Raw genomic sequence first — 56,440 nt, 5'->3', positions numbered from 1 at the left:
ACTCTTCGATTTGGACAACACCCTTCTGGGCGGCGACAGCGATCACGCCTGGGGCGACTATCTGTGTGAACGCGGCTTCCTCGACCCGATTGCGTACAAAGCGCGCAACGACGAGTTCTATCAGGATTACCTGGCCGGCAAACTGGATAACGCCGCGTACCTGAACTTCTGCCTGGAGATCCTCGGCCGCACCGAAATGGCCGTGCTCGATCAATGGCACAGCGATTACATGCGCGATTGCATCGAGCCGATCGTGCTGCCGCAAGCGCTGGAACTGCTGAAAAAGCACCGCGATGCCGGCGACAAACTGGTGATCATCACTGCGACCAACCGCTTCGTCACGGCGCCGATTGCTGTGCGTCTTGGCGTTGAGACGCTGATCGCGACCGAGTGTGAAATGCTCGATGGCCGTTATAGCGGGCGCAGCACTGATATTCCGTGCTTCCGTGAAGGCAAGGTGACGCGCCTGAATCGCTGGCTGGAAGAGACTGGTTACTCGCTGGACGACAGTTATTTCTATAGCGATTCGATGAATGATTTGCCGTTGCTGGAGCAGGTGGCGAATCCGGTGGCTGTTGATCCGGATCCGAATCTGCGGGCTGAAGCCGAGAAGCGTGGCTGGCCGGTGATTTCTCTGCGCGGCTGATTACGCCTTCGCGAGCAAGCTCGCTCCCACATTGGATCTGTGTCGTGCACAAATCCCCTGTGGGAGCGAGCTTGCTCGCGAATGGGGTCGACTCGGTCTCAAGCCTTAAACAGGCTTGGCACCCATCAAAGCCGCAATGGCGAGAAACCCAACGCCGCTGACAATCGCCAAGGCCAGATTGAATTTCCAGTTGCCAACCCCCGTTGTCCACAGCCGATTAAGCCGCACCAACAACCACACCGCACTCAACGTGGCCACGGCATAAATCACGCTGGACCCCAGAATCCACAACTGCCCCAGTGGCCAGCCGATCAGGTGTACCAACCACCAACCGGTGAAAGGCATGCTCAGCATACCGATCAGCATCAAACACCAGATAAACAGCCAGGGACGCTGCATCGTGCTGGCCGGCCCTTCGCTGCGATTACGCCAGGTCAGAGCGGCGAGCCCCAGCCCGCTCGCGAGTATGACCACGGTCGCCGCGACGTGAAGGACTTTCAGGGTGGTCAGGGTTTCCATGAATTTCTCTTCCTTGGGCCATGCCCATCAGCGTAGCCGCTCAGCCAAGAAACAGCTGATAGGCTGGGTTCTCGCTTTCATCCCAGTACGGGTATCCGATTTCTTCAAGCGCCGCCGGCACTAGATGACGCTCGTCGTGCGGCACTTGCAGGCCCGCGACCACACGGCCATCAGCGGCGCCGTGGTTGCGGTAGTGGAACATCGAGATGTTCCAGCGCCCGCCCAGCTTATTAAGGAAGTTGAACAGCGCGCCCGGACGCTCCGGGAATTCGAAGCGGAACACCACTTCATCAATCACGTGCGCCGCATGCCCGCCGACCATGTGGCGGATGTGCAGTTTGGCCAGTTCGTTGTCGGTCAGGTCGATGACCGGAAAACCCTGCTCGGTCAGGCTCGCCAGCAATGCGCTGCGCGGGTCGTTTTCCGGGTGGGTCTGCACGCCGACAAAGATGTGCGCTTCGCTGCCAGTGTTGTAGCGGTAGTTGAATTCGGTGATCTGGCGCTTGCCGACGGCCTCGCAGAACGCCTTGAAGCTACCGGCCTTCTCGGGGATGGTCACGGCGATGATTGCTTCGCGGCCTTCACCCAGCTCGGCGCGCTCGGCGACGTGGCGCAAGCGGTCAAAATTGACGTTGGCGCCGGAGTCGATGGCGACGAATGTCTGGCCACTGACGCCGCGCAACTCGACGTATTTCTTGATCCCGGCCACGCCCAATGCGCCGGCAGGTTCGGTGATCGAGCGGGTATCGTCGTAGATATCCTTGATTGCTGCACAGATCTCGTCAGTGCTGACGGTGATCACTTCATCGACATAGTCTTTGCAGATGTCGAAGGTGTGTTGACCGATCTGCGCCACCGCCACGCCGTCGGCAAAGATGCCCACGGTCGGCAACACCACGCGCTCGCCGGCGGCCATTGCCGCTTGCAGGCAGTTGGAGTCGTCCGGCTCGACGCCGATGACTTTGATGTCCGGACGCAGGTATTTGACGTACGCGGCGATACCCGCGATCAGACCGCCACCACCGACCGGAACGAAAATCGCGTCCAGCGGTTGCGGGTGCTGGCGCAGGATTTCCATGGCTACGGTGCCCTGCCCGGCAATGGTGTGCGGATCGTCATACGGGTGAATGTAGACATAGCCTTTTTCGTCGACCAGTTTCAGCGAGTAGGCCAACGCCTCCGGGAACGAATCACCGTGCAGCACCACTTTGCCGCCGCGCGAACGCACGCCTTCGACCTTGATCTCGGGGGTGGTCTTGGGCATGACGATGGTGGCTTTGACGCCCAGCACTTTCGCCGCCAGGGCCAGACCTTGCGCATGGTTGCCCGCCGACGCGGTGACCACGCCACGGGCGCGCTCTTCATCGCTCAGTTGCGTCAGTTTGTTGTAGGCGCCGCGAATCTTGAACGAGAACACTGGCTGCAAGTCTTCACGCTTGAGCCAAATGTCGTTGCCCAGCCGCTCGGAGAGCTGACGAGCGTTCTGCAGCGGGGTTTCTACGGCAACGTCATAAACGCGCGAGGTGAGGATCTTTTTGACGTACTGTTCGAGCATCGGAAAGCATCACTGAGCGGTTGAGCGGGACCGAGGAGTCTAACCCGGCTTTTGCCCGCACGACCACACGAATCCAGAGGTTTTAGCCGCGCTTGCGGCTATAATGCCGGCCTTTCCGTTCTCACCTTGCCCGCTTCCGGAGCCCGCATGACCCAGGATCAACTCAAACAGGCAGTGGCTCAGGCCGCCGTCGACTTCATCCTTCCGAAACTCGACGACAAGAGCATCGTCGGGGTCGGCACCGGCTCCACCGCCAACTGCTTCATCGATGCACTGGCCCAGCACAAGGGTGCGTTCGATGGCGCCGTCGCCAGTTCCGAAGCCACTGCCGCGCGCCTCAAGGGCCACGGGATTCCAGTGTATGAGCTGAACACCGTCAGCGACCTGGAGTTCTACGTTGATGGCGCCGATGAAAGCGACGCGCACCTGAACCTGATCAAGGGCGGCGGTGCTGCACTGACCCGCGAGAAGATCGTTGCGGCCGTGGCCAAGACCTTCATCTGCATCGCCGACGCCAGCAAACTGGTGCCGGTGCTGGGCGAGTTCCCGCTGCCAGTCGAAGTGATCCCGATGGCCCGCAGCCACGTTGCGCGTCAGTTGGTGAAACTGGGCGGCGACCCGGTGTACCGCGAAGGCGTGCTGACCGACAACGGCAACATCATCCTCGATGTGTTCAACCTGCAGATCACCAACCCGGTGGAACTGGAAGCGCAGATCAATGCGATTGTTGGCGTGGTCACCAACGGTTTGTTCGCGGCGCGTCCGGCGGATCTGCTGCTGCTGGGTACTAGCGAAGGTGTGAAAACCCTCAAGGCTGAATAATCCCAGACTGTCCACCCTTTATGGGCAGACGAATAAACCTGTGGGAGCGAGCTTGCTCGCGAATGCGCCAGTTCAGCCAACATCTTCATTGGCTGACACGACGCCTTCGCGAGCAGGCTCGCTCCCACATGGTTTTGGGGTGTTGGTCAGGGTTGTGCAGGCTTTTTGAAGACGTAGAACAGATTCGGCTCACTCACCAGATACAACGTCCCGTCATCATCCATCGCAATGCCTTCGGCCTGCGGCACGGTTTTCTTCAAACCCTGCCGGCCACCACTGATGGACATCGTGCTCAACGGCCGCCCGTCCACATCCAGCTCCAGAATCAATCGCGACTCATCCGACAGCGCCAATAAATGCCCGCTGCGCTCGTCGTATTGCAGGCTCGACAGATCGCGCACAAACATCCCGGCATCGCGCTTGGGATCGTTGATCACGTGCACCGCGTAGGACTTCTCCGGATTGAAATGCGGAAAACCGTGCACTTCGTAGATCAGCATCGGATTGCGCTCTTTCGCAACGAACAGGCGCTTGCCCACCGAGTCGTACGCCAGGCCTTCGAAGCCCTTGTTGCTGGCCATATGCACGCCGAGGGTCATCTGTTCGGCATCCGCTGCGTCGAGGAATGTGGTGTCTGCTTCCAGGTGAATCTTGATCAGCCGCTGCTGACGCTCGTCAGTGATCACGTAGGTGTCGGCGCTGATGTACTCGACCGCTTCCGGATCGCCAAAACCAATCAGGGCGATGCGCCGCAGGATCTTGCCTTCGAGCGACAGTTCCACCAGTTCGGAATTCTTGTTGGTCACGGTGAACAGGCTTTTGCGCACCGGATCGAAGGTCAGCGCTGAAACATCGTCGTCCAGCCCTTCGATGACCCGCGCCTCGATCTCCACGCGATACTGATCCAGCCCGATCGACTTGCTACTCTGCGGTTGCCACAGGGTGTGCAGGTTGAACCAGGCGCGCTCGAACAGACGCATGTATTGGCCAAGCGCGATCAATGCGATCAGGGCAATCACCGATAGGATGATCATCAGCGGTTTGGGACGGGCAAGTCGACGCATTCGGGCGGGCTCGGGATCAAAACAGGCGGATGAAATATCACGCCCGTCTGAACTGAAGCTTAATGGCCACTTGCCTGTCAGGACAATCAGACTTGTCTGAAATTGCCGCCAGGACAGTTATTGCTGTTTTTCGAAGCGATAGAACAGGTTGGGCTCGCTGACCATGTACAGCGTACCTGCCTCGTCCATGGTCACGCCTTCGGCGCGGGGGATGGTGTTCTTCAAACCGTTGAAGCCGCCAAGCAGGGTCATGAAGCTGACTTGCTCACCCTTCTCGTCCAGCTCCAGCAGCAGATGTGAATCGGCAGAGAGCACCAGGGTGTGACGCGTGCGGGGATCGATCGCCAGTGCCGAGAGATTGCGAATATCCAGCTCATCACTGGCGAGCTTTTGCTTGTCGCCCTTGAGGGTCTGGCTGCCGTCGCTCTTCCAGGTGAACAGCGCCGGTGGCCGCTCCTCACCGAGCAGTAATTGCTGGTTGTGGGAATCCCAGGTAATGGCTTCGAAGGCCTTGTTCTGGTCTTTCGACGGGCCGAGATCGTATTTGGGGAAGTCGGCGATGTTCAATTCGCGGGTGTCGGCGTCGACCTTGACGATCGACAGCATGTGCTGGCGCTCATCGACAATCGCCATCAAGCCGTTTTCCATGACGGTCAGGCCTTCCGGGTTACTCCAGCCCACCAACGGCATCTTGCGCAGCACATCACCCTGTAGAGTCAGCTCGGCGAGAAACGGGTTTTTGCCCATCACTGAGAACAGCGTTTTGGTCTGCGGGTTGTACGACAGATCCGAGGCTTCGTCCTTTTCCATACCCTTCAGCGGCTTGGCGTCGATCACCACCCGATAGTCCGGCAGCCAGATGCTTTCTTTCTGCTCAGCCTGGCTCTCGAAGCGCTCCTGCACCCACAGCACACCGCGATCATCCCAGTGCATGGCAAACGCCAAGGCGTATGCGGCGGCAATCACCAGCAAGAGCCAGACATACCAACGCAGGGCGAAACGTGAACGGCGAACAGGTTTGAGCTGAGTTTGAGATGACATCGAGGGACGCGTTCCGAAAATTCAGGCTAAGGGTAATAGCACAAAGAGGCCGGCTCAGACGCCAGAATGAGAGGAATTATCCGTACAGGATGTGAAAAAAACGGCAAATGGCGGGATTGCCGTGTGCTGCCAGCGATCTGCAGGGCACCACAAAACAATGTGGGAGCGAGCTTGCTCGCGAAGGCAGAGTGTCAGTCGACATCTTTGTTGACTGAAAAAATGCTTTCGCGAGCAAGCTCGCTCCCACAGAGGATTTGCAGTGTGGCGGTTAGCGCACGCTGCTGGTGAAGCTGCTCGCGCCGACCAGTTCGAGGACGATGTCGTCGCCAACGTTCAGCGGGCCAACACCCACCGGAGTGCCAGTGAGGATCACGTCACCGGCCTGCAGCGAGAAGCAGCCGGCCATGTGCTGGATCATCGGCACGATCGGGTTAAGCATCGCGCTGCTGTTGCCGTCCTGACGCACTTCACCATTGATAGTCAGGCGAATACCGATGTCAGTCAGATCAGCAAAGGTACTGCCGACCACGAAGGGAGCAATCACTGCCGCCCCATCGAACGACTTGGCGATTTCCCACGGCAGACCCTTGGCTTTCAGCTCGGCCTGCTTGTCGCGCAGGGTCAGGTCCAGCGCCGGGGCGAAACCGGAGATGGCGTCGAGCACTTCTTCACGGCTCGGTTTGGTCGACAATGGCTTGCCGATCAACACGGCGATTTCCGCTTCGTAATGCACCGAACCACGCTCGGTCGGAATGGCGAAACCGCCCTCCAGCTCGACCACGCAACTGCCCGGCTTGATGAACAGCAACGGTTCGGTAGGTACCGGATTGTCCAGTTCCTTGGCGTGTTCGGCGTAATTGCGGCCAATGCACACGACTTTCCCGATCGGGAAGTGGATGCGCGTACCGTCGACGTACTGGTGCTGATAGCTCATTTACCGACTCCTGCCTTCATTGATTCATCAAAGATTGCCGATCAAACCGCGAAAATCTTGCCCGGGTTCATGATGCCGTTCGGGTCGAACACCGCTTTTACCGCTTTCATGTACTCGATCTCAACCGGCGAGCGGCTGTAGGTCAAGTAATCACGTTTGGTCATGCCCACGCCGTGCTCGGCGGAGATCGAACCGTTGTACTTCTCGACGGTTTCGAACACCCACTTGTTGACGGTCGCGCACTTGGCGAAGAACTCGTCCTTGCTCAGGTTATCCGGCTTGAGGATGTTCAAGTGCAGGTTGCCGTCGCCGATGTGGCCGAACCAGACGATTTCGAAATCCGGATAGTGTTCGCCGACGATCGCGTCGATTTCCTTCAGGAACGCCGGCACTTTCGACACAGTGACCGAGATGTCGTTCTTGTACGGCGTCCAGTGCGAGATGGTCTCGGAGATGTACTCGCGCAGTTTCCACAGATTCTGCAGCTGGGTTTCGCTCTGACTCATCACGCCGTCCAGCACCCAGCCCTGCTCGACGCAATGCTCGAAGGTTTCCAGTGCGCTGTTGGCCACTTCTTCGGTGGTCGCTTCGAATTCCAGCAATGCATAGAACGGGCAGTCGGTCTCGAACGGCGCCGGTACGTCGCCACGGCCCATGACTTTGGCCAAGGCCTTGTCGGAGAAGAATTCGAACGCGGTCAGGTCGAGCTTGCCCTGGAAAGCGTGCAGCACCGGCATGATCGAGTCGAAATCGGCGGTGCCGAGGACCATCGCGGTGAGGTTTTTCGGCGCACGATCGAGGCGCATGGTCGCTTCGACGACGAAACCGAGGGTGCCTTCAGCGCCGATGAACAGCTGACGCAAGTCGTAACCGGTGGCGTTCTTGATCAGGTCTTTGTTCAGTTCCAGCACATCACCTTTGCCGGTGACAACTTTCATGCCGGCGACCCAGTTACGGGTCATACCGTAGCGAATCACCTTGATCCCGCCGGCATTGGTGCCGATATTGCCGCCAATCTGGCTGGAACCTGCCGAAGCAAAGTCGACCGGGTAATACAGACCTTTCTCTTCGGCGACGTTCTGCAAATGCTCGGTGACCACACCCGGCTGACAAACGGCGGTGCGGTCGGTGAGGTTCACGTCGAGAATCTGATTCATGTAGTCGAACGAGACGACCACTTCGCCATTCGCCGCCACCGCAGCAGCGGAAAGCCCGGTGCGCCCGCCCGATGGCACCAGCGCGACCTTGTGAGTGTTGGCCCAGCGGACCACGGCCTGCACCTGCTCGATGGTCTTGGGGAACACGATGGCGCTGGGCGCCGGGGCGAAGTGCTTGGTCCAATCCTTGCCGTACGCATTCAGGGAGTCGGCGTCGGTCAGGACCTTGCCAGGCTCGACCAGGGTCTTCAGTTCATCAATCAGGGCAGGATTGGTCATCGACAGAACTCTCGAACAATTCATGGTCATCCTGAGAACGCTTCACGTCGCAGGAATGAGTGTTTAGCGGGGAGGCTATGCTAGCATATCGACCCCGCAGGACAGTGCCCCAGGCCTGATCTGCGGTAACGGCTTTCCTGCCGTTTGGGTCAGCTCCAGGCTGCGCCCCTCCCTGCCATTTTTCTCCGGGATACAGGTTTACGCAGATGAGCAAGACTTCTCTCGATAAGAGCAAGATCAAGTTCCTTCTTCTCGAAGGCGTCCACCAATCGGCTGTCGACGTCCTCAAGGCGGCGGGCTACACCAGCATCGAATACCTGACAGGTTCCTTGCCGGAAGCTCAGCTCAAGGAAAAGATCGCTGACGCTCACTTCATCGGCATTCGCTCGCGCACCCAACTGACCGAAGAGATCTTCGATCACGCGAAGAAGCTGGTAGCGGTCGGCTGTTTCTGCATCGGCACCAACCAGGTTGACCTGAGTGCTGCCCGCGAGCGCGGTATCGCCGTGTTCAATGCGCCGTACTCCAACACCCGCTCCGTTGCCGAGCTGGTTCTGGCCGAAGCGATCCTGCTGCTGCGCGGCATCCCGGAGAAAAACGCTTCCTGCCACCGTGGCGGCTGGATCAAATCCGCAGCCAACTCCTTCGAGATCCGTGGCAAGAAACTCGGCATCGTCGGCTACGGTTCGATCGGTACCCAGCTGTCGGTTCTGGCTGAAGGTCTGGGCATGCAGGTGTATTTCTACGACACCGTGACCAAGCTGCCGCTGGGCAACGCCACTCAAATCGGTAGCCTGACCGAGCTGCTGGGCATGTCCGACATCGTCACCCTGCACGTTCCGGAAACCGCTGCGACCCAGTGGATGATCGGCGAAAAGGAAATCCGCGCCATCAAGAAGGGCGGCATCCTGATCAACGCGGCGCGTGGCACCGTGGTTGAACTGGACGCTCTGGCGGACGCAATCAAGGACAAGCACCTGATCGGCGCGGCCATCGACGTATTCCCGGTGGAGCCACGCTCCAACGACGAAGAGTTCGAAAGCCCGCTGCGTGGCCTCGACAACGTGATCCTGACCCCGCACATCGGTGGTTCGACCGCCGAAGCGCAAGCCAACATCGGTCTGGAAGTGGCAGAAAAACTGGTCAAGTACAGCGACAACGGTACCTCCGTTTCGTCGGTGAACTTCCCGGAAGTGGCCCTGCCGGCTCACCCTGGCAAGCACCGTCTGCTGCACATCCACGAGAACATCCCGGGTGTGATGAGCGAGATCAACAAGGTCTTCGCCGAAAACGGCATCAACATCTCCGGTCAGTTCCTGCAGACCAACGAGAAGGTTGGCTACGTGGTAATCGACGTCGACGCCGAGTACTCGGACCTGGCGCAAGAGAAGCTGCAGCACATCAACGGCACTATCCGTAGCCGTGTGCTGTTCTGATCGAACGCTGAGCGACAAAAAAGGGAGCCTTCGGGCTCCCTTTTTCATGCACGGCGAAACGGTTATTCGACGTTGATGGTGATTTTCTTCGAGACGATTGGCGGGTCGAATGCCATGTGACCGCTGTCGCCAAGTTCCAGCTGCAAGGTGTGTTTGCCCGGAGCGAGCTTGATGTCAGCCTGGGTTTGCGCCTTGCCGAAGTGCATATGGTTGGCATCGGTAGGGACGACCGAACCGGCAGGAACAATTTCCTTGGCGTCGATCAGCAGGTGATGGTGACCGGTGTTCTTGGTGACGTCACCGGCCGGCGCCAGTGCGACGTCCTTGGTACCGAACTTGACGGTGAAGGTCTGCGAAACCGTGGCCCCGTCCTCGGGAGAAACGATGAACACTTCGGCGCCTTTGGGGGCCGGTGTCGCCGCACTGGCCAGCACCGAAACGCCCATCAGCACACCCGCGAACGCTGCACGTGACATAAAGCTTTTCATTTTCTTCTCCAGTTTTTCCGTAAAATCCGCACGGTCATGACAACTTCATGACCATTCGTTGTCGAAGGCACTCGACAACCATAGCAAAGCGAGCCTGAATCAGAGGATCGCGATAATGATTTCAAAGGAGTGACCATGCGCTTTCTGCCTGGCCTGATCTGCCTGCTACCCCTTTTGAGCCCGCTGGCTCACGCCGAACTGATTGATGACGTCAACGACCGTGGCGAGCTGCGCATTGCCCTTGAGGCTAATACACCGCCCTTCAATTTCAAGGAAGGCGACACACTCACGGGGTTCGAGGTCGAGCTTGGGCAACTGCTGGCCAACGAGCTGGATGTGCGCGCCGACTTCATCGTCACCGACGAGGCCGACCTGCTCCAGGGCGTTGAAAGCGGCAAGTACGACGTCGCGCTCAACCACATAGCACTGACACCCGAACTCAAGGATCGTTTCGACTTCAGCGAACCTTACGGCAAGGTCGATTCGCAGTTGCTGGCAAAGAAGGATGAGCAGCCCCGGCCGATGGTGCTGGTGCAGGCGTTGACGGAAGAGAAGCCGAAGGCGGCGGCGCCGGTGGATCTGGCGATTCCGTTTCAGAAGGGTAATCCGGCGTTTCAGGCCAGCCTTGCGAGTGCGATGCAGCGGATCAGGGCGGATGGGCGTTTGGCGGCGTTGACCGAGAAGTGGTTGAAACCTTAAAAGCCCCTCACCCTAACCCTCTCCCAGAGGGAGAGGGGACTGATTGGGGGATGCTTTAGAGGTACGCCGACCTGGAAATGGATGTACCGAATCCGAAATTGACTGGTCATGACTGTGTTGAATCCATAGTCGATCAGTCATGGCTGTGTCGAATCCACAGTCGATAAGGTCTTTCAGGTCGATGAATAGCGCCGGACACCTCGGTCGGCCCCCTCTCCCTCCGGGAGAGGGCTGGGGTGAGGGCAACGATTGCGGATCAGTCCAAAGCAGCAAGGGCCAGCGCGGCCTGCGGCAGTTCAAGCTCACTGAACACCTGCACACCATGGCGCTTGAGCAATGCGGCCGTTACGCCTTCACCGGAGACTTTCACGCCACTGAACGTCCCGTCGTAAGTCAGCAAATTCCCGCAAGAAGGACTGCTGGCCTTGAGCACTGCCACACGAATCCCGTGCTTCTGCACCAGCTCCAGCGCCTGCCGCGCCCCCTCTAGAAACTGCGCACTGACATCCTCGCCCTCAGTGGTGATCACCGCCGCAGCACCATCCAGCACCTCACCACCCTGCCCGCCCGGAATCTCCGCCGCCGCCCGTGGCGTCGGCAATCCCCCCGCCACCTCCGGACACAACGGCACCACCCGCCCTTCAACAATCCACTGTTCAAGCAGATCAAACGGCCCGCTCGCGCCACCGTCGTAACGCACGCGATGACCCAGCAGGCAGCGACTGACCAGAATCCTGTCCATCTCAGAACGGCTCGTTGCCACGGCGGCGAAACCAGCCAGTCAGCGACAGGCGCTCGCGGTTCGCCGGCAGCACTTCATGAGGCACTTCGCCGGAAAGAAACACCACCAGACAACCGCCCGTAGGCTGCACGTCATGCACGCGCTCATCGTTCAGATACATGCGCAACTGACCGCCATCCTCCGGCAGCCACGCATCATTGAGGTAGACCACCACCGAGACCATGCGCTTGTCATCATCGCGAAAACGGTCGACATGCCGGCGATAAAACGCACCCGGCGGATACAGCGCGAAATGGCATTCGAAGTCCTCAAGACCGAGGAACAAGCCACGGTTGAGCGCCTCGCGCAGGCTCTCCATCAGGTTCAGATAGCGGTCGCTGGCCTCGGCCTGCCCCGGATCGATCCACTGAATGTGGTCGCCACGAATCCCCTCGCGGATCTCCGAGAACGGCCCACGCCCCACCGCCGCTGGCGCCAGCTCTCCCTCGGCTTCACGTTTGCGGCACTCGGCCGCCAGCTCGCGGGTCAAACCGGCGGGCAGGAATATGTTCTGCTGCGACCAGCCGTGTTCCGCCAGGTCGTCGACAATGCGTAACAGCAGTGGGTGTTCAGAGGATATTTGCATGGCGCGCATAGTATGTCGGCGGCAAGAAATCCGACAGAGCCACGCGGCGGCTTGATACGAATTCTCGACAAGTACCGGCACCGCACGGAGAATAGTCCGCTGCTGACAGGAGTCCCTATGCGCCGTTTGCTTTTTTCACTGTTGATGTTCTGCGTGTTGCCCGCCTGGGCGGACGGCCACGATCAGTTGTACAAGGTCGCCGGCTGGCCAGATCAACGTGCGCATTTCAACGATGCCCTGACAGCTGCGCAGCAGCGCTACCAGAACAGCCTGCCACCCGCCGTCTTTCAAGCGTTGGTCAACAACAGCAACCAGCGCTTTGCCCCGCAGGCCGTGGATCAACGTGCCGAAGCACAACTGCGGCAGAAACTCGCCGATCCGAAACCGGCACTGACCTTCTTTCAATCGCCACTGGGCAAGAAAATTGTCGCGGCTGAATTGCTCGCAACCCGTCGCGATCAACTGGCGAAAAATGCCAAGGGCCTGCCGAAGATGCAGGCCAGCGACAGCCGTCTGCTGATCATCGGCCATCTCGCGCAAGCCTTGCCTGCCCGTGAAGCCGGCGCCGAAGTCAGCCTGGCGATTGCAGGTGTAGCGGCGGACAGTTTGAGTTCGATGATTCCGGGATTGCTCGGTGGCGGTCAGGCGCAGGGCATGTTGAATGGTCAGCGCCAGCGCTTGATGGATCAGATCGGCGCGGACATGAACAACACGTTGCTCTATGTCTATCGCGATTTGTCGGATGAAGAGCTGGAAGAGTTTGCGACGTTTGCTGAATCGGCTGAGGGCAAGGCGTATTACCAGGCGGCTTTGGCGGCGATTCGCGCGGGGTTGGCGGTCGGCCAATGATCTTTAGCGCCTGACCGATCGCCTTCGCGAGCAGGCTCGCTCCCACATCTGGATCTTCAGCGAACCAAAATTTGTGAACATCCCCAATCCCCTGTGGGAGCGAGCCTGCTCGCGAAGAGGCCCTCACAGACGCTACGGATTCCTGCCCCTGATCCGCTTGCTCAGAAACTCGAAATACTCCTCGCGCATCTCCGCCGTCTCATTCGCCAGATGATGTCGCGCCTCGGCCAGCAGCAAAATCTGCGGCCGGTCGAACTTCCACTTCATCACCTGCAAATTGTGCTGCCAGTCGACGGTCATGTCCGCCTGCCCCTGAATGATCAACGGCCGTCGCGGACTTTTTTTCGCGTGCTCGACGCGGATGATCCAGCGTGACAGTGCGCCCACCCACTTCGTCGGCAAGCGCCGTGGTTGCAACGGATCGGCCTGCAGAAACGGCAGGAAAGCCGGATCGTTGGAATTCTCGCTGAAGCGTCGCGCAACACCCCGGACGAAAGGCCTGAGCAGGTAATAGCTCAGTTGCGACCAGCCCCACGCTCGCGGCCGAACCAGTGGCGCCATCAAAATCACCTGACCCTGCGCCGGGCTGTTTTCAGCATGGTTGAGCAGGTGATCGACCACAATCGCCCCGCCGGTGCTCTGCCCGCACAGATGCCACGGCTGCGGCAGCGCGATCGACTGCGCCTCGGCAAACAAGGCTTGCAGGACGTCCTGGTATTCAGAGAAATCGCGAATGCTCGCGCGCGGCCCGCTCGACAGGCCATGGCCCGGCAAGTCACAGGCGATCACCACAAAGTCCTGGTCCAGCGCCCACTCGATCACATGCCGGTAGAGTCCGACGTGATCGTAGTAACCGTGCAGCAGGAACAGCGTCGCCTTGACCTTCTCCGGCCACCAGCAATGGCTGACCAGCTCATAACCGTCGACGTCGAAACGGCCCATGCCACGCCAGACATCGCGATGGGGAAAATCGGTTTGATAAAACTGCTGGTACGCCTTCGCCTCGTCCGACAACGGCTGCCACTCGGCCAAAGGCTTGAGGCTGGCGCGGATTTGATCGGGGTCGAAAGTGGCAGACATAAGGCAATTCCAAAACGGTAAACAGACTTTATCGGCCTGCGATATTCATCTGTCGTGGCAGACATGGCAAGCTAGCCCGCCTCTGAGGAACCAAATCCATGCGTTCGCCCTACCGCACCGCACTGTTTGCCAGCCTGCTCGCGCTGATCTGCGCCGGGGTGCTGTGGGCCGCGTATGACTGGTTTCAAGGGCGTTATCTGCGCGCATTCAGCGAACACACAGCGGTGTTTTCCGGTGATCCGCTGCGCCTTCCTGACAATCTCGCTGGCCCCGGCAAGATTCGTCTGGTGCACTTCTGGGACCCGGCTTGCCCGTGCAATGTCGGCAACCAACAGCATCTGACCGAGATGGTCGAGCAGTTCGGCGCCAAAGGCGTGGAGTTCTTCGCCGTGCAAAAAACCGGCAGCCACGGCCAGTTGCCCGCGACCCTCAGCAGCCTGAAAACCATCACGATATTGCCCGGCTCCGAACGGGTGCCGGCCAGCCCCGCCGTGGCGATCTGGGACCGCAGCGGCAAACTGGCGTACTTCGGCCCGTACAGCGAAGGCCTGACCTGCAACTCCAGCAACAGCTTTATCGAACCGATTTTGAATGCTCTGACGGAAGATCGCCCGGTCAATGCCACGCACACCCTGGCGGTCGGGTGTTACTGCCCGTGGCCGGTGGAGGCGCAGTAAGGCATTCCGGACTTTTCAAGGACAGCGCTGCACGGGCCGGAGGGTCTGTGCTAATTGTTTGCAGCCCGACGGGCGGCAATCCCGCATGCACAAGGAGTCACCATGAAGCGCGTGTTCACCGTAATTGGCTTGCTCATCGTTGTTCTGCTTGCCGGCGTCGGCTGGTATGTCTACAGCAAACAACCGACGCGCCAGGGCCAGGTCGAACTGCGCAATCTGCAAGGTTCGGTGACCGTGCGCTACGACGAGCGCGGTGTGCCGCACATTCGCGCCGAGAACGAAACCGACCTCTATCGCGCCCTCGGTTATGTGCATGCCCAGGACCGGCTGTTCCAGATGGAAGCCATGCGCCGCCTCGCCCGGGGCGAACTGGCCGAAGTGCTCGGGCCGAAACTGCTCGACACCGACAAACTGTTCCGCAGCCTGCGCATCCGCGAGCGCGCCGCCAGTTATGTCGCCAGTCTCGATAAACAGTCACCGGCGTGGAAGGGCCTGCAAGCCTATCTGGATGGCATCAACCAATATCAGGACACTCACGCCGCACCGATCGAGTTCGACGTGCTGGGCATCCCCAAACGGCCGTTCACGGCGGAAGACAGCATCAGCGTCGCCGGCTACATGGCCTATAGCTTTGCGGCGGCGTTTCGCACCGAGCCGCTGCTGACTTATGTGCGTGATCAACTGGGCGCCGATTACCTCAAGGTCTTCGATCTCGACTGGCAGCCCAATGGTGTGCTGGCCAACCGTCACGCCAAGCCAGCGCCGGCCCTCGCCGCCGGCGACTGGAAAGACGTCAATGCCCTCGCCCGCCTCAGCGAACAAGCGCTGATCGACAATGGCCTGCCGCAGTTCGAAGGCAGCAACGCCTGGGTGATTGCCGGCAGCCGCAGCCAGAGCGGCAAGCCGCTGCTGGCCGGTGACCCGCATATTCGCTTCTCGGTGCCGTCGGTGTGGTACGAGGCGCAATTGTCGGCGCCGGGCTTTGAACTGTACGGCCATCATCAGGCGCTGGTGCCGTTTGCGTTTCTGGGGCACAACCTCGACTTCGGCTGGAGCCTGACCATGTTCCAGAACGACGATCTGGATCTGATCGCCGAGAAGATCAACCCGGACAATCCGAATCAGGTCTGGTATCGCGGCCAGTGGACCGACATGGTCGTGACCGAGCAGCAGATCAACGTGAAGGGGCAGTCGCCAGTGACCCTGACCCTGCGCCAATCGCCCCACGGACCGATCGTCAACGATGCGCTCGGCACCGCCGCCGGCAAGACGCCGATCGCCATGTGGTGGGCGTTTCTCGAAACGCCGAACCCGATCCTCGAAGGCTTCTACCAGCTCAACCGCGCCGACACCCTGGCCAAGGCCCGCGCCGCCGCAGCCAAGGTGCAGGCACCGGGGCTGAACCTCGTCTACGCCAACGCCAAAGGCGATATCGCCTGGTGGGCTTCGGCGTTGCTGCCCAAGCGTCCGGCCGGGGTGAGGCCGGAATTCATTCTCGACGGCAGCAGCAATCAGGCCGACAAGGACGGTTTCTACCCGTTCAGCGCCAACCCGCAGGAAGAGAACCCGGCACGCGGCTACATCGTCTCGGCCAACTTCCAGCCGCTGTCGCCGACCGGCATGGAGATTCCCGGTTACTACAACCTCGCCGATCGCGGCCAGCAACTCAATCGCCAGCTCAGCGACAAGAGCGTGAAGTGGACCAACGAGGCCAACCAGAAACTGCAACTGGGCACGGCGACCGGTTATGGCCCGCGATTGCTGGCGCCATTGCTACCGGTGCTACGTGAGGTGGTCAGCGATCCGGCGCAACTGAAACTGGTCGAGCAACTGGCGCAGTGGCCGGGCGACTATCCGCTGGATTCGGTTAATGCGACGGTGTTCAACCAGTTCCTCTATGACCTGGCCGATGCGGCGATGCGTGATGAGTTGGGCAATGATTTCTTCGAGACATTGCTGTCGACGCGAGTGATCGATGCGGCGCTGCCGAAGCTGGCGGCGAATGCGGATTCTCCGTGGTGGGATAACCGCAGCACGCCGGCTAAAGAAACTCGCGCTGACGTCGTGCGCACGGCATGGCAGGCGAGCATGGCGCATCTGAAGCTTACGCTTGGCGACGATGTTACTGGCTGGAAATGGGGGACCGCGCACACGCTGACTCACGGGCATCCGCTGGGGCAGCAGAAGCCACTGGACCGCATTTTCAACGTCGGACCGTTTGCGGCGCCGGGCAGTCATGAGGTGCCGAACAACCTTTCCGCACGGATCGGCCCGGCGCCGTGGCCGGTGACCTACGGGCCCTCGACGCGGCGGCTGGTGGATTTTGCTGATCCGGCGCATGGCTTGACGATCAACCCGGTCGGGCAGAGTGGTGTGCCGTTTGATAGCCACTATGACGATCAGGCTGAGGCGTATGTCGACGGGATTTATGTGCAGGCGCATTTCAATGCTGAAGAGGTGACGGCGAATACACGCAGTACGTTGAAGCTGTTGCCGATGCGGGCAGCGCCCTAAAAGCCCCTCACCCTAGCCCTCTCCCAGAGGGAGAGGGGACTGACCGAGGTGTCTTTCGCTATGCACCGACCTGAGAGATCGAGTCGATTATTGATTCGGTACAGCAACATCACGTCGGCGTATCTCCCCAATATCCCCCAATCGGCCCCCTCTCCCTCTGGGAGAGGGCTGGGGTGAGGGTTAGAGCAACACCGCAAAATTCAGCCGAAACTGCTGCGGCGTCACCCCCAACCGCCGGTTGAACACCCCGCGCATATGCTGCGCATCGCGAAACCCGCACTGATACGCCACCGTCTTCAATGGCGCCGCCGTGCTTTCCAGCAGCACCCGCGCCGCATCCACCCGCGCCCGCTCGACAAACTCCGCCGGCGTGACTTTCGCCTCCCGGGCAAACACCCGCGAGAAATTACGCGCACTCATGTTCGCCGCATTGGCCAGATCGGCAATCGTCAGATCGCCGGTGAGATTGGCCAATACATACAACTGCACCATTGCCACCGCCGATGTCGGCTCCGCATGGGGCGTGAGGAACGGACTGAACTGCGACTGCCCACCGGAACGCTGCGTAAACACCACCAGCCGTTTGGCTACGCTTAACGCCACTTCGGCACCGTGATCACGGGCCAGCAGATACAGCGACAGATCAATCCCCGCCGTCACCCCGGCCGAGGTGTAGAGCGTGCCGTCCTCAACGTACAGGCGATCCGCTTCAACCCGCGTTGACGAACACAACTGCGCCAACGCCGCGGCATCGTTCCAGTGCGTGGTGACCGTGCGCCCTTCCAGCATTCCGGCGCGCGCGAGCATGAACGCGCCGTTGCAGATCGAGCCGAAGCGCTGCGAGCGTGAACAGGCCTCGCGCAGCCAATCATCGAACATCGCGCCAAAGTCCATGAACGGCAATTGCGGACCTCCGGCAACCAGCAGCAGGTCATAGGCGTCGAGTGCTTCGCTGAAATGCCGATGGGCATTCAGGGTCAAACCGTTGGAACAGGCCATCGGGCCGTGCTCGACGCCAATCACCTCAAGCCGATAGTGATCCTCGGGCGCCAGGAAGCGGTTGGCCTCGGCGAACACATCCATCGGGCCGCTGACATCCAGCGACTGCACACCTGCGAACACCACAATGGCGACGGTTTTGCTCATGGCGGCAAAGCTCCTTTGGGTCTCTGAGCGGAGTTGGCACGATTTGCAGGTGGATTGGCAAGGATCGCAGCCATGGATCGATTGTCCGGTTTCAGCCTCGGGCACAGACTTTCCCCATCAGCGCCACGACGGCGTTTTCGACGAGGAAACCGTTATGAGCAGCACCATCGCCGGCATCAAAATCCCTGACAGTGCCCTCGCCCGGGCCACCACCGAGTACATCCGCGACATCGAGTCCGACCTGCTCTACCACCACTCGCGTCGGGTATTCCTGTTCGGCGCATTGAGCGGTGAGCGCCAACAACTGGCCTACAACCCGGAGCTGTTATACGTCGGCGCAATGTTCCATGACCTCGGTCTGGTCGAAGGTCATCGCAGTGATGACGAGCGTTTTGAAGTCGACGGCGCGAACGCGGCAGCAGCGTTTCTCAAGCCGTATGGCTTGAGCGATGACGACATCGAACAGGTCTGGCTGTCGATTGCCTTGCACACCACGCCGGGCGTGCCGAAGCATCTGCGTCCGACCGTAGCGCTGGTGACGGCTGGTGTCGAGATGGATGTGCTGGGGATGGATTACGCGGCGTTCAGCACCGTGCAGCGTGAAGCGGTGGTGCATGCGCACCCGCGTGGGGAAGGCTTCAAGGAATGCATCATCTGCGCGTTTGCCGATGGCTTGCGCCATCGTCCGCAGACCACGTTTGGCAACGTGAAGACCGATGTGCTGAAGGATCAGGAGCCGGGGTTCAGGCCGATGAACTTTGTTGAAGTCATCCGCCAATCTCCTTGGACTGCCTAAAACCAAATGTGGGAGCGAGCCTGCTCGCGAAAGCGGTGTGTCAGCCAACATTTGAGTCGACTGACACTCCGTCTTCGCGAGCAGGCTCGCTCCCACATCGGGATCCGGGCTGGTCTTGAGAAAGCGACCAACCCGATATTGCCTACGCCACTTCCGGCGCCGGCGCGCGGCGCACATCCGGCTGTTTCCAAGAGTCGGCAGCACCTTCTTCGATGGCTTGCTGAACGGCCTTCTTGCGCGCTTCTTCGGCACGGCGGCTGAAGAACCAGACCATGAAGGTCACCAGCGACACGGCCAGCAGAATCAGGCTGGCCACGGCGTTGATCTCAGGCTTCACGCCCAGACGCACCGCCGAGAACACTTCCATCGGCAGGGTCGTCGAACCCGGGCCCGACACGAAGCTCGCCAGTACCAGATCATCCAGCGACAGCGCGAACGACATCATGCCGCCCGCCGCCAGCGATGGCGCGATCATCGGGATGGTGATCAGGAAGAACACCTTCCACGGCCGCGCCCCGAGGTCCATCGCCGCTTCTTCGATCGACAGGTCCAGCTCACGCAGACGCGCCGACACCACCACCGCCACATACGCCGCACAGAAAGTGGTATGAGCGATCCAGATGGTGACGATGCCACGTTCCTGCGGCCAGCCGATCATCTGCGCCATGGCCACGAACAGCAGCAACAGCGACAGACCGGTGATCACTTCCGGCATTACCAATGGCGCCGTCACCAGGCCGCCGAACAGCGTGCGGCCCTTGAAACGGGTGATACGCGTCAGCACAAACGCTGCCAGCGTGCCCAGCGCCACCGCGGCAACCGCGGTGTAGCAGGCGATTTCCAGCGAGCGCAGCACCGAGCCCATCAACTGGGTGTTGTCGAGCAGGCCGACGTACCACTTGATCGACCAGCCGCCCCACACCGTCACCAGTTTCGAGGCGTTGAACGAATAGATCACCAGGATCAGCATCGGCAGGTAGATGAACAACAGGCCCAGCACCAGCATCAGGCTGGAGAAACGGAAGCGCTTCATTCTTTACCCTCCATTTCCTTGGCCTGACTGCGGTTGAACAGAATGATCGGCACAATCAGGATCGCCAGCATCACCACCGCCAGCGCAGACGCTACCGGCCAGTCACGGTTGTTGAAGAACTCTTGCCAGAGCACTTTACCGATCATCAGGGTTTCCGGACCGCCGAGCAGTTCCGGGATCACGAACTCGCCGACCACCGGGATGAACACCAGCATGCAGCCGGCAATGATCCCGTTCTTGGACAGCGGAATGGTGATTTTCCAGAAGCTGTTGAAGGTGCTCGAACCGAGGTCGGAGGCTGCTTCCAGCAGACTGTGATCGTGCTTCACAAGGTTGGCGTACAGCGGCAGGATCATGAACGGCAGGTACGAGTAAACGACACCGATGTACACCGCCAGGTTGGTGTTGAGGATCTGCAAAGGCTCATCAATGAAGCCCATGCTCATCAGGAAACCGTTGAGCAGACCGTTGTTGCTGAGGATGCCCATCCACGCGTAAACGCGGATCAGGATCGCGGTCCAGGTCGGCATCATGATCAGCAGCACCAGCACCGTTTGCATCTCTTTACGGGCGGTGGCGATGGCGTAGGCCATCGGGTAGCCGATCAACAGGCACAACAGCGTGCTGAAAAACGCCATCTTCAGCGAGCCGAGGTATGCGGCGATGTACAACTCGTCGCCCGCCAGCATCGCGTAGTTGCCCAGGTTCAGCAGCAGTTGCAGCTTCTGCTCGGCGTACGTGTAGATCTCGGTGTACGGCGGGATGGCCACGTCGGCTTCGGCGAAGCTGATCTTCAGGACGATGAAGAACGGCAGCATGAAGAACAGGAACAGCCAGATGAACGGGACCCCGATGACCAACTGCCGGCCATTGGGGATTATTCGGTTGATGCGACGTTTGAATTTGCGCATGTTCATGAGCGAAGTACCACGCCGCTGTCGTCTTCCCACCACACGTAGACTTGATCGCCCCAGGTCGGACGTGCGCCGCGACGTTCGGCGTTGGCGACGAACGACTGCACCAGTTTGCCGCTCGGCAATTCAACGTAGAACACCGAGTGACCGCCCAGATACGCGATGTCGTGCACCTTGCCGCTCGACCAGTTGTACTCGCAGGTCGGTTGATCGGCGGTGACCAGCAGCTTCTCCGGACGAATCGCGTAAGTCACCGATTTGTCCTGTACCGAGGTGCTGATGCCGTGGCCGACGTAGATCTGCCGGTCGAGGTCCTTGCAGGTGATGGTCGCGTGGCCTTCGGCGTCGTCGATCACTTCGCCTTCGAAGATGTTGACGTTGCCGATGAATTCGCAGACCAGACGGCTGGTCGGGGTTTCGTAGATGTCGATCGGGCTGCCGATCTGCGCAATCCAGCCAAGGTGCATGATCGCGATGCGCTCGGCCATGGTCATGGCCTCTTCCTGGTCGTGCGTCACCATTACGCAGGTCACACCGACGCGCTCAATGATTTCCACCAGCTCCAGTTGCATCTGCGAACGCAGTTTCTTGTCCAGTGCGCCCATCGGCTCATCGAGCAGCAACAGCTTCGGCCGCTTGGCCAGCGAACGCGCCAGCGCCACACGCTGACGCTGACCGCCAGACAGTTGATGCGGCTTGCGCTTGGCGTACTGGCTCATCTGCACCAGCTTGAGCATCTCGGCCACGCGGGCATCGACTTCAGCCGCCGGGATCTTGTCCTGCTTGAGGCCGAAAGCGATGTTCTGCGCCACGGTCATGTGCGGAAACAAGGCGTACGACTGAAACATCATGTTGATCGGACGTTCGTACGGCGGCATGTCGGTAATGTCGACGCCGTCGAGAAAAATGCGCCCCTCCGTGGGCCGTTCGAACCCTGCCAGCATCCGCAGCAAGGTAGATTTGCCCGATCCCGAACCGCCGAGCAGGGCGAAGATCTCGCCCTTCTTGATTTCCAGGGACACATCGTCCACGGCAATCGTCTCGTCGAACTTCTTCGTGACCCGGTCGATTTTGACCAACACCTGTTTCGGTGTCTGGTCGCCCTCGAGGGCTTTCTTATAGGCGCCGGAGGCAACTGCCATTTACGAAACTCCCAGAAAAAAACAATGCAGTTCGCCCCGCAAGGCGAACCCAGGATGGTGTGTGCCTTACATCCCCGACTTGACCTTGGTCCAGCTGCGGGTCATCAGGCGCTGAATGTTCGGTGGCAACTCGATCGACACATAGGCCTTGTCGATAACGGCCTGCGGCGGATACACCGACGCATCGGTGCGGATGGATTGTTCCATCAACTTGTCCGAACCCGGGTTGGGGTTGGCGTAACCGACGTAATCACTGACCTGAGCGATCACCTCAGGTTTCAGCAGATAGTTGATGAAGGCATGGGCCTCCTTCACGTTCGACGAATCCTTCGGAATCGCCAGCATGTCGAACCACAGCGCACCACCCTCTTTCGGCACCGCGTAGGCGATGTTCACGCCTTTCTTGGCTTCCGCTGCGCGGTTCTTCGCCTGGAAGATATCGCCGGAGAAACCGATGGCTACGCAGATGTCGCCGTTGGCCAGGTCACCGATGTATTTCGAGGAGTGGAAGTAGGTCACGTAAGGACGCACCGCGAGCAACTTGTCGGTGGCTTTCTCGTAGTCCTTCGGATTGGTGCTGTTGGCATTCAGGCCCAGATAGTTGAGCACGGTCGGCATCATTTCATCAGCCGAATCGAGGAATGCCACGCCGCAGCTTTGCAGCTTCTTGATGTTCTCCGGCTCGAACAGCACACCCCACGAATCGATCTTGTCGACACCCAGCACAGCCTTCACTTTATCGACGTTGTAACCGATGCCGTTGGTGCCCCAGAGGTAGGGAACTGCGTACAGGTTACCCGGATCGTTCTGTTCCAGACGCTTGAGCAGCGCCGGGTCGAGATTGGAATAATTCGGCAGCTGCGACTTGTCGAGCTTCTGGAACGCGCCTGCCTTGATCTGCTTGCCGAGGAAGTGGTTCGACGGCACGACCACGTCGTAGCCAGTACGTCCGGCCAGCAGCTTGCCTTCCAGGGTTTCGTTGGAGTCGAAGACGTCGTAGACCGGTTTGATTCCGGTGGCTTTCTGGAAGTCGGCCAGGGTCGTCTCGCCGATGTAATCGGACCAGTTATAAATATGCACCGTACCGGCGGCCTGGGCTCCGACAGCAATCGTCAGGCCGGCAGTGGCCAGCAGGGCTTTGCGCAAAGAAGAAAAAATAGGCAAGTGGAGGTCCTCTAAATTAGTTGGGCCCAAGTTGCCCCGCGCTGCATGACAGCGATGGCTGCCCGGCAACAAAACCGGCGCGCAACTTACCCTCGAAAAACCGTTCCTGCAAAACTTCCTGTCATTTAATTGATCCGCTGGCCGCCCGCGCAGGGCATGACGGCCAACGGTTACTGCTTCAAACCGGCTTATTTACCGGATTTGATCTTGGTCCAGCTGCGGGTCAGGATGCGCTGAGTCGCGGCCGGCAAGTCGGCAATCGCGTACAGCTTGGCCAGCACGTCAGCCGGTGGGTAAACGCCCGGGTCGCTGGTGATATCTTTATCAACCAGTGGGGTTGCAGCGGCGTTACCGTTCGGGAAGCGTACGGCGTTGGTGATTTCCGCCATGATTTCCGGCTTCTGCAGGAAGGTCATGAACTTGTAGGCGCCTTCGACGTTTTCGGCATCCTTAGGGATGGCGACCATGTCGTAGAAGCTGCCGGCACCTTCTTTCGGAATGTTGTAGCTGACTTTCACCTTGTCACCGGCTTCAGCCGCGCGCGACTTGGCCTGGTAGACGTCACCCGAGTAACCCACGGCCACGCAGATGTTGCCGTTGGCCAGATCAGAGATGTACTTGGACGAGTGGAAGTAGGCGATCGAAGGACGGACCTTCATGATCAGCGCTTCAGCCTTGTCGATGTCTTCTTTCTTCTGGCTGTCGGTTGGCAGGCCCAGGTAGTGCAGTGCCACAGGGATCATCTCGGTTGGCGAGTCGAGCAGGCTGATGCCGCAGGATTTCAGCTTGGCCGCGTTTTCCGGCTTGAAGATCAGATCCCACGAATCGACAGGTGCATCGGCGCCCAGTGCAGCCTTGACCTTCTCGGCGTTGAAACCGATGCCGATCGAGCCCCACATGTACGGGAAAGCGTGCTCGTTGCCAGGGTCGCTGACCGACACGGCTTTGAGCAAATCAGTGTTGAGGTTCTTCCAGTTAGGCAGCTTGGACTTGTCCAGCTTCTGGTAGACACCGGCCTTGATCTGCTTGGCGAGGAAGTTGTTCGACGGTACGACGATGTCGTAGCCGGACTTGCCAGCCAGCAGTTTGGCTTCGAGGGTTTCGTTGCTGTCGAAGACGTCGTAGACGACTTTGATGCCCGACTCGTCTTCAAACTTCTTGATGGTGTCCGGGGCGATGTAGTCGGACCAGTTGTAGACGTGCAACACCTTGTCGTCCGCCTGAGCCGCAGCCGCCATGATTCCCATCAGGGACATGGCGAGCAGTGTCTTGCCAGCGAGCTTTTTGCCTAATGCCTTCATGCGTTAATGCTCCAAATTTTTCTTTTTTGAACCACTTTGTTCAGCGGCCGAACCCGGACAACTGGAACCGCGGCTAGTCTGGCAAGATCCGAGGCGGTCTTTCAAGAAAAGACCAGCCTTTCTGACAGCTTTGAGCGAGAGCGCCGCGGCTCTCCCGCTCAGAGCCTAGCACTTAGCCCTGCAACGCACTGAGGGTCAGGTCCAGACACTTGCGTGCCTTGGTCACCAGCTCATCGATCTCGGCTTTGCTGATGACCAGCGGCGGCGCGATGATCATGGTGTCGCCCACAGCGCGCATGATCAGGCCATTGTCGAAGCAGAACTGGCGGCAGATCATGCCGACACCCTTGCCTTCGTAACGCTTGCGAGTGGCCTTGTCCTGCACCAGCTCGATCGCGCCCAACAGACCGACACCGCGAACTTCACCCACCAATGGGTGATCGTTCAGTTCCCGCAGACGTTTCTGCAAATACGGTGCCGTTTCGTTGTGCGCGTTCTCGATAATTTTTTCATCGCGCAGAATGCGGATGTTTTCCAGGCCCACCGCGGCTGCCACCGGGTGACCGGAGTAAGTGAAGCCGTGGTTGAAATCGCCACCTTCGTTGAGCACCGCAACAACGCTGTCGCGAACGATCAGGCCACCCATCGGGATGTAGCCGGAGGTCAGGCCTTTGGCGATGGTCATCATGTCGGGTTTGAGGTCGTAGAAATCGCTACCGAACCACTCACCGGTACGGCCGAAACCGCAGATCACTTCGTCCGCGACGAACAGGATGTCGTACTTGGCGAGGATTTCCTTGATGCGCGGCCAGTAGCTGTCGGGCGGAATGATCACGCCGCCGGCGCCCTGGATCGGCTCGGCAATAAAGGCACCGACGTTGTCGACGCCGACTTCGAGAATCTTCTCTTCCAGCTGATTGGCCGCCCAGATGCCGAACTCTTCCGGGGACATGTCGCCACCCTCGGCGAACCAGTACGGCTGCGCGATGTGAACGATGCCCGGGATCGGCAAGTCGCCTTGTTCGTGCATATAGGTCATGCCACCGAGGCTGGCGCCAGCGACGGTCGAACCGTGGTAACCGTTCTTGCGGCTGATGATGACTTTCTTGTTCGGCTGGCCTTTGATCGCCCAGTAGTGGCGAACCATACGCAGCATGGTGTCGTTGCCTTCGGAGCCGGAACCGGTGAAGAACACATGGTTCATGCCTTCTGGTGCCACGTCGGCAATTGCCTTGGCCAGTTCCAGTGCCGGCGGGTGCGCGGTCTGGAAGAACAGGTTGTAGTACGGCAGCTCGCGCATCTGTTTGGCAGCCGCATCGGCCAGCTCATCGCGACCGTAACCGATAGCCACGCACCACAGCCCGGCCATGCCGTCGAGAATCTTGTTGCCTTCGCTGTCCCACAGGTAAACGCCCTTGGCGTTGGTGATGATCCGCGGGCCTTTCTCTTTCAGCTGCTTGAAATCGCTGAACGGCGCCAGGTGGTGATCATTGCTGAGTGCTTGCCACTCGCGGGTTTGCGGGTTGTTGCTGGTCATGCCAATTCTCCTTGTTATCGGTGAAGGCGCGGCTTTTTGAGGGCCGCGCCTGGCGTATCAGACGGCGAAGAGCAGGTATTCACGCTCCCACGAACTGATCACGCGCTTGAAGTTTTCATGCTCGGCCCGTTTTACCGCGACGTAGCCAGTGATGAAGGTTTTGCCCAGGTATTTCTCGATGGTGGCGCTGTTTTCCATGCGCTCCAGCGCATCTTCGATGGTCAGCGGCAGGCGCAGGTTGCGGCGTTCATAACCACGACCCACCACTGGCGCGCTCGGGTTGAGGCCTTCGACCATGCCGATGTAACCGCAGAGCAGGCTCGCGGCGATCGCCAGATACGGGTTGGCGTCGGCGCCCGGCAGACGGTTTTCAACACGACGGTTCTGCGGGCCGGCATCCGGTACGCGCAGGCCGACGGTGCGGTTCTCTTCGCCCCACTCGACGTTCACCGGTGCCGAGGTGTCCGGCAGGAAGCGGCGGAACGAATTGACGTTCGGCGCGAACAGCGGCAACAACTCAGGAATCAGTTTCTGCAAACCACCGATGTGGTGCAGGAACAACTGGCTCATGGTCCCGTCTTCGTTGGAGAAGACGTTCTTGCCGGTCTCGATGTCGATGATGCTCTGGTGCAAGTGCATCGCACTTCCCGGCTCACCGGTCATCGGCTTGGCCATAAAGGTCGCGGCCACGTCGTGCTTGAGTGCGGCTTCGCGCATGGTGCGTTTGAACACCAGAATCTGGTCGGCCAGCGACAGGGCGTCGCCGTGACGGAAGTTGATTTCCATCTGCGCCGTGCCGTCCTCGTGAATCAGCGTGTCGAGGTCCAGCTCCTGCAGTTCGCACCAGTCGTAGACGTCTTCGAACAACGGATCAAATTCGTTCGCCGCTTCAATGGAGAATGACTGACGACCGATTTCCGGACGGCCCGAGCGACCGATCGGTGGCTGCAACGGATAGTCAGGGTCGTCGCTGCGCTTGGTCAGGTAGAACTCCATTTCCGGCGCCACGATCGGCTGCCAGCCCTTGTCGGCATAGAGCTTGAGAACTTTCTTGAGGACGTTGCGCGGCGACAGCTCGATCGGGTTGCCTTGCTTGTCATAGGTGTCGTGGATCACCTGCGCGGTCGGCTCGATGGCCCAAGGCACCATGTACACGGCGTTCTGGTCGGGGCGGCAGATCATGTCGATGTCGGCCGGGTCGAGCAGTTCGTAATAGATGTCGTCTTCGACGTAGTCGCCGGTCACGGTCTGCAGCAGCACGCTCTCGGGCAGACGCATGCCTTTTTCGGCGATGAACTTGTTGGTCGGCGAGATCTTGCCCCGGGTGATCCCGGTCAAGTCGGCGATCATGCATTCGACTTCTGTGATCTTGTGGTCTTTCAACCAATCGGTGAGCTGGTCGAGGTTGTTACTCATAAATGCCTCTGGGCTGAGTCTCCTGACATGATGTCAGGCAAAGTTTGACGCTTTGAGCGTCGCGTTAAAGGGGGGCTTGCTTGTGCGCAGTGCGGGCTTACGCCGGGCACCGCGCATAGACAATGAAAGAGGAGCTTACCTGCCCTTTACGCTGGCGTTGCATTTCCTGTGCACACTCAAGGCGTGCAGAATCATGAGCACGGCTGAGGAAGCCGCACAGGCTTTGGAAATGAAAGCGATCTATAGTGGAAGGAGACGCCATAAACAGGATGCTTTCCCGTACGTCCAGAATATCGGACGCTGGCGCTTGAACGGCCATGGACGGGAACATCGTCGGCAAGCGGCAAGCCTTGCTGGCTGCGCTACGGACGGATTTGTCGCCACTGATGTGATGAGCATGCAGACCGGACTGTTGCGAGCAGTCGGTGATGCCGATTAACGGCAGGCGAGACATGAAGCACCCCGGTATTATTGCTGTTATGGGTTTGATCGGAGCTTAGCCTTGTTCATTTTTTTACACAACACCCCCGTAAAAAATACAACACGGCCTGCTCAAGCCCGCGGGTGCCAAGCGTCCCAAGGACTAAAAACTGCCGAAAAATGCCCCATAAATGCCCTCACAGCGCTTTTTTAGGGCAAAAAAGGCCTCGCTTGACTTCGGCAGGCCGTTCGGGTTGACTGAAACCAGAAAAGATCAATGATTGATATTTTTAACAACAAAGGTGTTGCATCATGTCGGTACCCCCGCGTGCCGTTCAGCTTAACGAAGCGAACGCGTTCCTTAAGGAACATCCTGAGGTTCTGTACGTTGACCTTCTGATTGCGGATATGAATGGTGTGGTGCGCGGCAAGCGCATTGAACGCACCAGCCTCCACAAGGTTTACGAGAAAGGCATCAACCTGCCGGCCTCTCTATTTGCTCTGGATATCAACGGTTCAACGGTGGAAAGCACCGGCCTGGGCCTGGACATCGGCGACGCCGATCGTATCTGCTATCCCATCCCCGATACCCTGTGCAACGAGCCATGGCAGAAGCGCCCCACCGCGCAACTGTTGATGACCATGCACGAACTCGAAGGCGACCCTTTCTTCGCCGATCCGCGTGAAGTCCTCCGTCAGGTTGTTGCAAAGTTTGACGAGCTGGGCCTGACCATCTGCGCGGCCTTCGAACTCGAGTTCTACCTGATCGACCAGGAAAACGTGAACGGCCGTCCTCAGCCACCACGCTCGCCGATCTCCGGCAAACGTCCGCACTCGACGCAGGTCTACCTGATCGACGACCTCGACGAATACGTCGACTGCCTCCAGGACATTCTGGAAGGTGCCAAAGAGCAAGGCATTCCGGCCGACGCCATCGTCAAGGAAAGTGCCCCGGCGCAGTTCGAAGTGAACCTGCACCACGTCGCTGACCCGATCAAGGCGTGCGACTACGCGGTACTGCTCAAGCGTCTGATCAAGAACATTGCCTACGACCATGAAATGGACACCACCTTCATGGCCAAGCCGTACCCTGGCCAGGCAGGTAATGGTCTGCACGTACACATCTCGATTCTGGATAAAGAAGGCAAAAACATTTTTGCCAGCGAGGATCCCGAGCAGAACGCCGCGCTGCGTCACGCGATCGGCGGTGTGCTCGAGACCCTGCCCGCGCAGATGGCTTTCCTCTGCCCGAACGTCAACTCCTACCGCCGTTTCGGCGCACAGTTCTACGTGCCGAACTCGCCGTGCTGGGGTCTGGACAACCGTACCGTAGCGATTCGCGTACCGACCGGTTCGTCCGATGCCGTGCGTATCGAACACCGCGTCGCCGGTGCCGATGCCAACCCGTATCTGTTGATGGCTTCGGTTCTGGCGGGCGTGCACCACGGTCTGACCAACAAGATCGAGCCGGGCGCGCCTGTCGAAGGCAACAGCTACGAGCAGAACGAGCAAAGCCTGCCGAACAACTTGCGCGATGCCCTGCGCGAGCTGGACGACAGCGAGGTGATGGCCAAGTACATCGATCCGAAATACATCGATATCTTCGTCGCCTGCAAGGAAAGCGAGCTGGAGGAGTTCGAACACTCCATCTCCGACCTTGAGTACAACTGGTATCTGCATACCGTTTAAGCGGTTGTAGCTTCAGGAAAAACGCCGTTGGCTGATTCAGCCAACGGCGTTTTTTTATGGCCGCCTGCGGCGGTTCGCGAGCAGGCTCGCTCCCACAGTTGATCTCCAGTGAACATGAATGCTGCGTCCACAGAGCCTCCCTGTGGGAGCGAGCCGGCTCCGGGCGGCGTTCCGACGAAGGCGTACCGGCAGACAACACCGAAGCCGGCTCGTACAATGCCCGCTGCCCCGCAGGAGACTTCCATGACGCGACCCGCCCCCGTCCGCAAACCCCGTGCCCGCAGTCAGGCGCGGATCGATTCGATACTCGACGCCGCGCGCACATTGCTGGCCGCCGAGGGTGTGGCCAGTCTGTCGATCTACAGCGTCGCCGAGCGCGCGCAGATTCCGCCCTCCTCCGTGTACCACTTCTTCGCCAGCGTCCCGGCATTGCTCGAAGCGCTGACGGCCGATGTCCACGCGGCGTTTCGTGCCTGCCTGCAAGCACCGATCGATCATGAAGCGCTGCGTGACTGGCGTGATCTGTCGCGACTGGTCGAGCAGCGCATGCTGGAGATCTATGACGAAGACGCGGCGGCGCGTCAGTTGATCCTCGCGCAGCATGGTCTGACCGAAGTGACCCAGGCTGACCGTCAGCACGACATCGAACTGGGCGATCTGATGCACAAGCTGTTCGATCATCACTTCGAGTTGCCGAGGCTGCCGAAGGATGTCGATGTGTTTGCCCTGGCGATGGAGTTGGGTGACCGGGTTTATGCGCGCTCGGTGCAGCAGCACGGGCAGATCACGCCGCGCATGGCCGAGGAAGGGATGCGCGTGTTTGACGCTTACATTGGGCTGTATCTGCCACCTTATCTGCACAAGCGCTGAGCCACGATCGTTCCCACGCTCTGCGTGGGAATGCAGCCCGTGACGCTCCGCGTCACTGGACGCGGAGCGTCCCAAGAGGCATTCCCACGCGGAGCATGGGAACGATCGACAGACACAAAAAACCCCGCAGGGCTCACGCCCTCCGGGGTTGTTTTTTACTCACTGGCTTACAACTTGGCGATCGATACCTCGGTGGATTTCACAAAGGCGATCACTTCGCTGCCCACAACCAGCTCCAGCTCCTTGACCGAACGAGTGGTGATCACCGAAGTGACGATGCCCGAAGCGGTCTGCACGTCGATTTCCGACAGCACGTCGCCGAGGACGATTTCCTTGATCGAGCCTTTGAACTGGTTACGGACGTTGATGGCTTTGATAGTCATGGCAATGATTCCTGTCGTTTGCTTGAGTTATTGAGCCCAACGCAATTGCGTAGGCAGTGGTGAAACAGGTTCCGGCGCCGGCGGTTCGCCGGGCAGGGAAAGAACACGGTTAAGCACTTCGGTTTCCAGCGCTGCCAGGCGATGCGAACCACGTACCCGTGGGCGCGGCAGTTCGACATGCAGGTCGAGGCCGACTTCGCCGTCCTCGATCAGAATCACCCGGTCGGCAATCGCCACCGCTTCGCTGACGTCATGGGTCACCAGCAGCACAGTGAAGCCGTGTTGCTGCCAGAGACGTTCGATCAGTTGCTGCATTTCGATGCGGGTCAGCGCGTCCAGTGCGCCGAGCGGTTCGTCGAGCAGCAGCAGACGCGGTTGATGGATCAGCGCCCGCGCCAGTGCGACGCGTTGTTTCTGCCCACCGGACAAAGCCGCCGGCCATTCATTGGCGCGATCCGCCAGACCGACTGCCTCCAGCGCATCCAGTGCTTGCTGACGCCAGTTGCCCTTGAGGCCGAGCCCGACGTTGTCGATGATCTTTTTCCATGGCAGCAGCCGTGCTTCCTGGAACATCAATCGAGTGTCTTCCCGTGCGTCACTGAGGGGCGCAGAGCCGGCGAACAGTTCACCGCCAGTCGGTTGATCGAGGCCGGCGAGCAAGCGCAGCAAGGTGCTTTTGCCACAGCCACTGCGCCCAACCACAGCGACGAATTGCCCCGCCGGAATGTGTAGATCGATGTCCCGCAGTACCTGCCGCGCGCCAAAGGTTTTCTGCAGATTGCGCACTGCCAGCGGAATCCCGCGCAGCAGGCGTGGAGGTTGTTGAGCAGTCATGCCGCACCTCCTTTGGCAACCTGATAGGCCGGGTGCCAGCGCAACCACACACGTTCAAGTCCACGGGCGGCGAGGTCGGCGAGTTTGCCGAGCACGGCGTAAAGCAGGATCGCCAGCACCACCACGTCGGTCTGCAAAAACTCGCGAGCGTTCATCGCCAGGTAGCCGATGCCGGAGCTGGCGGAAATGGTTTCAGCGACGATCAGCGTCAGCCACATAAAGCCCAAGGCGAAGCGCACACCGACCAGAATCGAAGGCAATGCGCCCGGCAGAATCACCTGCCAGAACAGGCTGAAACCGCTCAAGCCATAACTGCGCGCCATCTCCACCAGCGCCGGGTCGACGTTGCGAATGCCGTGATAGGTATTGAGGTAGATCGGGAACAACGTGCCCAGCGCCACCAGAAAAATCTTCGCCGACTCGTCGATGCCGAACCACAGGATCACCAACGGAATCAGCGCCAGGTGCGGCACGTTGCGGATCATCTGCACCGAACTGTCGAGCAGGCGTTCGCCCCATTTCGACAGGCCAGTGATAAAGCCCAAGACCAGACCGATACTGCCGCCGATAGTGAAACCGAGGGCCGCACGCCAGCCACTGATCGCCAGGTGCGTCCAGATTTCGCCGCTGCGCACCAGGCTCACGCCGGCTTCGATCACCGCCACCGGTGCCGGCAGAATCCGTGTCGACAACCAACCGGCCGACACCGACAACTGCCACACCGCCAGCAACAACACCGGCAACGCCCAGGGCGCGAGGCTGTGGATGATTTTCTTCATGGCGCGCCTCAGCTCTGCGACGCGGCTTTGGGAAGAATGTCGTTGGCGACCATCTCGCCGAACGGGCTGACATAACCGGCGCTTTTCGGCAGTTCCGGACGCTCGATGTCGAGGTGCGGGAACAGCAGTTCAGCGACGCGGTACGACTCTTCCAGGTGTGGATAACCGGAGAAGATGAAAGTGTCGATGCCCAGATCGGCGTATTCCTTCACACGCGCGGCCACAGTCGGGCCATCGCCGACCAGCGCCGTACCGGCACCGCCGCGGACCAGACCGACGCCGGCCCAGAGGTTCGGGCTGACTTCGAGGTTGTCGCGACTGCCGCCGTGCAGGGCGGCCATACGTTGCTGGCCGACCGAATCGAAACGCGCCAGCGAAGCCTGAGCACGAGCGATGGTGTCGTCGTCCAGGTGCGAGATCAATCGATCCGCCGCTTGCCACGCCTCAGCGTTGGTTTCACGAACGATCACGTGCAGACGAATGCCGAAGCGCACGGTGCGGCCAAGCTTGGCGGCTTTGGCGCGGACTTGTGCGATCTTCTCCGCCACCGCGGCTGGCGGCTCGCCCCACGTCAGGACCATTTCCACTTGTTCAGCGGCCAAGTCCTGCGCCGCTTCCGACGAGCCACCGAAATACAGCGGCGGACGCGGTTGCTGGATCGGTGGATAGAGCAATTTCGCGCCCTTCACGCTGATGTGCTCGCCGTCGTAGTCAACGGTTTCGCCTTCCAGCACACGGCGCCAGATGCGGGTGAATTCCACCGAGGCTTGATAGCGTTCTTCGTGGCTGAGGAACAGACCGTCGCCGGCCAATTCTTCCGGGTCACCGCCGGTTACCAGATTGAACAGCGCACGACCGCCGGACAGACGATCCAGTGTCGCTGCCTGCCGCGCCGCGACCGTCGGGGAAATGATCCCGGGGCGCAGAGCAACGAGGAATTTTAAACGCTGGGTCACCGGGATCAGCGACGCCGCCACCAGCCACGAGTCTTCGCAGGAGCGGCCAGTCGGAATCAGCACACCACCGAAACCCAGACGATCCGCCGCTTGCGCGACCTGTTGTAGATAACCGTGGTCGACGGCGCGAGCGCCTTCGGCGGTGCCAAGGTAATGGCCGTCACCGTGGGTAGGCAGGAACCAGAAGATATTGAGGCTCATGGAGTGGTCTCCTTGGGAATTCGAGTTACTGGGCTTGGGTGGCCGAGCTTTGGGCCACAGCGGCCGGTGGTGTCCAGATCACATCCTTGATGCTCAGCGGCTTGGGAATCAGCTTGAGCTGGTAGAACGTGTCAGCGATTTTCTGCTGCGCGGCGACCACTTCCGGGGTCAGGAACAGCGCGCCGTAGCCCTGGCGTTTCACCGAGGTCAGGGTGATGTCTGCCGGCAGGCCGAGCAGTGGCGCGACTTGTTGGGTGACGTCTTCAGGATTGGCCTTCGACCACTCACCGACTGCGCGCACTTCTTCCACGAGAGTCTTGATCACCTGAGGATTTTTCTCTGCGTAAGTTTTGGTCGCGAGATAGAACTGGTGGTTGTCGACGATGCCTTTGCCGTCGCGCAGGGTGTGCGCTTGCAGTTGTTTCTCGGCGGCGGCCTGGTACGGATCCCAGATGACCCAGGCGTCGACGCTGCCACGTTCAAACGCAGCGCGAGCATCGGCGGGCGGCAGGAATACGGTTTGAATGTCGGTGTATTTGAGACCGGCGTCTTCCAGCGAACGCACCAGCAAGTAGTGAACGTTGGAGCCTTTGTTCAGCGCGACTTTCTTGCCCTTGAGATCGGCCACCGATTTGATCGGCGAGTCTTTCGGCACAAGGATCGCTTCGCTGTTTGGCGCTGGCGGTTCGTAGGCGACGTAGAGCAAATCGGCGCCAGCAGCTTGAGCGAAGACTGGCGGGGTTTCGCCGGTGACGCCGAAGTCGATCGAGCCGACGTTCAGGCCTTCGAGCAGTTGCGGGCCGCCGGGGAATTCAGTCCACTGCACGTCGACGCCTTGGGCGGCCAGACGTTTTTCCAACGTGCCTTTGGCTTTGAGCAGCACCAGCGTGCCGTACTTCTGATAACCGATCCGCAATGTCTCGGCTTGAGCTTGAGTGATGGCGCCGAAGGTGACAGCCGCAGCAAACAGAGCGACCAGACCACGACGCAAAAATACAGTGCGCATAGCGCTCTCCTTTTTGCTGTTGGGTTTTGGCTGCACCTGCTTGGCCGTTAGCGGCTGAGTAAGGTGAAGTACATCAAATGCGGGTGAGGCTTAAATGCTCCAGCGAGCACTCAACAAACGTTCGTTCAACAGACCCGGTTCCAGCGGCTTGGGCCGGCGGGCCATGGCGCCGACAAACTGATCCAGCGCTTCATGCAGTCGCTGCTCCAGCGCTGGTGCCAGTTGTGCTGCGGCACTGCCTTCGCCGTAAGCGATCTGGCTGTCCTCGGCGAAAATCCCCTGGAGCATTTCCTGGGCTTTCAGCGCCGACAACACAGGCTTGAGCGCGTAGTCGACCACCAGCATGTGGGCGATGCTGCCGCCGGTGGCCATCGGCAAGACAATCTTGTGGTTCAGGGCGCGCTCGGGCAGCAGATCCAGCAGCGTTTTCAGGGCGCCGGAAAATGACGCTTTGTAAACCGGTGTGGCGATCAGCAGGCCGTCGGCGTTTTCAATCTGTTGCAACAGGTCGAGCACCTTCGGGCTGTCGAAGCGGGCGTGAAGCAAATCTTCGGCCGGGAAATCCCGTACCTGATAACTCACCACTTCTACGCCTTGCTGCTGCAACCAACGTTGCGAGCGCTCCAGCAGCACCCCGGAACGGGAGCGCAGGCTGGGGCTGCCACCGAGTGAGACGACCAGCATTGAGACAATTCCTTAAGCGTTACAGGCGATTCGCGGGTTGCGATCTCGCTTCGATGGAGTGACCTTACCAGCTGATTTATATATCCATAAATCATATTTATTCATTTGGTTATGCTTTTTGGAGATATGCATTTCAACAAACTGCGGGCGAAAAAAAAGGCCGTCGAAACGGCCTGAAATCCCCTGCTTAGTAGCTACACGCTGACGCGGAGCGTCACGGGCGGCATTCCCACGCTGAGCGTGGGAACGATCTGCCCAAGAAGATCACTTGTTCGGCTGTGGCGTCAGGCGCAGGTACGGCTTCACCGCGCGATAACCCTTCGGAAAGCGCTGCTTGATCTCTTCCTCATCCTTGAGCGACGGCACAATCACCACCTCTTCACCGTCCTGCCAGTTGGCCGGGGTCGCTACCTTGTAGTTGTCGGTGAGTTGCAGCGAATCGATCACCCGCAAAATCTCGTGGAAGTTGCGCCCGGTGCTCGCCGGATAAGTGATGGTCAGGCGAATTTTCTTGTTCGGATCAATCACGAACAGCGAACGCACGGTCAGCGTGTCGTTGGCGTTCGGGTGGATCAGGTCATACAGATCCGAGACTTTGCGATCGGCATCGGCGAGGATCGGGAAGTTGACGATGGTGTTCTGGGTTTCGTTGATGTCTTCGATCCACTTGTGGTGCGAGTCCACCGGGTCGACCGACAGCGCGATGGCTTTGACGCCACGTTTGCTGAACTCATCCTTGAGCTTGGCGGTGAAGCCCAGCTCAGTGGTGCACACCGGGGTGAAATCCGCCGGGTGGGAGAACAGCACGCCCCAGCTATCGCCCAGCCATTCGTGAAAACGAATCTTGCCAGCGCTGGAATCCTGTTCGAAATCGGGGGCGATGTCGCCGAGTCTGAGGCTCATGGTGCTGCTCCTGATGAGTTGTTCGAGACCTCAACTGTAGCTCGTGATTTGCCATCATGAAAAAGAATAAATAATGAGATATCTAGATCATAAGTGAATATTAAACATCTGTTCACTGGACGCTCGGCGGCATCCCGACGAACATCGGTCGCAAGGTTCGAGAAGGCCTTGAGTTGCTGTAAAGAGGGGAATTTCGGGGAGGGCTTACGGGGGTGAGCCTGACTCGAAAACGCAAAAGCCCCGTCCGGCGCGATGCCGGACGGGGCTTTTTTTCATCCGCGAATCGAGACGCGCTACTACAGCAGCGGGATCGAGTAGCTGACGATCAGGCGGTTTTCATCCTGGTCACGCTGACCTGGGATGTCGTTGCGCCACATAGCGTTTTTCCACATCAGGCCCAGGTTTTTCAGCGGGCCTTCCGGTACGACGTAACCGACGGTCAGGTCGCGTTCCCACTCGGAACGGCCGCTACCCGACTCTGGATAAGGACGAGTGCCCGATACTGTGTCGATGTTGTCGCCACGCAGGTAGACCAGACCAGCAGTCAGGCCTGGTACGCCGATTTTGGCGAAGTCATACGAGTAGCGTGCTTGCCAGGTGCGCTCGCCGGCACGGCCGAACTTCTGGATTTGCATGTCGGTGATGGTGTAGTTCGACGAGCCGTCGCCCTGGTTCAGCCAAGGGAAGTCGCTGCTACCGTTGGAAACCTGGTAACCGCCACCGAAAGTGTGACCAGCAACGGTGTACAGGAACAGGCCGCTGTACAGGTTGTTGTCGACTTTGCCTTTGCCGCTTGCAACGCCGTCGTAGTTGCCCGAGCTGTAGTACAGCGGGTCGTGACCATTTGCACCGTCGTCGGAGCTGTTGAAGTAACGCAGGTCAGACTTCAGCACGCCCGGGCCGATTGCCCAGTTGTGGACCAGACCCAGGAAGTGCTGCTTGTAGAAGTCTTCCAGGTTGCCGTAGTAGTACTGAGCGGTCAGGTCTTTGGTGATTTTGTAGTCACCACCGGCGTAGATGAACTTGTTGCTGTCACGACCAGTGATGGTGTGCGCGTTTGCGCCGCCAATCGACAGTTGCTCATTGTTGCTGGAGTTACGACCTTTCACGGCTTCGATCTGACCGCCAACCAGCGTCAGGTCTTTGATGTCGCCGGAAGTGATCTGGCCACCCTGCCAGGTTTGTGGCAACAGACGACCGTCGTTGGTCACGATGACCGGGTTCTTCGGCTGCAGAGTACCCAGCTTCAGTTCGGTCTGGGAAATCTTGGCTTTGGCAGTCAGGCCCAGGCTGGAGAAGTTATCAACGGCTTCGCCGTTGGACTTGCTCGGGAACACAGTGCCACCGTACGAGGTAGCGGTAGCGCCGTTAGTGCCGCCACCGGAATCCAGACGCACGCCCAGCAGGCCGATGGCGTCGATACCGAAGCCGACGGTGCCTTGGGTGTAACCGGAGATGAAACGCAGATCGAAGCCTTGGCCCCATTCTTCGTTCTTGCTCTGCACGCCAGCACGCTTGTTGGCAGCAGTACCAGCAGCGCTGTCACGGTTATCAGTGTTGATGTAGAAGTTACGCAGCCCCAAAGTAGCTTTGCTGTCTTCGATGAAACCGGCGGCGCCTGCCTGCTGCGCCATAACCCCTACGGCCACAGCCAGGGCCAAGGTGGACTTGTTCATGTAAAGCTCCTCTCGTTTCTAATTCTTGTGTTCCTGGCCCGGGGTCTGATGCCCTGGATCCTAAGATGCGCGATTAGCGCCAGACCGTGACTGACAAGTCAATCGTAACCTTGTGTGTCTACGACCAAGGTCTAATCGCAGTGATTTGGTCCGTGCAGAGTAAAGATTTCCTGATAAACCCAAAAAGAATTTATTCATTCTTTTTCATATCATTTCGGAATATGGCTATTATCTTGCCATCTCCGCCGGGATACAGCGTATCGGCGACTAAGCTCATTCCTAAATGGTATTTGTTAGCCTTTTTTTATATCGATTAGCTTTGGCGCAACCGCAATTCGTCAAACCCTATCGAAAAGGCGACGCCATGATGGCCAAACGCGCACTATCTAGTCAATTTGTTACAGTTTGTGTGTCAGCAATCATTTCTTTTTCCGCCCATGCCGCCACCCTCACGGTGGGCTATCAAACCGGTATCGACCCGAGCAAAGTCCCCCAAGCTGACGGCGTCTACGAGAAGACCATCGGCGAGAAAATCGACTGGCGCCGTTTCAACAGCGGCCCGGAAGTTGTGACAGCCATTGCTTCCGGTGACGTGCAGATCGGCAACCTCGGTTCCAGCCCGTTAGCGGCTGCCGCGTCGCGTAATCTGCCCTTCGTCGCGTTCATCGTTTCAGCGCAGATCAATGCCGCCGAAGCCTTGGTGGTACGCAACGGCAGCGGTATCAACACACCGCAGGATCTGGTCGGCAAAACCATCGCCACGCCGTTCGTTTCCACCTCCCACTACAGCCTGCTCGGCGCCCTCAAGCACTGGGGTCTGGACACTTCGAAAGTCAAAGTGGTGAACCTGCAACCCGCAGAGATCGCCGCCGCGTGGAAGCGTGGGGATATCGATGGTGCGTTTGTCTGGTCACCGGCGCTGGGGGAAATCCGCAAGACCGGCAAGACCCTGACTGATGCCGCGCAGGTCGGTCAGTGGGGCGCGCCAACCTTTGAGGTTTGGGTTGCCCGTAAAGACTTCGCCGAAAAGCATCCTGACGTTGTGGCCAAATTTGCCAAAGTCACTCTAGACGCGTTTGCCGATTACGCCAGCCACAAGGACAGCTGGACAGCAGACTCCGAACCTGTGCAGAAAATCGCCAAATTGACCGGTGCCAATGCCGCCGATGTACCGGAATTGCTCGCAGGTTCAGCGTTCCCGGATGCCAAGGCGCAGCAAACCACGGCGCTGCTGGATGGCGGCACGGCGAAGGCGATCGGCGAGACGGCGAAGTTTTTGAAGGAACAGGGCAAGGTTGAGACGGTGCTGCCGGACTACTCGCCGTACGTCAGCGCGAAGTTCATCGCCCAGTAAAAAGCTTCGCGAGCAGGCTCGCTCCCACAGGAGTGGGAGCGAGCCTGCTCGCGAATGGAGCGCCTCGGTTACAGAGTCTTTTCGAAGATCTTCGAGTTGCGCTGAAAGTTGTACAGCGAAGCCCGCGCCGCCGGCAGGCGTTCGACGCTGCTCGGCTCGAACCCGCGCTCGCGGAACCAGTGCGCGGTGCGCGTGGTGAGGACGAACAATGTCTTCAATCCCTGCGCCCGCGCCCGGGTTTCGATGCGCTCCAGCAGTTCATCACCGCGACCGCCGTGGCGATACTCCGGATTCACCGCCAGGCACGCCAGCTCACCGGCATCGGAATCGGCAATCTGATACAGCGCCGCGCAGGCGATAATCATGCCTTCACGCTCGACCACGCTGAACTGCTCGATCTCGCGTTCCAGCACTTCGCGCGAGCGACGCACCAGAATCCCCTGCTCTTCCAGCGGACTGATCAAGTCGAGCAAGCCGCCGACGTCTTCAATCGCCGCCTCACGCACCAGTTCGAATTGCTCTTGCGCGACCAGCGTACCGCCACCGTCACGGGTGAACAGTTCGGTCAGCAGCGCGCCATCCTCGGCGTAACTGACGATATGGCTGCGCGCCACGCCGCCACGGCAAGCCTCGGCGGCGGCATCCAGCAGTTCTGCCTGATAGTTGCTGCCCAGACGCTGCAAATGCGCCGGCACTTGTTGCGGGCGCAGTTCGCGCACCAGTTTGCCGTTTTCGTCGATCAGACCGAGATCGGCACCGAACAGCAGCAGTTTGTCTGCGCCGAGGTCAATGGCGGCGCGGGTGGCGACATCTTCGCAGGCGAGGTTGAAGATTTCACCGGTTGGCGAGTAGCCCAGCGGCGACAGCAGCACGATCGAGCGTTCATCGAGCAGGCGATTGATGCCCTTGCGGTCGACCCGGCGCACTTCGCCGGTGTGGTGATAGTCGACGCCTTCGAGCACGCCGATCGGCCGTGCGGTGACGAGGTTGCCGCTGGCCACGCGCAAACGCGAACCCTGCATCGGCGACGAAGCCATGTCCATCGACAAACGCGCTTCGATGGCGATGCGCAATTGGCCGACCGCATCGATCACGCATTCCAGCGTCGCGGCATCGGTGATGCGCATGCCGTGGTGGTAATGCGGGGTCAGGCCACGGGCGGCGAGACGGGTTTCGATCTGCGGACGCGAACCGTGCACCAGCACCAGACGCACGCCGAGGCTGTGCAGCAGGACGATGTCGTGGACGATGTTGCCGAAATTCGGATGCTCCACACCGTCGCCGGGCAGCATGACGACGAAGGTGCAGTCGCGGTGGGCATTGATGTAAGGAGACGCGTGGCGAAGCCAATTGACGTATTCGGGCATGAACCTGGGCCTGTAATAAATAGCAGCCTAAAAAGGGCGAAACGGAAAACGCACAGCGGGCTGATGGTTATCGTCGGAACAGGCTTGGCGACACGCGCGCTCTCCTCATGAATACGGGTTGGGATGCTGGCAATTTACAGCGTTTGATCAGGCAAAACACAATCCCTGTGGGAGCGAGCTTGCTCGCGAAAGCGGTGTATCAGTCGACATCAAGATGTCTGAAATGGCGCTTTCGCGAGCAGGCTCGCTCCCACAGGTGTGGATCATCGTTCGTCAGCGGTCAGGCAGTAATGTTCAATCAACTGCCGTAATAGATGCACGGTAGGCTGCAAACGTGACATTTCAAGGTACTCGCCGGGCTGATGCGCGCACGCAATGTCGCCGGGGCCAAGCACGATGGTTTCGCAGCCAAGGCGCTGAAGATAAGGCGCTTCGGTGCCGAACGCTACTGCTTCGGCGCTGTGACCGGTGAGCTTTTCGGCGATGCGCACCAGTTCGGCGTCTTCCGACTGCTCGAACGGCGGCACTTCCGGGAACAACGGCTTGTAATCGATCTTCACCTGATGCCGTTCAGCGACCGGGTTGAGCTTGCGCAGAATCTCCGCGCGCAGGATTTTCGGGTCCATGCCGGGCAGCGGTCGCAGATCAAACTCCAGCGAACACTGACCACAGATGCGGTTGGGATTGTCGCCGCCATGGATGCAACCGAAGTTCATGGTCGGTTGCGGCACGCTGAATTGTGGGTTGTTGAATTCACGTTGCCACAACAGACGCAGGCCGCGCAGTTCGCCGATCGCATCGTGCATCGCTTCGAGCGCGCTGTGGCCCAGACGCGGATCCGACGAATGGCCGCTCTGCCCGAGGATGTCGATGCGTTCCATCATGATGCCTTTGTGCATGCGGATCGGCTTGAGCCCGGTCGGCTCGCCGATCACCGCCGCACGGCCCAGCGGACGCCCGGCCTCGGCCAGTGCGCGGGCGCCGGACATCGAGCTTTCTTCATCGCAGGTGGCGAGGATCAGCAGCGGTTGCTTGAACGGCTGATCGAGCAGCGGCAGCACGGCTTCGATGATCAGGGCGAAAAAACCCTTCATGTCGCAACTGCCCAGCCCTACCCAACGGCCATCGACTTCAGTGAGCTTCAGCGGATCGGTCTGCCACAACGCATCGTCGTACGGCACCGTGTCGCTGTGTCCGGCCAGCACCAGTCCACCGGGGCCGCTGCCGAAACTGGCGAGCAGGTTGAATTTGCCGGGGCTGACCTGCTGGATGTCGCAGCTGAAACCCAGATCGCCCAGCCAGCCAGCGAGCAAATCGATCACCGCGCGGTTGGACTGATCAAGGTTCGGTTGGGTACAGCTGACCGATGGCGCGGCAATCAGCGCAGCGAACTGGTCTTGCATGGACGGCAAAGGCATCGCTGACTCCAACTCCCGATTTGAAGTCCATCATAGAACCATCCGGCGTCAGGAATAAACCGCCGCAGGGCGTAGGACGAATCAGTCCTGTACACTGCACGGCCTTGGCAGCCACATATTCCCCGGCTGCGCTCCCGATCCTGGATTTTCCGGCCATGCAGAAAGAAACCGAAATCAAACTCCGCGTCAGCCGCGAAACCCTCGCCGCCCTGCGCGAGCACCCGTTACTGAAGAAACGCAACAAAAGTGGCTGGGAACGCCGTGAGTTGATGAACCAGTACTTCGACACCCCCGAGCGCGACCTGGCCCAGGCCAAAGTCGCCCTGCGCCTGCGCAAGGACGGTGACGAAGTGATTCAGACCCTCAAGACCCGTGGCCAGAGCGTTGCCGGTCTGTCCGAGCGCAATGAATACGACTGGAAGTTGCCGAAAGCCAAGCTCGACGTGAAGAAACTGGACGGCGAATGCTGGCCCGAGTCGCTGGCCGAACTGGACAAGAAAACCCTCAAGCCGATCTTCACCACCGATTTCGTCCGCGAGCGCGCCGAAATTGCCTGGGGCCGTGGCAAGAGCAAAGTGGTCATCGAAGCCGCGCTGGACCTCGGTCACGTGGTAGTCGGCAAGCAGAAAGAAGAAATCTGCGAGCTGGAACTGGAACTGCGCGAAGGCGAATCCGCCGCGCTGCTGGAACTGGCTGCTGAACTGGCTGAAACCCTGGCGCTGATGCCGTGCGACATCAGCAAGGCTGAGCGCGGTTATCGTCTGTACGACGCCAACAGCTACTCGCTGAGCCTGCCGGCGCCGGAGCTGACCCCGGAAACTCAACTCGACGACGCCTTCGCCGCACTGAGCTGGCACTTGCTCGGCAGCAGCCAGCGTCTGGCTGAACAATATCGTTTCAATGGCCACTGGCGCCTGTTGCTCGACTGGGTCGAGAACCTCGCCGAAATGCGTGCACTGTTGAGCAGCCTCGGCCAGGCCGCGCCGCGTCAGTCGACCCACGACTTGCGCGTTGCCCTGGATGCGTTGCTGGAAGACTGGCGCCCATTGGTGCAGGCCGGTATCGAAGATGAAGACGTGCGCAAAGCCGCACCGGAGCAGTTCCTCGAAGAACTCGAAGACCCGCGCTGGGGCTCGTTCTCGCTGAACACTTCGCGTTGGTTGCTGGCTCGCACCTGGACCGCCGATCGTAACGTACGTGGTAATCGTCAGGGCGGCGCGCAGTTGCACAGCTGGTTGCCGCGCACATTGGGCGAAGAAGCGACGGCCCTGCAATTGCAGCGTTATCAGCAGCAGCCGGAAGATCTGGCTGAGCAACTGCCGCGTATCGAGCGCATCCAGGTCTGGCTGCACCATGCTCGTAACGTGCTGGAGATCCCGGAAATGGATCGCCTGTATGGCGAACTGAACAAGCTGGCGCAACTGGCCAACGAGCCGACGATCACTGACGAACTGCTCGATGCGCGCAAGCAGCAGGCGATTGCGGTTTACCAGAATCGCGCGTGGAAAATGCTCCTGCGCATGTAACACCGCTTTCGCGAGCAGGCTCGCTCCCACTTTGGAATGCAATCTCCTGTGGGAGCGAGCTTGCTCGCGAAGAGGCCAGCCGCCTTACCTCAAACCGGCAAGCTTGTGGTGGACTTGATCTCCGACAACGCCACGATCGAATTCACTTCCTGAATCCCCGGCACCAGCGACAGCTTCTCGAAGAAGAATCGCTCATACGCCTCGATGTCCGCCGCGACAATCCGCAACAGAAAATCCACCGCGCCCATCAGCACATAACACTCCAGCACCTCCGGAAAGCCGCGAATCGCCTCGGTGAACTCGGTGAAGTTCGAACGCCCGTGCGCGTTGAGTTTTATCTCGGCAAAGATCTGCGTATTCAGGCCGATTTTCTTGCGATCGAGCAAGGTCACCTGGCCGCGAATGATCCCCTCTTCCTTCATCCGCTGAATCCGCCGCCAGCACGGCGATTGCGACAGGCCGACCTGTTCGGCGATCTGCGCGCTCGAGAGCGAAGCGTCCTCTTGCAGCAGGGCAAGAATCTTGCGGTCGTAGCTGTCCAGCTCGCTGTGCATAGAAATACCTGAATCACGTTGTATTACGAATTGATCACATCGATCAATCGCCAATAACGCCGATCATAGCCAAGAAATACCCCGTGCCGAATGTAAAAATTCCTCCAGAGATTTTGGAGACTTGCCATGCCGCACCTTGAAGCCGTGAACAGCGCCCCTACCCGCGCCGACGTCTGGAACGTCAGCAACGCCCATTGCCTGGCGCAATATCAAATCCTCGCCGAAGCCGAACCGGATTTGCTGGTGCGCGTACTCAACCTGTTCGCCCTGCAATTCCTCACGCCCGAGCAGGTCAACGTGCAGCGGATGGACGAATTGATGTCGATCGACATCGTCATGGGCGGTTTCAGTTGGCATCGCGCGCAAGTGATCGCGGAAAAACTTCGTAACCTGATCAGCGTTTGCTCGGTGAACCTGCAAAGCGCCGACAGCGCTTGGGATGCCCCCGCGCAAGCCGCTGGCTGACAAATCCGGCAACGGCTTCGTCGGGTAGTGGCCCAACGGTCTACCGGGCCGCGACTATCCTTTTGCGCACTGTCGCTCAAAAGGAAGCCCGCATGTCCGTTCAACTTGCCACTCAGGACCGCTGGCTGGAACTCAACGAGGTGTTGCGTGAACTGGTCGCCCAAGGCTTTATTTGCCAGGACTCGGCGGAGCAGGCACTGAATGCCCGTCGCCGTCATGCAGCCCATGGCCAGATGCACCCACTGGAATTTATCGCCAGTCAGCAACTGGACGACCTCAGCCGTCCGGGCAAGCATCTTGATCTGGAAAGTCTGACCCTGTGGCTGGCACAGCAGGCCGGCCAGGCGTATTTGCGCATCGATCCGCTGAAGATCAACGTCGCCGCCATCACACCGTTGATGTCCTACGCCTTCGCACAACGGCACAAGATTCTCGCGGTGGCGGTCGACCGCGATGCGGTGACCGTGGCCAGCGCTCAGCCTTACGTTACCGGGTGGGAAGCCGATCTGACTCACGTGTTGAAACTGCCGATCAAACGGGTAGTGGCCAACCCGGCGGACATCCAGCGCTTCAGCGTCGAGTTCTTCCGCCTGGCCAAATCGGTCAGCGGCGCCAGCAATGCCGACGCCCAGAGCGGCAATCTCGGCAACTTTGAGCAACTGCTCAACCTCGGCGCCAGCGATCAGGAACCGGACGCCAACGACGCGCACATCGTCAACATCGTCGACTGGCTGTTCCAGTACGCCTTCCAGCAGCGCGCCAGTGATATCCACATCGAACCGCGCCGCGAGCAAGGCACCGTGCGTTTTCGCATCGACGGCGTGCTGCACAACGTCTACCAATTTCCGCCGCAGGTGACCATGGCGATTGTCAGTCGCCTGAAAAGCCTCGGACGGATGAACGTCGCCGAAAAGCGCAAACCCCAGGACGGCCGGGTCAAGACCAAGACCCCGGACGGCGGTGAAGTCGAGTTGCGGTTATCAACGCTGCCGACTGCGTTCGGCGAAAAAATGGTCATGCGGATTTTCGACCCGGAGGTGCTGCTCAAGGATTTCGACCAGTTGGGCTTCAGCGCCGACGACCTGCGGCGCTGGCAGGACATGACCCGCCAGCCCAACGGCATCATTCTGGTCACCGGGCCAACCGGTTCGGGCAAGACCACCACGCTGTACACCACGCTGAAAAAACTGGCGACGCCGGAAGTGAACCTCTGCACCATCGAAGACCCGATCGAAATGGTCGAGCCCGCATTCAACCAGATGCAGGTGCAGCACAACATCGACCTGAGCTTCGCCGCCGGCGTGCGTGCGCTGATGCGACAAGACCCGGACATCATCATGATCGGCGAGATCCGCGATCTGGAAACCGCTGAAATGGCGATTCAGGCGGCGCTCACCGGGCACTTGGTACTGTCGACCCTGCACACCAACGACGCGCCCAGTGCGATCAGTCGTCTGCTCGAACTCGGCGTGCCGCATTACCTGATCAAAGCCACCGTGCTCGGGGTTATGGCGCAACGACTGGTGCGCACCTTGTGCCCGCATTGCAAGGCACCGCTGACACTGGCAGACGAAGACTGGCAAACCCTGACCCGCCCGTGGCAGGCGCCGTTGCCGAGCAACGCACAACGCGCCATCGGTTGCGTGGAATGCCGCGACACTGGCTATCGCGGCCGCGCCGGGGTCTACGAGATCATGCAACTGAGCGACAGCCTCAAGGCCTTCATCACCCCGGACACCGATCTCACGGCGATCCGCCGGCAGGCGTTCAAGGAAGGCATGCGCAGCTTGCGTCTGTCCGGCGCGCAGAAAGTTGCGGCGGGACTGACGACGGTTGAGGAAGTGCTACGAGTGACGCCGCAGAGCGAGCAGAAATAAGCCGCCACGGAACCGGATCGGGGAAATGGCGATCCAACGCCGTAGTTAACCCCCAGGAGTCATCTCATCATGCGTCTCAAACTTGCTGTCGCCACTCTGGCCTTGCTGTCCCTTCCCGTTGGTTCGGCCATGGCGGACAGCTTTTGGCGTAACGTCATTTCGTCCGGTGCGACCACCGGTTCGACCTATCTGACCTTCAAGGATCACAAGCTGATCATCGCCGCACAGGATGATGCCGGCAGTTTCGTTGCCAGTGACGGCGGCATTCGTGGGCCGTATCTGGAAGCGGCGATGCAGAAAGTCCGCGCCGACAATCCGGGCCTGCAGGCGACGGACATGGAACTGGCGAATGCGATTCTGGCGATGAATGCCGTGGCTTCCGAGTAAGCCATCCGCCAACAAAAATGCCGCTCAATCGAGCGGCATTTTTTTGCCAGGATTTGCGCCCCACTCATAACCCTGTGGGAGCGAGCCTGCTCGCGAAAGCAATCTTTCACTCAACACTTTCGGTGACTGAATCACCGCTTTCGCGAGCAGGCTCGCTCCCACAGGTGACGGTGTGCTTGCCGGGAAATCAGCGGTAATCATCGACCGGAACACAAGCACAGAACAGGTTGCGGTCGCCGTAGACATTGTCGACCCGATTCACCGCCGGCCAATACTTGTGCGCCTTGGTGTGCGCATCCGGGGTAATTGCTTGCTCGATGCTGTACGGCCGCTCCCAAACCCCGGTGATATCCGCCAAAGTATGCGGCGCTCGTTTCAGCGGATTGTCCTCGGCCGGCCAGTTGCCGTTCTGCACCTCAGTGATTTCCGCGCGAATGCTCAACATTGCACCGATAAACCGATCCAGTTCAGCCTTGGACTCACTCTCGGTCGGCTCGACCATCAGCGTCCCTGGCACCGGGAATGACATGGTCGGCGCATGAAAGCCGTAATCCATCAAACGCTTGGCGACGTCCTCCTCACTGATCCCGGTCTGCGCCTTCAATGGCCGCAAATCGAGAATGCATTCATGCGCGACCCGCCCATTGCGGCCGGTGTACAGCACCGGGAACGCGCCGGACAAATGCTGCGCCAGGTAATTTGCCGCCAGAATCGCCACCTCGCTGGCATCCGCCAGTTGCGGGCCCATCATGGCGATGTACATCCAACTGATCGGTAAAATGCTCGCACTGCCCCACGGTGCCGCGCTGACCGCCGTGTTCTGTGGCTGCGGGCCGTCAAGCGGCACCACCGGATGATTGGCCACGAACGGCGCCAGATGTGCGCGCACGCCAATCGGTCCCATGCCGGGTCCGCCGCCGCCATGGGGAATGCAAAAGGTCTTGTGCAGGTTCATGTGCGAGACATCAGCGCCGATGTCCGCCGGCCGGGCCAGTCCGACCTGCGCATTAAGATTGGCGCCATCCATATAAACCTGGCCGCCATGCGTGCGGATGACTTCGCAGATTTCGCTGATGCCCTCCTCGTACACGCCGTGGGTCGACGGGTAGGTCGCCATCAGGCAGGACAGTTTCGCCCCGGCCTCGGCAGCCTTGGCTTTCAAGTCATCGAGATCAACGTTGCCGGCCTCGTCGCACTCAACGATCACCACCCGTAACCCGACCATCTGCGCCGAGGCCGGGTTGGTGCCGTGGGCCGAGGACGGAATCAGGCACACATCACGCCCGCCCTGCTGCCGGCTCTCATGGTATTTGCGAATCGCCAGCAGCCCTGCGTATTCGCCCTGCGCGCCGGAGTTGGGCTGCATGCAGATCGCATCGAAACCGGTGATTGCGCACAGCCAGCGCTCCAGCTCTTCGATCATCAGCGTGTAACCGACCGCCTGCTCTCTCGGCACAAACGGGTGCAGGTTGGCGAATTGCGGCCAGGTGATCGGGATCATTTCGCTGGTGGCGTTGAGTTTCATGGTGCAGGAGCCCAGCGGGATCATTGACTGGTTGAGCGCCAGATCCTTGTTCTCCAGTTGTTTGAGATAGCGCAGCATCTCGGTTTCGCTGTGGTGGGCGTTGAACACCGGATGGCGCAGGTACGGGGTTTTGCGCTGAAGATTGTCGGGGATGCCCGAGCTCAGGGCTTCAGCGTCAAGTTCTTCGACGTTCAACCCATGATCGGCACCCAGCAATACATCGAACAGCCTGGCCACCGTGCTTTCACTGGTTGTTTCATCAAGACTCAGCCCCACACGGCCGCGGCCAAGAATTCGCAGGTTGATCTGCGCAGCTTGAGCGCTTTCGATAATCGCGGTTTGCGCACCGCCAACGTCCAGCGTCAGCGTGTCAAAGAACTGCGCATTGACCCGAGTGATGCCTTTGCGCTCAAGCCCGGCCGCCAGAATGCAGGTCAACCGATGCACGCGCTGGGCTATACGTTTCAAGCCTTCCGGCCCGTGATACACCGCGTAGAAACTGGCGATATTGGCCAGCAGCACCTGCGCCGTGCAGATGTTCGAGTTGGCCTTCTCACGGCGAATATGCTGCTCGCGGGTTTGCAGGGCCATGCGCAGCGCGACGTTGCCCCGGGCATCTTTCGACACACCGATGATCCGCCCGGGAATCGCCCGTTTGTATTCCTCGCGACTGGCAAAGAACGCCGCGTGCGGGCCGCCATAACCCATCGGCACGCCGAAGCGCTGGGACGAGCCGAACACCACATCGGCACCCAGTTCACCCGGTGGCGTCAGCAACAGCAAACTCAACAAATCGGTAGCGACACAGGCCAGCGCCTGCTGCGCATGCAAGTGATCGATCAACGGCCGCAGATCACGGATCTCGCCGTGAGTGTCGGGATATTGCAGCAGCGCGCCGAATACCTGGTGCTGCTTCAAGTTATCCACAGCGTCGATGATCAATTCGAAGCCAAAACCTTCGGCGCGGGTCTGCACCACGGAAATGGTTTGCGGATGACAGTTCTCATCGACGAAAAACAGATTGCTCTTCGACTTCGCGACACGTTTGGCCAGCGCCATGGCTTCGGCAGCCGCCGTGGCTTCATCGAGCAGCGAAGCGTTGGCCAGTTCGAGGCCGGTGAGGTCGATGGTCAACTGCTGGAAATTCAGCAGCGCTTCGAGTCGGCCCTGCGCGATCTCCGGTTGGTACGGCGTGTACGCGGTGTACCAACCGGGATTTTCCAGGACGTTGCGCAGGATGACGGTCGGCGTCAGGGTGCCGTGGTAGCCCATGCCGATCAGGCTGGTCCAGAGCTGATTCTGCTCGGCGTAACCGCGCAGTCTGGCCAGCGCCGCTTGCTCATCCAGCGCAGGGGGCAAATCGAGTACGCGGTTGAAGCGAATGCCCGGCGGTACGGTCTGTTCGATCAGTTCGACGCGGCTGCCGAGACCAAGGCTGTCGAGCATCGCTTGTTGCTCGGCGGCGTCGGGACCGAGGTGACGGCGCAGGAAGGCATCGGGATCGCGTAACTGGCTCAAGGACGGCAACTGGGACATGACGGGCTCTCTCTTGGCTGGCGCTCGGCGTCAATGCAACACGGTCAAACCAGCATAGCAGTCGATATCGTCGCGTACGGCTTGGCGGCCAAGGCTGTTCCGGGCCATGCTGTGGCGCCTGCCTCAGGCGTCCAACCAGCGGATGATAAAAGCCTCATGAGCCAACTGCCGTTCCTGCCGTTTTCCAAACCTGTTATCGATGAAGCCACGATTGCTGCCGTCGGCGATGTCTTGCGTTCTGGCTGGATCACCAGCGGGCCGAAGGTTCAGGCCTTTGAAGCGCAGCTGTCGGAATATTTCGCTGGGCGCCCGGTGCGCACTTTCAATTCCGGCACCTGCACCATGGAAATCGCCTTGCGCATTGCCGGCATTGGCCCGGGTGACGAAGTGATCACCACGCCGATTTCCTGGGTGGCGACGGCCAACGTGATTCTTGCAGTCGGCGCTACACCGGTGTTTGCCGATATTGACCCGGTGACCCGCAACATCGATCTGGATCAACTGGAAGCGGCCATCACCCCACGCACCAAAGCGCTGATTCCGGTTTATCTCGCCGGCCTGCCGGTGGACATGGAGCGCCTGTACGACATCGCCCGTAAACACAAGCTGCGCATCATCGAAGATGCCGCACAGGCGCTGGGTTCGAGCTGGAATGGACGGCGTATTGGCGCCACGGGCGATTTCGTGTCCTTCAGTTTTCAGGCGAACAAGAACGTCACCTGCTCCGAGGGTGGTTGCCTGGTGCTGAACACGCCGGAGGAGGCACGGTTGGCAGAGAAGTACCGTTTGCAAGGCGTGACCCGCACCGGTTTCGATGGCCTGGATGTCGATGTGCTCGGCGGCAAGTTCAACATGACCGATGTCGCTGCCACGATCGGTCTGGGCCAGTTTGCTCATATCGAAGCGCTGACGGCGCATCGGCGTGAACTGGCGCGGCATTATTTTCAGTGCTTTGGCGATGACTTTACAGCGACCTATGGCGCCCAACTGCCGCCAGCGGACTTCACCAACAGCAACTGGCACCTGTTCCAGCTGGTGCTGCCGGAGCGCATGGACGGCTTGCCGGCGCGGGCGACATTCATGGAGCAGATGCAGGCGCATGGCATCGGGATCGGCTATCACTACCCGCCAATTCATTTGCTGAGTCTGTACCGCGAGCGCGGCTTCAAGGAAGGGATGTTTCCGGTGGCGGAGCGGGTCGGACGGCTGATCGTGTCGCTGCCGATGTTTACCGCGATGAGCAAGGAGGATGTCGAACGCTCGGTGGCGGCGGTGAAAGCGGTGTTGCGCAACGCCTGACAGACGCCCATGAAAAAGCCCCGACAGGTCGGGGCTTTGGGGTGTTGCTCAACGCTTACTCGCCGATGGCAGCCTTGTAAGCGGCAGCGTCCAGCAGCTTGTCCAGCTCAGCCTTGTCGCTTGGCTTGATCTTGAAGATCCACGCGCCGTACGGGTCGGAGTTCAGCAGTTCCGGCGAACCGCCCAGTTCTTCGTTGATTGCGATGACTTCACCGCTGATCGGCGAATAGATGTCGGAAGCAGCTTTCACCGACTCAACCACACCAGCCTGATCTTCGGCAGCGAACACCTTGCCCACCTCCGTCAGCTCGACGAACACCACATCGCCCAGCGCTTCCTGCGCGTGATCGCTGATGCCCACGGTGACGGTGCCATCGGCTTCCAGACGTGCCCATTCATGACTTTCGGCAAAACGCAGTTCAGCGGGAATATTGCTCATCTTCGGTGTCCTCAGGAATTGGGTCAGCGGTCATGCCCGCCGGAAAAAGGTTAGATCAAAGTTTTGCCATGGCGTACGAAGGTCGGTTTGACCACCCGTACCGGGTACCATTTGCCACGGATTTCCACTTCGGCGCGGTCGGCGGTTGCCATCGGAACACGCGCCAGGGCAATCGATTTGCTCAGCGTAGGAGAGAAACTACCACTGGTGATCTCCCCTTCGCCAACATCGGCGATACGAACCACTTGATGAGCGCGCAAAACGCCGCGTTCTTCCAGCACCAGGCCGACCAGTTTGTGCGCAACGCCGGCGGTTTTTTCTGCTTCCAGCGCAGCGCGGCCGATGAACTGGCGCGTGGCCGGTTCCCAGGCGATGCTCCAGGCCATGTTCGAGGCCAGCGGCGAGACGTCTTGATGAATGTCCTGACCGTAGAGGTTCATCCCGGCTTCCACCCGCAGGGTGTCGCGGGCACCGAGGCCGATCGGGGAAATACCGGCACCGACCAGATCGTTGAAAAAACCCGGCGCCTGACTGGCTGGCAGACAGATTTCCAGACCATCTTCACCGGTGTAACCGGTACGGGCGATGAACCAGTCGCCGTCGGTATAGCCTTCGAAGGGTTTGAGGTGCTGGATCAGCGTGGCGCGGGACTGGGTGACCAGTTCGGCAATCTTGTGCCGGGCCTGCGGACCTTGAATGGCGAGCATCGCCAGCTCGGAGCGCTCGTGCAGTTGCACGTCGTACTTGCCGAGCTGCGCGTTCATCCAGGCCAGATCCTGATCGCGAGTGGAGGCATTGAACACCAGGCGATAACAGTCATCGAGACGATAGACGATCATGTCGTCGACGATGCCGCCACGCTCGTTGAGCATGGTGCTGTACAACGCCCGGCCGGGGCGGTGCAGGCGGTCGACATCATTGGCCAGCAAATGCTGCAGCCAGGCTTTGGCCTGGGAGCCGGTGACATCGATCACGGTCATGTGGGATACATCGAATACCCCGCAATCGCGGCGCACCTCGTGGTGTTCCTCGACCTGCGAGCCGTAATGCAGTGGCATGTCCCAACCGCCAAAATCGACCATCTTCGCGCCGAGGGCGAGATGCAGGTCATACAGAGGCGTACGCTGTCCCATGGGTTTCTCCTTCCGGGCGTGGCGAAGGTGCGGACAGCCGCTATACGGGTGAAAGCCTTGAAATAGAAGGCTCTCAGCCGATCCCAGCGAACCGGTCTGTCAGACGAACCGCACCGAATGCCGCGCATTGTAGCCGCATGATTCAGGACTCACTACTAAGTGTTTCGGTGCGCCGAGCGACGGATCAAGCCAATGACCGGCAACAACCCGACCAGAACCAGGGTCAGCGCCGGCAACGACGCTCGTGCCCATTCACCTTCGCTGGTCATTTCAAAGATGCGCACGGCCAGCGTGTCCCAGCCAAACGGGCGCATCAGCAGGGTCGCGGGCATTTCCTTGAGCACATCGACGAACACCAGCAACGCCGCGCTCAGCGTGCCGGGCAGCAAAAGTGGCAGATACACTTTGAAAAACAGTCGCGGCCCACTGACACCCAGGCTACGTGCCGCTTCGGGCAAAGATGGCCGTATACGCGCCAGACTGCTTTCCAGCGGCCCGTAAGCCACCGCGATAAAACGCACCAGATACGCCATCAGCAACGCCGCCAGACTGCCGAGCAGCAACGGTTTGCCCGCACCCCCGAGCCAGCCCGAAAGCGGAATCACCAACTCGCGATCCAGATAACTGAACGCCAGCATGATCGACACCGCCAGCACCGAGCCCGGCAGCGCATAGCCAAGATTGGCCAGACCAACGCCGGAGTTGATCGCCTGCGTGGGTGCCAGGCGCCGGGCAAACGCCAGCAGCAAAGCAACGCTGACGGTAATCAACGCCGCCATGCCGCCCAGATAAAGGGTGTGCAGGATCAGCCCGGCGTAGCGTTCATCGAGATCGAAACGCCCGCGCTGCCAGAACCAGACAACCAGTTGCAGCACCGGAATCACGAAGGCGCAGGCAAACACCAGTCCGCACCAGCTCATGGCCGCGAGCGCCTTGAACCCGCGCAAGTGATACAGGGCTTTGACTCGTGGCCGCTCGTTGCTCGCCCGATTGGCGCCACGCGCACGACGCTCGCCATACAGCACCAGCATCACCACCAGCAGCAACAGACTGGCCAGTTGCGCCGCACTTGGCAGGCTGAAAAAGCCGTACCAGGTCTTGTAGATGGCCGTGGTGAAGGTGTCGAAGTTGAACACCGACACTGCGCCGAAATCAGCGAGGGTTTCCATCAGCGCCAGCGCTACGCCGGCGCCAATCGCAGGACGCGCCATTGGCAGCGCCACTCGCCAGAAAGCTTGCCACGGCGACTGGCCGAGTACTCGCGCGGCTTCCATCAGGCCTTTGCCCTGCGCGAGAAACGCGGTGCGCGCCAGCAGGTAAACGTAGGGATAGAAGACCAGCACCAGCACGATGATCACCCCGCCAGTGGAGCGCACGCGCGGCAGCCGCAGGCCGCTGCCGAACCATTCGCGCAGCAGGCTCTGTACGGGACCGGCGAAGTCGAGCAGGCCTACGAAAACGAAGGCCAGCACGTACGCGGGGATGGCGAACGGCAGCATCAGCGCCCAGTCGAGCCAGCGCCGGCCGGGGAACTCGCAGAGGCTGGTGAGCCAGGCGAGGCTGACGCCGAGCAGCGTCACACCGACACCGACGCCAACGACCAGCGTCAGGGTGTTGCCGAGCAGACGCGGCATCTGGGTTTGCCACAGGTGCGACCAGATTTGTTGGTCGATGGTCTGCCAGGAGAGCAACAGAACGCTCAGCGGCAACAGCACCAGCGCGGCGATGGTGAAGACGATGGGGTACCAGCGGCGTTGGGCGGGGTGGGCCACTTTTGGGTCTCTGGGGGGATTGGGTGTTCTTGAGAATAGGGTTTCAGGTTGATATTGCTGCCCTCACCCTAGCCCTCTCCCGGAGGGAGAGGGGACTGACCGAGGTGCTCATGCAAGCTACATCGACCTGAGATATCGAGCCGAACTCAGGTTTCGAAAACACTACAAGTCGGCTCCCTTTCCCCCCTCTCCCTTGGGGAGAGGGCTGGGGTGAGGGGCTGGATCTTGAAGCAGACAAGTTTATCGAAAAAGCCTCAATTCCAACCCGCCCGATCCATCATCCGGATCGCCTCGGCCTGACGCTTGCCCGCCACTTCCACCGGCAAGGTATCAGCAATGAACTTGCCCCACGCCGCCACTTCTTCCGAAGGCGCCACCGCCGGGTTGGCCGGGAATTCCTGGTTCACATCAGCAAAAATCTTCTGCGCCTCGGGCGTGGTCATCCATTCAACCAGAGCCTTGGCCGCTTCCGGGTGCGGCGCATGCTTGGTCAGACCGATGCCCGACAGGTTCACGTGCACACCGCGATCGGCCTGATTCGGCCAGAACAGTTTTACCGGCAGATCCGGCTTCTGCTTGTGCAGACGACCGTAGTAGTACGTGTTGACGATGCCGACATCACACTGCCCGGCATTGATCGCTTCAAGCACGGCAACGTCATCGGAGAACACGTCGGTGGACAGGTTGTTGACCCAGCCCTTGAGGATTTCCTCGGTCTTCGCCGCGCCATGGACTTCGATCATGGTCGCGGTCAGCGACTGGTTGTAGACCTTCTTCGCCGTGCGCAGGCACAAGCGCCCTTCCCAGTTCTTGTCGGCCAGCGCTTCGTAAGTCGTCAGTTCGCCCGGCTTCACGCGCTGAGTCGAATAGGCGATGGTCCGCGCACGCAGGCTCAAGCCGGTCCAGGCGTGAGTGGACGAGCGATACTGCAGCGGAATGTTGGCGTCGATGGTTTTCGAGGTGAACGGCTGCAGAATGCCCATCTGCTCGGCCTGCCAGAGGTTGCCGGCGTCGACGGTAAGCAGCAGGTCGGCGGTGGCGTTTTCACCTTCGGCCTTGATGCGCTGCATCAGCGGCGCTTCCTTGTCGGTGATGAACTTGATCTTCACCCCGGTCTTGGCGGTGTAGGCATCGAAGACCGGTTTGATCAGTTCATCGATGCGCGACGAGTAAACCACCACCTCATCAGCGGCCTGAGCCGTGGTGCTGCCGATCAGGGTCAAGGCCAGTGCGGTCAGAAGACGCTTGGGTGCCAACATGGGAGTGGTCTCTCGGTCGGAAAATGTGGGCCAAATGATAAGGACTCACATTTACCACCTCAATCGAACTCTTTTTGAAGGAGTTACCAGATGTTGCACAGCCTGAAATCTTTGGTGTCGGCTCTGGCCCCTTCGCGAGCAAGCTCGCTCCCACATTGGAATGCATTTCAAATGTGGGAGCGAGCTTGCTCGCGAAGGGGCCATCAGCCTCAATGGAGATGTCAGGGTTTGGCGAGTGCCGGCAGATCCCCGGTCAACCCCAACGCCTCCCGCACAAACAGCGCCTTCGCCTCCGGCATCTGCTCCACCAGCTTCAACCCGGCATTACGCAACCATCTGACAGGCAACGGATCCGCCTGGAACAACCGCTCAAAGCCCTCCATCGCCGCCATCAGCGCCAGGTTATGCGGCATGCGCCGGCGCTCGTAACGACTCAGCACCTTCACATCCGCCAAGCGCTCGCCACGCTCGGCCGCTTGCAACAGCACTTCGGCCAGCACCGCCGCATCAAGGAAGCCAAGGTTCACACCCTGCCCCGCCAACGGGTGAATG

The 56,440-nt window shown here is 59.9% G+C and carries 52 protein-coding genes (2 of these 52 running past the window's edge); 16 read left to right on the top strand and 36 right to left on the bottom strand.

What is annotated here, in order from left to right; all coding sequences use genetic code 11:
* Positions 1-646, top strand: partial view of an HAD family hydrolase gene (locus L8H52_RS15620; RefSeq protein ID WP_242207753.1) — the 3' portion only. 11 nt of this gene lie to the left of the window's left edge; 646 of the gene's 657 nt are visible here — the last part of the coding sequence; its start codon lies beyond the left edge, outside the window; the stop codon is at positions 644-646.
* Positions 647-751: 105 nt separating this feature from the next.
* Here the strand turns inward: L8H52_RS15620 and L8H52_RS15615 are convergent, their stop codons facing one another.
* Positions 752-1,165: a DUF2269 family protein gene (locus L8H52_RS15615; RefSeq protein ID WP_242207752.1), complete on the bottom strand. Its 414-nt coding sequence runs from the start codon at positions 1,163-1,165 to the stop codon at positions 752-754.
* Between the two features lie 40 nt (positions 1,166-1,205).
* Positions 1,206-2,720, bottom strand: a complete 1,515-nt coding sequence (gene ilvA, locus L8H52_RS15610) for a threonine ammonia-lyase, biosynthetic (RefSeq protein ID WP_116028438.1) — start codon at positions 2,718-2,720, stop codon at positions 1,206-1,208.
* Positions 2,721-2,867: 147 nt separating this feature from the next.
* Between ilvA and rpiA the strand changes: the two genes are divergently transcribed.
* Positions 2,868-3,542 (top strand): ribose-5-phosphate isomerase RpiA, encoded by a 675-nt coding sequence (gene rpiA, locus L8H52_RS15605; RefSeq protein ID WP_007913886.1) that lies wholly within the window; start codon positions 2,868-2,870, stop codon positions 3,540-3,542.
* Between the two features lie 146 nt (positions 3,543-3,688).
* Here rpiA and L8H52_RS15600 read toward each other — a convergent pair whose 3' ends face one another.
* The 4 genes from L8H52_RS15600 to L8H52_RS15585 form a co-directional block, all read right to left on the bottom strand.
* On the bottom strand, positions 3,689-4,606 hold the full coding sequence (locus L8H52_RS15600) for an SdiA-regulated domain-containing protein (RefSeq protein WP_242207751.1): 918 nt from the start codon (positions 4,604-4,606) through the stop codon (positions 3,689-3,691).
* A gap of 117 nt (positions 4,607-4,723) precedes the next feature.
* Positions 4,724-5,647 (bottom strand): SdiA-regulated domain-containing protein, encoded by a 924-nt coding sequence (locus L8H52_RS15595; protein WP_242207750.1) that lies wholly within the window; start codon positions 5,645-5,647, stop codon positions 4,724-4,726.
* 268 nt (positions 5,648-5,915) lie between these two features.
* Entirely contained in the window at positions 5,916-6,581 is a 666-nt protein-coding gene (locus tag L8H52_RS15590) for a fumarylacetoacetate hydrolase family protein (RefSeq protein WP_008085293.1), read from the bottom strand.
* Between the two features lie 41 nt (positions 6,582-6,622).
* Entirely contained in the window at positions 6,623-8,017 is a 1,395-nt protein-coding gene (locus tag L8H52_RS15585; protein ID WP_064116316.1) for an FAD-binding oxidoreductase, read from the bottom strand.
* 206 nt (positions 8,018-8,223) lie between these two features.
* Between L8H52_RS15585 and serA the strand changes: the two genes are divergently transcribed.
* Positions 8,224-9,453 carry a phosphoglycerate dehydrogenase gene (gene serA, locus L8H52_RS15580; RefSeq protein WP_008085296.1) on the top strand — a complete coding sequence of 410 codons (1,230 nt, stop codon included), beginning with the start codon at positions 8,224-8,226 and terminating at the stop codon, positions 9,451-9,453.
* A 62-nt stretch (positions 9,454-9,515) separates the two neighbouring features.
* Here the strand turns inward: serA and L8H52_RS15575 are convergent, their stop codons facing one another.
* Complete coding sequence (locus tag L8H52_RS15575) at positions 9,516-9,941, bottom strand: DUF4399 domain-containing protein (RefSeq protein WP_102901377.1); 426 nt, start codon at positions 9,939-9,941, stop codon at positions 9,516-9,518.
* Between the two features lie 135 nt (positions 9,942-10,076).
* On the opposite strand from L8H52_RS15575, the gene L8H52_RS15570 reads away from it, so the two are divergent.
* A complete protein-coding gene (locus L8H52_RS15570) occupies positions 10,077-10,640 on the top strand; it encodes a transporter substrate-binding domain-containing protein (protein ID WP_034151954.1) in 564 nt (187 codons plus the stop codon).
* A gap of 256 nt (positions 10,641-10,896) precedes the next feature.
* On the opposite strand, the gene L8H52_RS15565 is transcribed toward L8H52_RS15570, so the two are convergent.
* Both L8H52_RS15565 and L8H52_RS15560 read right to left on the bottom strand, forming a co-directional pair.
* Positions 10,897-11,382, bottom strand: a complete 486-nt coding sequence (locus L8H52_RS15565) for a DUF523 domain-containing protein (RefSeq protein ID WP_242207749.1) — start codon at positions 11,380-11,382, stop codon at positions 10,897-10,899.
* Between the two features lies 1 nt (position 11,383).
* A complete protein-coding gene (locus tag L8H52_RS15560) occupies positions 11,384-12,016 on the bottom strand; it encodes a 2OG-Fe(II) oxygenase (RefSeq protein ID WP_007913869.1) in 633 nt (210 codons plus the stop codon).
* A gap of 108 nt (positions 12,017-12,124) precedes the next feature.
* Here L8H52_RS15560 and L8H52_RS15555 point away from each other — a divergent pair, with 108 nt between their 5' ends.
* Positions 12,125-12,856, top strand: a complete 732-nt coding sequence (locus L8H52_RS15555) for a DUF2059 domain-containing protein (protein WP_122604472.1) — start codon at positions 12,125-12,127, stop codon at positions 12,854-12,856.
* Positions 12,857-12,988: 132 nt separating this feature from the next.
* Here the strand turns inward: L8H52_RS15555 and L8H52_RS15550 are convergent, their stop codons facing one another.
* On the bottom strand, positions 12,989-13,936 hold the full coding sequence (locus L8H52_RS15550) for an alpha/beta hydrolase (protein WP_242207748.1): 948 nt from the start codon (positions 13,934-13,936) through the stop codon (positions 12,989-12,991).
* 98 nt (positions 13,937-14,034) lie between these two features.
* On the opposite strand from L8H52_RS15550, the gene L8H52_RS15545 reads away from it, so the two are divergent.
* Positions 14,035-14,613, top strand: coding sequence for a DUF6436 domain-containing protein (locus tag L8H52_RS15545; RefSeq protein WP_242207747.1), 579 nt, complete (start codon positions 14,035-14,037; stop codon positions 14,611-14,613).
* Positions 14,614-14,715: 102 nt separating this feature from the next.
* Positions 14,716-17,127: a penicillin acylase family protein gene (locus tag L8H52_RS15540; protein WP_242207746.1), complete on the top strand. Its 2,412-nt coding sequence runs from the start codon at positions 14,716-14,718 to the stop codon at positions 17,125-17,127.
* 180 nt (positions 17,128-17,307) lie between these two features.
* Here L8H52_RS15540 and L8H52_RS15535 read toward each other — a convergent pair whose 3' ends face one another.
* Positions 17,308-18,273 (bottom strand): DJ-1/PfpI family protein, encoded by a 966-nt coding sequence (locus L8H52_RS15535; protein ID WP_242207745.1) that lies wholly within the window; start codon positions 18,271-18,273, stop codon positions 17,308-17,310.
* 154 nt (positions 18,274-18,427) lie between these two features.
* Here L8H52_RS15535 and L8H52_RS15530 point away from each other — a divergent pair, with 154 nt between their 5' ends.
* Positions 18,428-19,069, top strand: coding sequence for an HD domain-containing protein (locus L8H52_RS15530; protein ID WP_242207744.1), 642 nt, complete (start codon positions 18,428-18,430; stop codon positions 19,067-19,069).
* A gap of 142 nt (positions 19,070-19,211) precedes the next feature.
* On the opposite strand, the gene L8H52_RS15525 is transcribed toward L8H52_RS15530, so the two are convergent.
* The 8 genes from L8H52_RS15525 to L8H52_RS15490 form a co-directional block, all read right to left on the bottom strand.
* Positions 19,212-20,102 carry an ABC transporter permease subunit gene (locus tag L8H52_RS15525; protein ID WP_242207743.1) on the bottom strand — a complete coding sequence of 297 codons (891 nt, stop codon included), beginning with the start codon at positions 20,100-20,102 and terminating at the stop codon, positions 19,212-19,214.
* Complete coding sequence (locus L8H52_RS15520; protein ID WP_178087369.1) at positions 20,099-20,980, bottom strand: ABC transporter permease subunit; 882 nt, start codon at positions 20,978-20,980, stop codon at positions 20,099-20,101. Before L8H52_RS15520 ends, L8H52_RS15525 begins: the two co-directional genes overlap by 4 nt.
* Positions 20,981-21,015: 35 nt before the next feature.
* A complete protein-coding gene (potA, locus tag L8H52_RS15515) occupies positions 21,016-22,158 on the bottom strand; it encodes a polyamine ABC transporter ATP-binding protein (protein WP_007913856.1) in 1,143 nt (380 codons plus the stop codon).
* A gap of 66 nt (positions 22,159-22,224) precedes the next feature.
* Positions 22,225-23,322 (bottom strand): polyamine ABC transporter substrate-binding protein, encoded by a 1,098-nt coding sequence (locus tag L8H52_RS15510; RefSeq protein WP_277930413.1) that lies wholly within the window; start codon positions 23,320-23,322, stop codon positions 22,225-22,227.
* 188 nt (positions 23,323-23,510) lie between these two features.
* Positions 23,511-24,623: a polyamine ABC transporter substrate-binding protein gene (locus L8H52_RS15505; RefSeq protein ID WP_242207742.1), complete on the bottom strand. Its 1,113-nt coding sequence runs from the start codon at positions 24,621-24,623 to the stop codon at positions 23,511-23,513.
* Positions 24,624-24,795: 172 nt separating this feature from the next.
* On the bottom strand, positions 24,796-26,160 hold the full coding sequence (locus tag L8H52_RS15500) for an aspartate aminotransferase family protein (protein WP_034151967.1): 1,365 nt from the start codon (positions 26,158-26,160) through the stop codon (positions 24,796-24,798).
* Positions 26,161-26,217: 57 nt separating this feature from the next.
* A complete protein-coding gene (locus L8H52_RS15495) occupies positions 26,218-27,576 on the bottom strand; it encodes a glutamine synthetase family protein (RefSeq protein WP_007913846.1) in 1,359 nt (452 codons plus the stop codon).
* A gap of 97 nt (positions 27,577-27,673) precedes the next feature.
* Entirely contained in the window at positions 27,674-28,030 is a 357-nt protein-coding gene (locus L8H52_RS15490; protein ID WP_157786257.1) for a glutamine amidotransferase, read from the bottom strand.
* A gap of 278 nt (positions 28,031-28,308) precedes the next feature.
* Between L8H52_RS15490 and L8H52_RS15485 the strand changes: the two genes are divergently transcribed.
* Together L8H52_RS15485 and L8H52_RS15480 are read left to right on the top strand one after the other, a co-directional pair.
* A complete protein-coding gene (locus tag L8H52_RS15485; protein ID WP_007913842.1) occupies positions 28,309-29,685 on the top strand; it encodes a glutamine synthetase family protein in 1,377 nt (458 codons plus the stop codon).
* Between the two features lie 243 nt (positions 29,686-29,928).
* On the top strand, positions 29,929-30,555 hold the full coding sequence (locus tag L8H52_RS15480) for a TetR/AcrR family transcriptional regulator (RefSeq protein WP_242207741.1): 627 nt from the start codon (positions 29,929-29,931) through the stop codon (positions 30,553-30,555).
* A gap of 167 nt (positions 30,556-30,722) precedes the next feature.
* Here the strand turns inward: L8H52_RS15480 and L8H52_RS15475 are convergent, their stop codons facing one another.
* The 8 genes from L8H52_RS15475 to L8H52_RS15440 form a co-directional block, all read right to left on the bottom strand.
* On the bottom strand, positions 30,723-30,938 hold the full coding sequence (locus tag L8H52_RS15475) for a TOBE domain-containing protein (protein WP_003229256.1): 216 nt from the start codon (positions 30,936-30,938) through the stop codon (positions 30,723-30,725).
* Positions 30,939-30,965: 27 nt separating this feature from the next.
* Entirely contained in the window at positions 30,966-31,772 is an 807-nt protein-coding gene (gene ssuB / locus L8H52_RS15470) for an aliphatic sulfonates ABC transporter ATP-binding protein (protein WP_242207740.1), read from the bottom strand.
* Positions 31,769-32,551 (bottom strand): aliphatic sulfonate ABC transporter permease SsuC, encoded by a 783-nt coding sequence (gene ssuC / locus L8H52_RS15465; RefSeq protein ID WP_003229260.1) that lies wholly within the window; start codon positions 32,549-32,551, stop codon positions 31,769-31,771. The genes ssuB and ssuC overlap by 4 nt, the downstream gene beginning before the upstream one ends.
* Before the next feature lie 8 nt (positions 32,552-32,559).
* Positions 32,560-33,708: an FMNH2-dependent alkanesulfonate monooxygenase gene (gene ssuD, locus L8H52_RS15460; RefSeq protein WP_008085337.1), complete on the bottom strand. Its 1,149-nt coding sequence runs from the start codon at positions 33,706-33,708 to the stop codon at positions 32,560-32,562.
* A 25-nt stretch (positions 33,709-33,733) separates the two neighbouring features.
* Positions 33,734-34,714 carry a sulfonate ABC transporter substrate-binding protein gene (locus L8H52_RS15455; RefSeq protein WP_242207739.1) on the bottom strand — a complete coding sequence of 327 codons (981 nt, stop codon included), beginning with the start codon at positions 34,712-34,714 and terminating at the stop codon, positions 33,734-33,736.
* A 90-nt stretch (positions 34,715-34,804) separates the two neighbouring features.
* Entirely contained in the window at positions 34,805-35,398 is a 594-nt protein-coding gene (gene ssuE / locus L8H52_RS15450; protein WP_034151973.1) for an NADPH-dependent FMN reductase, read from the bottom strand.
* A gap of 264 nt (positions 35,399-35,662) precedes the next feature.
* Positions 35,663-36,301, bottom strand: coding sequence for a peroxiredoxin (locus L8H52_RS15445; protein ID WP_077574963.1), 639 nt, complete (start codon positions 36,299-36,301; stop codon positions 35,663-35,665).
* Between the two features lie 296 nt (positions 36,302-36,597).
* On the bottom strand, positions 36,598-37,977 hold the full coding sequence (locus tag L8H52_RS15440) for an OprD family porin (RefSeq protein ID WP_242207738.1): 1,380 nt from the start codon (positions 37,975-37,977) through the stop codon (positions 36,598-36,600).
* Positions 37,978-38,344: 367 nt separating this feature from the next.
* Between L8H52_RS15440 and tauA the strand changes: the two genes are divergently transcribed.
* Positions 38,345-39,331, top strand: a complete 987-nt coding sequence (gene tauA / locus L8H52_RS15435) for a taurine ABC transporter substrate-binding protein (protein ID WP_242207812.1) — start codon at positions 38,345-38,347, stop codon at positions 39,329-39,331.
* Between the two features lie 68 nt (positions 39,332-39,399).
* On the opposite strand, the gene argA is transcribed toward tauA, so the two are convergent.
* Positions 39,400-40,698 (bottom strand): amino-acid N-acetyltransferase, encoded by a 1,299-nt coding sequence (gene argA, locus L8H52_RS15430; RefSeq protein ID WP_007913824.1) that lies wholly within the window; start codon positions 40,696-40,698, stop codon positions 39,400-39,402.
* A gap of 263 nt (positions 40,699-40,961) precedes the next feature.
* A complete protein-coding gene (argE, locus tag L8H52_RS15425) occupies positions 40,962-42,116 on the bottom strand; it encodes an acetylornithine deacetylase (RefSeq protein WP_242207737.1) in 1,155 nt (384 codons plus the stop codon).
* Positions 42,117-42,271: 155 nt separating this feature from the next.
* On the opposite strand from argE, the gene L8H52_RS15420 reads away from it, so the two are divergent.
* Positions 42,272-43,642, top strand: a complete 1,371-nt coding sequence (locus L8H52_RS15420; RefSeq protein WP_242207736.1) for a CYTH domain-containing protein — start codon at positions 42,272-42,274, stop codon at positions 43,640-43,642.
* 89 nt (positions 43,643-43,731) lie between these two features.
* Here the strand turns inward: L8H52_RS15420 and L8H52_RS15415 are convergent, their stop codons facing one another.
* A complete protein-coding gene (locus tag L8H52_RS15415) occupies positions 43,732-44,196 on the bottom strand; it encodes an Lrp/AsnC family transcriptional regulator (RefSeq protein WP_016983809.1) in 465 nt (154 codons plus the stop codon).
* A gap of 126 nt (positions 44,197-44,322) precedes the next feature.
* On the opposite strand from L8H52_RS15415, the gene L8H52_RS15410 reads away from it, so the two are divergent.
* The 3 genes from L8H52_RS15410 (at position 44,323) to L8H52_RS15400 (ending at position 46,925) form a co-directional block, all read left to right on the top strand.
* Entirely contained in the window at positions 44,323-44,661 is a 339-nt protein-coding gene (locus L8H52_RS15410; protein WP_242207735.1) for a hypothetical protein, read from the top strand.
* A gap of 92 nt (positions 44,662-44,753) precedes the next feature.
* Complete coding sequence (locus tag L8H52_RS15405; protein WP_242207734.1) at positions 44,754-46,538, top strand: type II/IV secretion system protein; 1,785 nt, start codon at positions 44,754-44,756, stop codon at positions 46,536-46,538.
* A 66-nt stretch (positions 46,539-46,604) separates the two neighbouring features.
* A complete protein-coding gene (locus L8H52_RS15400) occupies positions 46,605-46,925 on the top strand; it encodes a DUF2388 domain-containing protein (RefSeq protein ID WP_242207811.1) in 321 nt (106 codons plus the stop codon).
* A 187-nt stretch (positions 46,926-47,112) separates the two neighbouring features.
* On the opposite strand, the gene gcvP is transcribed toward L8H52_RS15400, so the two are convergent.
* Entirely contained in the window at positions 47,113-49,986 is a 2,874-nt protein-coding gene (gcvP, locus tag L8H52_RS15395; RefSeq protein WP_242207733.1) for an aminomethyl-transferring glycine dehydrogenase, read from the bottom strand.
* A gap of 156 nt (positions 49,987-50,142) precedes the next feature.
* Here gcvP and L8H52_RS15390 point away from each other — a divergent pair, with 156 nt between their 5' ends.
* Positions 50,143-51,285, top strand: a complete 1,143-nt coding sequence (locus tag L8H52_RS15390; protein ID WP_242207732.1) for a DegT/DnrJ/EryC1/StrS aminotransferase family protein — start codon at positions 50,143-50,145, stop codon at positions 51,283-51,285.
* A 55-nt stretch (positions 51,286-51,340) separates the two neighbouring features.
* On the opposite strand, the gene gcvH is transcribed toward L8H52_RS15390, so the two are convergent.
* The 5 genes from gcvH to L8H52_RS15365 form a co-directional block, all read right to left on the bottom strand.
* The gene (gcvH, locus tag L8H52_RS15385; protein ID WP_242207731.1) at positions 51,341-51,724 is read right to left on the bottom strand and encodes a glycine cleavage system protein GcvH; all 384 of its coding nucleotides are present in this window, start codon (positions 51,722-51,724) and stop codon (positions 51,341-51,343) included.
* A gap of 50 nt (positions 51,725-51,774) precedes the next feature.
* Entirely contained in the window at positions 51,775-52,857 is a 1,083-nt protein-coding gene (gcvT, locus tag L8H52_RS15380; RefSeq protein ID WP_242207730.1) for a glycine cleavage system aminomethyltransferase GcvT, read from the bottom strand.
* 155 nt (positions 52,858-53,012) lie between these two features.
* Positions 53,013-54,629 (bottom strand): iron ABC transporter permease, encoded by a 1,617-nt coding sequence (locus L8H52_RS15375; protein WP_242207729.1) that lies wholly within the window; start codon positions 54,627-54,629, stop codon positions 53,013-53,015.
* A 254-nt stretch (positions 54,630-54,883) separates the two neighbouring features.
* Positions 54,884-55,888: an extracellular solute-binding protein gene (locus tag L8H52_RS15370; protein WP_242207728.1), complete on the bottom strand. Its 1,005-nt coding sequence runs from the start codon at positions 55,886-55,888 to the stop codon at positions 54,884-54,886.
* 221 nt (positions 55,889-56,109) lie between these two features.
* Positions 56,110-56,440, bottom strand: the 3' end of a protein-coding gene (locus tag L8H52_RS15365) for a 2-octaprenyl-3-methyl-6-methoxy-1,4-benzoquinol hydroxylase (protein WP_242207810.1). The gene runs 887 nt beyond the window's last position; 331 of the gene's 1,218 nt are visible here — the last part of the coding sequence; the start codon falls outside the window, past its right edge; it ends in the stop codon at positions 56,110-56,112.

It is taken from the genome of Pseudomonas sp. CROZ-RG-20F-R04-15, from assembly GCF_022662375.1.
Classification (GTDB): domain Bacteria; phylum Pseudomonadota; class Gammaproteobacteria; order Pseudomonadales; family Pseudomonadaceae; genus Aquipseudomonas.
Note: the sequence above shows the minus strand (reverse complement) of the source record. Positions and strands in the feature narration are given on the sequence as shown.

What these genes read in the sequence shown, in the direction of transcription:
- L8H52_RS15590 (WP_008085293.1), bottom strand. Translation starts at nt 6,581, where the DNA reads ATGAGCTATCAGCACCAGTACGTCGACGGTACGCGCATCCACTTCCCG.
- L8H52_RS15555 (WP_122604472.1), top strand. Translation starts at nt 12,125, where the DNA reads ATGCGCCGTTTGCTTTTTTCACTGTTGATGTTCTGCGTGTTGCCCGCC.
- tauA (WP_242207812.1), top strand. Translation starts at nt 38,345, where the DNA reads ATGGCCAAACGCGCACTATCTAGTCAATTTGTTACAGTTTGTGTGTCA.
- rpiA (WP_007913886.1), top strand. Translation starts at nt 2,868, where the DNA reads ATGACCCAGGATCAACTCAAACAGGCAGTGGCTCAGGCCGCCGTCGAC.
- L8H52_RS15570 (WP_034151954.1), top strand. Translation starts at nt 10,077, where the DNA reads ATGCGCTTTCTGCCTGGCCTGATCTGCCTGCTACCCCTTTTGAGCCCG.
- L8H52_RS15545 (WP_242207747.1), top strand. Translation starts at nt 14,035, where the DNA reads ATGCGTTCGCCCTACCGCACCGCACTGTTTGCCAGCCTGCTCGCGCTG.
- L8H52_RS15615 (WP_242207752.1), bottom strand. Translation starts at nt 1,165, where the DNA reads ATGGAAACCCTGACCACCCTGAAAGTCCTTCACGTCGCGGCGACCGTG.
- L8H52_RS15565 (WP_242207749.1), bottom strand. Translation starts at nt 11,382, where the DNA reads ATGGACAGGATTCTGGTCAGTCGCTGCCTGCTGGGTCATCGCGTGCGT.
- ssuD (WP_008085337.1), bottom strand. Translation starts at nt 33,708, where the DNA reads ATGAGCCTCAATATCTTCTGGTTCCTGCCTACCCACGGTGACGGCCAT.
- L8H52_RS15495 (WP_007913846.1), bottom strand. Translation starts at nt 27,576, where the DNA reads ATGAGTAACAACCTCGACCAGCTCACCGATTGGTTGAAAGACCACAAG.
- L8H52_RS15390 (WP_242207732.1), top strand. Translation starts at nt 50,143, where the DNA reads ATGAGCCAACTGCCGTTCCTGCCGTTTTCCAAACCTGTTATCGATGAA.
- argE (WP_242207737.1), bottom strand. Translation starts at nt 42,116, where the DNA reads ATGCCTTTGCCGTCCATGCAAGACCAGTTCGCTGCGCTGATTGCCGCG.
- L8H52_RS15500 (WP_034151967.1), bottom strand. Translation starts at nt 26,160, where the DNA reads ATGACCAGCAACAACCCGCAAACCCGCGAGTGGCAAGCACTCAGCAAT.
- L8H52_RS15530 (WP_242207744.1), top strand. Translation starts at nt 18,428, where the DNA reads ATGAGCAGCACCATCGCCGGCATCAAAATCCCTGACAGTGCCCTCGCC.
- L8H52_RS15485 (WP_007913842.1), top strand. Translation starts at nt 28,309, where the DNA reads ATGTCGGTACCCCCGCGTGCCGTTCAGCTTAACGAAGCGAACGCGTTC.
- potA (WP_007913856.1), bottom strand. Translation starts at nt 22,158, where the DNA reads ATGGCAGTTGCCTCCGGCGCCTATAAGAAAGCCCTCGAGGGCGACCAG.
- L8H52_RS15410 (WP_242207735.1), top strand. Translation starts at nt 44,323, where the DNA reads ATGCCGCACCTTGAAGCCGTGAACAGCGCCCCTACCCGCGCCGACGTC.
- L8H52_RS15550 (WP_242207748.1), bottom strand. Translation starts at nt 13,936, where the DNA reads ATGTCTGCCACTTTCGACCCCGATCAAATCCGCGCCAGCCTCAAGCCT.
- L8H52_RS15370 (WP_242207728.1), bottom strand. Translation starts at nt 55,888, where the DNA reads ATGTTGGCACCCAAGCGTCTTCTGACCGCACTGGCCTTGACCCTGATC.
- ilvA (WP_116028438.1), bottom strand. Translation starts at nt 2,720, where the DNA reads ATGCTCGAACAGTACGTCAAAAAGATCCTCACCTCGCGCGTTTATGAC.
- serA (WP_008085296.1), top strand. Translation starts at nt 8,224, where the DNA reads ATGAGCAAGACTTCTCTCGATAAGAGCAAGATCAAGTTCCTTCTTCTC.
- argA (WP_007913824.1), bottom strand. Translation starts at nt 40,698, where the DNA reads ATGCCCGAATACGTCAATTGGCTTCGCCACGCGTCTCCTTACATCAAT.
- L8H52_RS15525 (WP_242207743.1), bottom strand. Translation starts at nt 20,102, where the DNA reads ATGAAGCGCTTCCGTTTCTCCAGCCTGATGCTGGTGCTGGGCCTGTTG.
- ssuC (WP_003229260.1), bottom strand. Translation starts at nt 32,551, where the DNA reads ATGAAGAAAATCATCCACAGCCTCGCGCCCTGGGCGTTGCCGGTGTTG.
- L8H52_RS15405 (WP_242207734.1), top strand. Translation starts at nt 44,754, where the DNA reads ATGTCCGTTCAACTTGCCACTCAGGACCGCTGGCTGGAACTCAACGAG.
- L8H52_RS15490 (WP_157786257.1), bottom strand. Translation starts at nt 28,030, where the DNA reads ATGTCTCGCCTGCCGTTAATCGGCATCACCGACTGCTCGCAACAGTCC.
- L8H52_RS15475 (WP_003229256.1), bottom strand. Translation starts at nt 30,938, where the DNA reads ATGACTATCAAAGCCATCAACGTCCGTAACCAGTTCAAAGGCTCGATC.
- L8H52_RS15595 (WP_242207750.1), bottom strand. Translation starts at nt 5,647, where the DNA reads ATGTCATCTCAAACTCAGCTCAAACCTGTTCGCCGTTCACGTTTCGCC.
- L8H52_RS15540 (WP_242207746.1), top strand. Translation starts at nt 14,716, where the DNA reads ATGAAGCGCGTGTTCACCGTAATTGGCTTGCTCATCGTTGTTCTGCTT.
- L8H52_RS15505 (WP_242207742.1), bottom strand. Translation starts at nt 24,623, where the DNA reads ATGAAGGCATTAGGCAAAAAGCTCGCTGGCAAGACACTGCTCGCCATG.
- L8H52_RS15575 (WP_102901377.1), bottom strand. Translation starts at nt 9,941, where the DNA reads ATGAAAAGCTTTATGTCACGTGCAGCGTTCGCGGGTGTGCTGATGGGC.
- gcvP (WP_242207733.1), bottom strand. Translation starts at nt 49,986, where the DNA reads ATGTCCCAGTTGCCGTCCTTGAGCCAGTTACGCGATCCCGATGCCTTC.
- L8H52_RS15415 (WP_016983809.1), bottom strand. Translation starts at nt 44,196, where the DNA reads ATGCACAGCGAGCTGGACAGCTACGACCGCAAGATTCTTGCCCTGCTG.
- gcvH (WP_242207731.1), bottom strand. Translation starts at nt 51,724, where the DNA reads ATGAGCAATATTCCCGCTGAACTGCGTTTTGCCGAAAGTCATGAATGG.
- L8H52_RS15455 (WP_242207739.1), bottom strand. Translation starts at nt 34,714, where the DNA reads ATGCGCACTGTATTTTTGCGTCGTGGTCTGGTCGCTCTGTTTGCTGCG.
- ssuE (WP_034151973.1), bottom strand. Translation starts at nt 35,398, where the DNA reads ATGCTGGTCGTCTCACTCGGTGGCAGCCCCAGCCTGCGCTCCCGTTCC.
- L8H52_RS15560 (WP_007913869.1), bottom strand. Translation starts at nt 12,016, where the DNA reads ATGCGCGCCATGCAAATATCCTCTGAACACCCACTGCTGTTACGCATT.
- L8H52_RS15440 (WP_242207738.1), bottom strand. Translation starts at nt 37,977, where the DNA reads ATGAACAAGTCCACCTTGGCCCTGGCTGTGGCCGTAGGGGTTATGGCG.
- L8H52_RS15600 (WP_242207751.1), bottom strand. Translation starts at nt 4,606, where the DNA reads ATGCGTCGACTTGCCCGTCCCAAACCGCTGATGATCATCCTATCGGTG.
- L8H52_RS15480 (WP_242207741.1), top strand. Translation starts at nt 29,929, where the DNA reads ATGACGCGACCCGCCCCCGTCCGCAAACCCCGTGCCCGCAGTCAGGCG.
- L8H52_RS15585 (WP_064116316.1), bottom strand. Translation starts at nt 8,017, where the DNA reads ATGACCAATCCTGCCCTGATTGATGAACTGAAGACCCTGGTCGAGCCT.
- L8H52_RS15535 (WP_242207745.1), bottom strand. Translation starts at nt 18,273, where the DNA reads ATGAGCAAAACCGTCGCCATTGTGGTGTTCGCAGGTGTGCAGTCGCTG.
- ssuB (WP_242207740.1), bottom strand. Translation starts at nt 31,772, where the DNA reads ATGACTGCTCAACAACCTCCACGCCTGCTGCGCGGGATTCCGCTGGCA.
- gcvT (WP_242207730.1), bottom strand. Translation starts at nt 52,857, where the DNA reads ATGGGACAGCGTACGCCTCTGTATGACCTGCATCTCGCCCTCGGCGCG.
- L8H52_RS15445 (WP_077574963.1), bottom strand. Translation starts at nt 36,301, where the DNA reads ATGAGCCTCAGACTCGGCGACATCGCCCCCGATTTCGAACAGGATTCC.
- L8H52_RS15420 (WP_242207736.1), top strand. Translation starts at nt 42,272, where the DNA reads ATGCAGAAAGAAACCGAAATCAAACTCCGCGTCAGCCGCGAAACCCTC.